57 protein-coding genes (2 of these 57 only partly in view) are annotated in these 55,083 nt (G+C 70.8%); 28 read left to right on the top strand and 29 right to left on the bottom strand.

What is annotated here, in order from left to right; translation table 11 throughout:
* The 4 genes from ACWEIJ_RS05720 to ACWEIJ_RS05705 form a co-directional block, all read right to left on the bottom strand.
* Positions 1 to 662: the 5' portion of a S8 family peptidase gene (locus ACWEIJ_RS05720; protein WP_449836000.1), read on the bottom strand. It extends 793 nt beyond the left edge of the window; the window shows 662 of its 1,455 coding nt (coding positions 1-662); it begins with the start codon at positions 660 to 662; its stop codon lies off the left edge, out of view.
* A 170-nt stretch (positions 663 to 832) separates the two neighbouring features.
* Positions 833 to 3,631, bottom strand: coding sequence for an aconitate hydratase AcnA (gene acnA, locus ACWEIJ_RS05715; RefSeq protein ID WP_449835999.1), 2,799 nt, complete (start codon positions 3,629 to 3,631; stop codon positions 833 to 835).
* Positions 3,632 to 3,900: 269 nt separating this feature from the next.
* Positions 3,901 to 4,320, bottom strand: coding sequence for a hypothetical protein (locus ACWEIJ_RS05710; RefSeq protein ID WP_449835998.1), 420 nt, complete (start codon positions 4,318 to 4,320; stop codon positions 3,901 to 3,903).
* 66 nt (positions 4,321 to 4,386) lie between these two features.
* A complete protein-coding gene (locus ACWEIJ_RS05705) occupies positions 4,387 to 4,941 on the bottom strand; it encodes a hypothetical protein (RefSeq protein WP_449835997.1) in 555 nt (184 codons plus the stop codon).
* A 54-nt stretch (positions 4,942 to 4,995) separates the two neighbouring features.
* On the opposite strand from ACWEIJ_RS05705, the gene ACWEIJ_RS05700 reads away from it, so the two are divergent.
* Positions 4,996 to 5,268 (top strand): hypothetical protein, encoded by a 273-nt coding sequence (locus tag ACWEIJ_RS05700; RefSeq protein ID WP_449835996.1) that lies wholly within the window; start codon positions 4,996 to 4,998, stop codon positions 5,266 to 5,268.
* Here the strand turns inward: ACWEIJ_RS05700 and ACWEIJ_RS05695 are convergent.
* Positions 5,246 to 5,449 (bottom strand): hypothetical protein, encoded by a 204-nt coding sequence (locus ACWEIJ_RS05695; RefSeq protein ID WP_449836361.1) that lies wholly within the window; start codon positions 5,447 to 5,449, stop codon positions 5,246 to 5,248. The genes ACWEIJ_RS05700 and ACWEIJ_RS05695 overlap by 23 nt on opposite strands.
* Between ACWEIJ_RS05695 and ACWEIJ_RS05690 the strand changes: the two genes are divergently transcribed.
* From ACWEIJ_RS05690 to ACWEIJ_RS05680, 3 genes are read left to right on the top strand one after another with little or no spacing between them, the layout of a single operon-like run.
* On the top strand, positions 5,448 to 6,179 hold the full coding sequence (locus ACWEIJ_RS05690) for an ATP-binding cassette domain-containing protein (RefSeq protein WP_449835995.1): 732 nt from the start codon (positions 5,448 to 5,450) through the stop codon (positions 6,177 to 6,179). The two genes, ACWEIJ_RS05695 and ACWEIJ_RS05690, sit on opposite strands and share 2 nt — an antisense overlap.
* Positions 6,176 to 6,808, top strand: a complete 633-nt coding sequence (locus ACWEIJ_RS05685; protein ID WP_449835994.1) for a hypothetical protein — start codon at positions 6,176 to 6,178, stop codon at positions 6,806 to 6,808. Before ACWEIJ_RS05690 ends, ACWEIJ_RS05685 begins: the two co-directional genes overlap by 4 nt.
* Positions 6,808 to 9,594 (top strand): BTAD domain-containing putative transcriptional regulator, encoded by a 2,787-nt coding sequence (locus ACWEIJ_RS05680; protein WP_449835993.1) that lies wholly within the window; start codon positions 6,808 to 6,810, stop codon positions 9,592 to 9,594. The genes ACWEIJ_RS05685 and ACWEIJ_RS05680 overlap by 1 nt, the downstream gene beginning before the upstream one ends.
* Here the strand turns inward: ACWEIJ_RS05680 and ACWEIJ_RS05675 are convergent.
* From ACWEIJ_RS05675 to ACWEIJ_RS05665, 3 genes are all read right to left on the bottom strand, one after another.
* Positions 9,514 to 10,815, bottom strand: a complete 1,302-nt coding sequence (locus tag ACWEIJ_RS05675; protein ID WP_449835992.1) for an FAD-dependent monooxygenase — start codon at positions 10,813 to 10,815, stop codon at positions 9,514 to 9,516. The genes ACWEIJ_RS05680 and ACWEIJ_RS05675 overlap by 81 nt on opposite strands.
* An 84-nt stretch (positions 10,816 to 10,899) precedes the next feature.
* The gene (locus ACWEIJ_RS05670) at positions 10,900 to 12,411 is read right to left on the bottom strand and encodes a flagellar basal body protein FliL (protein ID WP_449835991.1); all 1,512 of its coding nucleotides are present in this window, start codon (positions 12,409 to 12,411) and stop codon (positions 10,900 to 10,902) included.
* Entirely contained in the window at positions 12,408 to 12,860 is a 453-nt protein-coding gene (locus ACWEIJ_RS05665) for a hypothetical protein (RefSeq protein ID WP_449835990.1), read from the bottom strand. Before ACWEIJ_RS05665 ends, ACWEIJ_RS05670 begins: the two co-directional genes overlap by 4 nt.
* Before the next feature lie 17 nt (positions 12,861 to 12,877).
* Between ACWEIJ_RS05665 and ACWEIJ_RS05660 the strand changes: the two genes are divergently transcribed.
* The 4 genes from ACWEIJ_RS05660 (at position 12,878) to ACWEIJ_RS05645 (ending at position 17,238) form a co-directional block, all read left to right on the top strand.
* Positions 12,878 to 13,687, top strand: coding sequence for an SIR2 family NAD-dependent protein deacylase (locus ACWEIJ_RS05660; protein WP_449835989.1), 810 nt, complete (start codon positions 12,878 to 12,880; stop codon positions 13,685 to 13,687).
* A gap of 10 nt (positions 13,688 to 13,697) precedes the next feature.
* Entirely contained in the window at positions 13,698 to 15,212 is a 1,515-nt protein-coding gene (locus ACWEIJ_RS05655; protein WP_449835988.1) for a class I adenylate-forming enzyme family protein, read from the top strand.
* Position 15,213: 1 nt separating this feature from the next.
* Positions 15,214 to 15,741, top strand: coding sequence for an NUDIX domain-containing protein (locus tag ACWEIJ_RS05650; RefSeq protein WP_449835987.1), 528 nt, complete (start codon positions 15,214 to 15,216; stop codon positions 15,739 to 15,741).
* Positions 15,742 to 15,936: 195 nt separating this feature from the next.
* Positions 15,937 to 17,238: an NlpC/P60 family protein gene (locus ACWEIJ_RS05645; protein ID WP_449836349.1), complete on the top strand. Its 1,302-nt coding sequence runs from the start codon at positions 15,937 to 15,939 to the stop codon at positions 17,236 to 17,238.
* A 41-nt stretch (positions 17,239 to 17,279) separates the two neighbouring features.
* Here the strand turns inward: ACWEIJ_RS05645 and ACWEIJ_RS05640 are convergent, their stop codons facing one another.
* Positions 17,280 to 17,711 carry a PLAT/LH2 domain-containing protein gene (locus ACWEIJ_RS05640; protein WP_449835986.1) on the bottom strand — a complete coding sequence of 144 codons (432 nt, stop codon included), beginning with the start codon at positions 17,709 to 17,711 and terminating at the stop codon, positions 17,280 to 17,282.
* Between the two features lie 92 nt (positions 17,712 to 17,803).
* Positions 17,804 to 18,298, bottom strand: a complete 495-nt coding sequence (locus ACWEIJ_RS05635) for a GNAT family N-acetyltransferase (protein ID WP_449835985.1) — start codon at positions 18,296 to 18,298, stop codon at positions 17,804 to 17,806.
* Between the two features lie 36 nt (positions 18,299 to 18,334).
* Here ACWEIJ_RS05635 and ACWEIJ_RS05630 point away from each other — a divergent pair, with 36 nt between their 5' ends.
* Complete coding sequence (locus ACWEIJ_RS05630; protein ID WP_449835984.1) at positions 18,335 to 18,853, top strand: TetR/AcrR family transcriptional regulator; 519 nt, start codon at positions 18,335 to 18,337, stop codon at positions 18,851 to 18,853.
* On the opposite strand, the gene ACWEIJ_RS05625 is transcribed toward ACWEIJ_RS05630, so the two are convergent.
* Positions 18,834 to 19,277: a GNAT family N-acetyltransferase gene (locus ACWEIJ_RS05625; RefSeq protein WP_449835983.1), complete on the bottom strand. Its 444-nt coding sequence runs from the start codon at positions 19,275 to 19,277 to the stop codon at positions 18,834 to 18,836. The two genes, ACWEIJ_RS05630 and ACWEIJ_RS05625, sit on opposite strands and share 20 nt — an antisense overlap.
* Before the next feature lie 39 nt (positions 19,278 to 19,316).
* On the opposite strand from ACWEIJ_RS05625, the gene ACWEIJ_RS05620 reads away from it, so the two are divergent.
* Positions 19,317 to 19,958: an epimerase gene (locus ACWEIJ_RS05620; RefSeq protein WP_449835982.1), complete on the top strand. Its 642-nt coding sequence runs from the start codon at positions 19,317 to 19,319 to the stop codon at positions 19,956 to 19,958.
* Here the strand turns inward: ACWEIJ_RS05620 and ACWEIJ_RS05615 are convergent.
* Genes ACWEIJ_RS05615 through ACWEIJ_RS05605 form a run of 3 tightly spaced genes read right to left on the bottom strand, consistent with a single transcriptional unit; the run spans position 19,942 to position 21,983 of the window.
* Complete coding sequence (locus ACWEIJ_RS05615) at positions 19,942 to 20,502, bottom strand: cysteine hydrolase family protein (RefSeq protein ID WP_449835981.1); 561 nt, start codon at positions 20,500 to 20,502, stop codon at positions 19,942 to 19,944. The two genes, ACWEIJ_RS05620 and ACWEIJ_RS05615, sit on opposite strands and share 17 nt — an antisense overlap.
* Before the next feature lie 33 nt (positions 20,503 to 20,535).
* Positions 20,536 to 21,438, bottom strand: coding sequence for a GlxA family transcriptional regulator (locus ACWEIJ_RS05610; RefSeq protein ID WP_449835980.1), 903 nt, complete (start codon positions 21,436 to 21,438; stop codon positions 20,536 to 20,538).
* Positions 21,435 to 21,983 (bottom strand): cysteine hydrolase family protein, encoded by a 549-nt coding sequence (locus tag ACWEIJ_RS05605; protein ID WP_449835979.1) that lies wholly within the window; start codon positions 21,981 to 21,983, stop codon positions 21,435 to 21,437. The genes ACWEIJ_RS05610 and ACWEIJ_RS05605 overlap by 4 nt, the downstream gene beginning before the upstream one ends.
* 90 nt (positions 21,984 to 22,073) lie before the next feature.
* Between ACWEIJ_RS05605 and ACWEIJ_RS05600 the strand changes: the two genes are divergently transcribed.
* Complete coding sequence (locus ACWEIJ_RS05600; protein WP_449835978.1) at positions 22,074 to 22,982, top strand: hypothetical protein; 909 nt, start codon at positions 22,074 to 22,076, stop codon at positions 22,980 to 22,982.
* On the opposite strand, the gene ACWEIJ_RS05595 is transcribed toward ACWEIJ_RS05600, so the two are convergent.
* Positions 22,979 to 23,320 carry a DUF2203 family protein gene (locus ACWEIJ_RS05595; RefSeq protein WP_449835977.1) on the bottom strand — a complete coding sequence of 114 codons (342 nt, stop codon included), beginning with the start codon at positions 23,318 to 23,320 and terminating at the stop codon, positions 22,979 to 22,981. The genes ACWEIJ_RS05600 and ACWEIJ_RS05595 overlap by 4 nt on opposite strands.
* Before the next feature lie 27 nt (positions 23,321 to 23,347).
* Here ACWEIJ_RS05595 and ACWEIJ_RS05590 point away from each other — a divergent pair, with 27 nt between their 5' ends.
* From ACWEIJ_RS05590 to ACWEIJ_RS05570, 5 genes are all read left to right on the top strand, one after another.
* Positions 23,348 to 24,220, top strand: coding sequence for an oxidoreductase (locus ACWEIJ_RS05590; RefSeq protein WP_449835976.1), 873 nt, complete (start codon positions 23,348 to 23,350; stop codon positions 24,218 to 24,220).
* A gap of 26 nt (positions 24,221 to 24,246) precedes the next feature.
* Complete coding sequence (gene mobA, locus ACWEIJ_RS05585) at positions 24,247 to 24,777, top strand: molybdenum cofactor guanylyltransferase (protein ID WP_449835975.1); 531 nt, start codon at positions 24,247 to 24,249, stop codon at positions 24,775 to 24,777.
* A gap of 62 nt (positions 24,778 to 24,839) precedes the next feature.
* Positions 24,840 to 25,889 (top strand): AAA family ATPase, encoded by a 1,050-nt coding sequence (locus ACWEIJ_RS05580; protein ID WP_449835974.1) that lies wholly within the window; start codon positions 24,840 to 24,842, stop codon positions 25,887 to 25,889.
* A 74-nt stretch (positions 25,890 to 25,963) separates the two neighbouring features.
* Positions 25,964 to 26,845: a DUF58 domain-containing protein gene (locus ACWEIJ_RS05575; protein ID WP_449836348.1), complete on the top strand. Its 882-nt coding sequence runs from the start codon at positions 25,964 to 25,966 to the stop codon at positions 26,843 to 26,845.
* Positions 26,842 to 27,807, top strand: a complete 966-nt coding sequence (locus ACWEIJ_RS05570) for a VWA domain-containing protein (protein ID WP_449835973.1) — start codon at positions 26,842 to 26,844, stop codon at positions 27,805 to 27,807. Before ACWEIJ_RS05575 ends, ACWEIJ_RS05570 begins: the two co-directional genes overlap by 4 nt.
* Here ACWEIJ_RS05570 and ACWEIJ_RS05565 read toward each other — a convergent pair.
* Genes ACWEIJ_RS05565 through ACWEIJ_RS05550 form a run of 4 tightly spaced genes read right to left on the bottom strand, consistent with a single transcriptional unit; the run spans position 27,804 to position 31,158 of the window.
* On the bottom strand, positions 27,804 to 28,337 hold the full coding sequence (locus ACWEIJ_RS05565) for a dihydrofolate reductase family protein (RefSeq protein WP_449835972.1): 534 nt from the start codon (positions 28,335 to 28,337) through the stop codon (positions 27,804 to 27,806). The two genes, ACWEIJ_RS05570 and ACWEIJ_RS05565, sit on opposite strands and share 4 nt — an antisense overlap.
* Positions 28,334 to 29,197: a TAXI family TRAP transporter solute-binding subunit gene (locus tag ACWEIJ_RS05560; protein ID WP_449835971.1), complete on the bottom strand. Its 864-nt coding sequence runs from the start codon at positions 29,195 to 29,197 to the stop codon at positions 28,334 to 28,336. Before ACWEIJ_RS05560 ends, ACWEIJ_RS05565 begins: the two co-directional genes overlap by 4 nt.
* Positions 29,194 to 30,498, bottom strand: a complete 1,305-nt coding sequence (locus ACWEIJ_RS05555; protein ID WP_449835970.1) for a sensor histidine kinase — start codon at positions 30,496 to 30,498, stop codon at positions 29,194 to 29,196. The genes ACWEIJ_RS05560 and ACWEIJ_RS05555 overlap by 4 nt, the downstream gene beginning before the upstream one ends.
* Positions 30,499 to 31,158, bottom strand: coding sequence for a response regulator transcription factor (locus tag ACWEIJ_RS05550; RefSeq protein WP_449835969.1), 660 nt, complete (start codon positions 31,156 to 31,158; stop codon positions 30,499 to 30,501).
* Positions 31,159 to 31,273: 115 nt separating this feature from the next.
* On the opposite strand from ACWEIJ_RS05550, the gene ACWEIJ_RS05545 reads away from it, so the two are divergent.
* A complete protein-coding gene (locus ACWEIJ_RS05545; protein WP_449835968.1) occupies positions 31,274 to 32,563 on the top strand; it encodes an MFS transporter in 1,290 nt (429 codons plus the stop codon).
* A gap of 51 nt (positions 32,564 to 32,614) precedes the next feature.
* Here the strand turns inward: ACWEIJ_RS05545 and ACWEIJ_RS05540 are convergent, their stop codons facing one another.
* From ACWEIJ_RS05540 to ACWEIJ_RS05520, 5 genes are read right to left on the bottom strand one after another with little or no spacing between them, the layout of a single operon-like run.
* The gene (locus ACWEIJ_RS05540) at positions 32,615 to 33,031 is read right to left on the bottom strand and encodes a hypothetical protein (RefSeq protein WP_449835967.1); all 417 of its coding nucleotides are present in this window, start codon (positions 33,029 to 33,031) and stop codon (positions 32,615 to 32,617) included.
* A 1-nt stretch (position 33,032) separates the two neighbouring features.
* Positions 33,033 to 33,455 (bottom strand): hypothetical protein, encoded by a 423-nt coding sequence (locus ACWEIJ_RS05535; RefSeq protein ID WP_449835966.1) that lies wholly within the window; start codon positions 33,453 to 33,455, stop codon positions 33,033 to 33,035.
* A gap of 1 nt (position 33,456) precedes the next feature.
* Positions 33,457 to 33,873: a hypothetical protein gene (locus tag ACWEIJ_RS05530; RefSeq protein WP_449835965.1), complete on the bottom strand. Its 417-nt coding sequence runs from the start codon at positions 33,871 to 33,873 to the stop codon at positions 33,457 to 33,459.
* Between the two features lies 1 nt (position 33,874).
* Entirely contained in the window at positions 33,875 to 34,291 is a 417-nt protein-coding gene (locus ACWEIJ_RS05525) for a hypothetical protein (RefSeq protein WP_449835964.1), read from the bottom strand.
* A gap of 28 nt (positions 34,292 to 34,319) precedes the next feature.
* Positions 34,320 to 36,902 carry an FAD-binding and (Fe-S)-binding domain-containing protein gene (locus ACWEIJ_RS05520; RefSeq protein WP_449835963.1) on the bottom strand — a complete coding sequence of 861 codons (2,583 nt, stop codon included), beginning with the start codon at positions 36,900 to 36,902 and terminating at the stop codon, positions 34,320 to 34,322.
* A gap of 109 nt (positions 36,903 to 37,011) precedes the next feature.
* Here ACWEIJ_RS05520 and fabG point away from each other — a divergent pair, with 109 nt between their 5' ends.
* Genes fabG through ACWEIJ_RS05495 form a run of 5 tightly spaced genes read left to right on the top strand, consistent with a single transcriptional unit; the run spans position 37,012 to position 41,095 of the window.
* On the top strand, positions 37,012 to 37,716 hold the full coding sequence (gene fabG / locus ACWEIJ_RS05515) for a 3-oxoacyl-ACP reductase FabG (RefSeq protein WP_449835962.1): 705 nt from the start codon (positions 37,012 to 37,014) through the stop codon (positions 37,714 to 37,716).
* A 34-nt stretch (positions 37,717 to 37,750) separates the two neighbouring features.
* Positions 37,751 to 38,518: an enoyl-ACP reductase FabI gene (fabI, locus tag ACWEIJ_RS05510; RefSeq protein WP_355438920.1), complete on the top strand. Its 768-nt coding sequence runs from the start codon at positions 37,751 to 37,753 to the stop codon at positions 38,516 to 38,518.
* 52 nt (positions 38,519 to 38,570) lie between these two features.
* Positions 38,571 to 39,596, top strand: a complete 1,026-nt coding sequence (locus ACWEIJ_RS05505; protein WP_449835961.1) for a ferrochelatase — start codon at positions 38,571 to 38,573, stop codon at positions 39,594 to 39,596.
* A 33-nt stretch (positions 39,597 to 39,629) separates the two neighbouring features.
* On the top strand, positions 39,630 to 40,364 hold the full coding sequence (locus ACWEIJ_RS05500) for an ABC transporter ATP-binding protein (protein WP_449835960.1): 735 nt from the start codon (positions 39,630 to 39,632) through the stop codon (positions 40,362 to 40,364).
* Entirely contained in the window at positions 40,361 to 41,095 is a 735-nt protein-coding gene (locus ACWEIJ_RS05495) for an ABC transporter permease (RefSeq protein ID WP_449835959.1), read from the top strand. The genes ACWEIJ_RS05500 and ACWEIJ_RS05495 overlap by 4 nt, the downstream gene beginning before the upstream one ends.
* Here ACWEIJ_RS05495 and ACWEIJ_RS05490 read toward each other — a convergent pair.
* The gene (locus ACWEIJ_RS05490; protein WP_449835958.1) at positions 41,092 to 41,889 is read right to left on the bottom strand and encodes a hypothetical protein; all 798 of its coding nucleotides are present in this window, start codon (positions 41,887 to 41,889) and stop codon (positions 41,092 to 41,094) included. The genes ACWEIJ_RS05495 and ACWEIJ_RS05490 overlap by 4 nt on opposite strands.
* 61 nt (positions 41,890 to 41,950) lie before the next feature.
* Positions 41,951 to 42,442, bottom strand: a complete 492-nt coding sequence (locus ACWEIJ_RS05485) for a YcxB family protein (protein WP_449835957.1) — start codon at positions 42,440 to 42,442, stop codon at positions 41,951 to 41,953.
* A gap of 111 nt (positions 42,443 to 42,553) precedes the next feature.
* Here ACWEIJ_RS05485 and ACWEIJ_RS05480 point away from each other — a divergent pair, with 111 nt between their 5' ends.
* From ACWEIJ_RS05480 to ACWEIJ_RS05470, 3 genes are all read left to right on the top strand, one after another.
* Positions 42,554 to 43,942 (top strand): sigma 54-interacting transcriptional regulator, encoded by a 1,389-nt coding sequence (locus ACWEIJ_RS05480; RefSeq protein ID WP_449835956.1) that lies wholly within the window; start codon positions 42,554 to 42,556, stop codon positions 43,940 to 43,942.
* 10 nt (positions 43,943 to 43,952) lie between these two features.
* Positions 43,953 to 45,878, top strand: a complete 1,926-nt coding sequence (locus ACWEIJ_RS05475) for a vWA domain-containing protein (protein ID WP_449835955.1) — start codon at positions 43,953 to 43,955, stop codon at positions 45,876 to 45,878.
* Between the two features lie 99 nt (positions 45,879 to 45,977).
* Positions 45,978 to 46,346 (top strand): hypothetical protein, encoded by a 369-nt coding sequence (locus ACWEIJ_RS05470; RefSeq protein WP_449835954.1) that lies wholly within the window; start codon positions 45,978 to 45,980, stop codon positions 46,344 to 46,346.
* 32 nt (positions 46,347 to 46,378) lie between these two features.
* On the opposite strand, the gene ACWEIJ_RS05465 is transcribed toward ACWEIJ_RS05470, so the two are convergent.
* Positions 46,379 to 46,915, bottom strand: coding sequence for a DUF4240 domain-containing protein (locus tag ACWEIJ_RS05465; protein WP_449835953.1), 537 nt, complete (start codon positions 46,913 to 46,915; stop codon positions 46,379 to 46,381).
* A 69-nt stretch (positions 46,916 to 46,984) separates the two neighbouring features.
* On the opposite strand from ACWEIJ_RS05465, the gene ACWEIJ_RS05460 reads away from it, so the two are divergent.
* From ACWEIJ_RS05460 to ACWEIJ_RS05450, 3 genes are all read left to right on the top strand, one after another.
* Positions 46,985 to 47,797, top strand: coding sequence for an SCO6745 family protein (locus ACWEIJ_RS05460; RefSeq protein WP_449835952.1), 813 nt, complete (start codon positions 46,985 to 46,987; stop codon positions 47,795 to 47,797).
* Positions 47,798 to 47,878: 81 nt separating this feature from the next.
* Complete coding sequence (locus ACWEIJ_RS05455; RefSeq protein ID WP_449835951.1) at positions 47,879 to 52,192, top strand: amino acid adenylation domain-containing protein; 4,314 nt, start codon at positions 47,879 to 47,881, stop codon at positions 52,190 to 52,192.
* Positions 52,185 to 53,834: a beta-ketoacyl synthase N-terminal-like domain-containing protein gene (locus ACWEIJ_RS05450; protein WP_449835950.1), complete on the top strand. Its 1,650-nt coding sequence runs from the start codon at positions 52,185 to 52,187 to the stop codon at positions 53,832 to 53,834. Before ACWEIJ_RS05455 ends, ACWEIJ_RS05450 begins: the two co-directional genes overlap by 8 nt.
* Here ACWEIJ_RS05450 and ACWEIJ_RS05445 read toward each other — a convergent pair.
* Positions 53,766 to 54,554 (bottom strand): SDR family oxidoreductase, encoded by a 789-nt coding sequence (locus ACWEIJ_RS05445; RefSeq protein ID WP_449835949.1) that lies wholly within the window; start codon positions 54,552 to 54,554, stop codon positions 53,766 to 53,768. The genes ACWEIJ_RS05450 and ACWEIJ_RS05445 overlap by 69 nt on opposite strands.
* 73 nt (positions 54,555 to 54,627) lie before the next feature.
* On the bottom strand, positions 54,628 to 55,083 hold the 3' portion of the coding sequence (locus ACWEIJ_RS05440; RefSeq protein ID WP_449835948.1) for a TetR/AcrR family transcriptional regulator. Its footprint extends 120 nt past the window's final position; only the last 456 of its 576 coding nucleotides appear in the window; its start codon lies beyond the right edge, outside the window; it ends in the stop codon at positions 54,628 to 54,630.

Here is a 55,083-nt window from a genome sequence, read left to right as displayed (position 1 = left end):
GTCTTCACGCCGGCGATACGCACGTTCGGTGCCACGCCGACGATGCCGGTGCCGTTGGCGGCCGCGGCGATGGTGCCGGCGGTGTGGGTGCCGTGGCCGTTCCTGTCGTTGCCGACCGTCAACGGCTGCGGTGCGCCACTGGAGCAGTCCGCGCTGCGCGACGCGTCGTAGTTCGGCGCGAGGTCGGGGTGCGTGAAGTCGAGACCGGTGTCGAGGTCACCGACGACGACCTGCCTGCTACCCGGTGTGACCTGGTGCGCCTGCGGCACGTTGATCTGCCGCATGTCCCACTGCAGCCCGGACAGCGAGTCGCCCCACGTGGCGGCGGCGCTCACGTCGGTCGCGCCGGTGTCCTGCTCGGCCTTGACCTGGACGCCGAGCCCGGTCGTCGCGGCGACGCCCTCGACGTTGCCGTTCTGCTTCAGCGCGGAGGCGAAACCACTGTTCGACGACCGGGCCACCAGGACGCCGATCTGGCTGTAGTTCGCGACCACGGTGCCGCCGGCGCTCGCGATGGTGCTCGCGGCGTTCGACGACGAGGCGCCCTCGCGGTAGAGGACGACGAAGGTGGACTCCGTCGCGGCACCGGCCTGGATCGCCGGGGCGACGCACAGAGCCGCCCCGAGACCGGCGGCGGCCAGCAGTGCTCGTGGACGATTCAACAAATGTCTCACCGCTTCCCGTAGTAAGGGTGGTTCACGGGGAAATCGAATCGGTGAGCTATTTGTTACATCACATGCAACGCGCATTCAGGCGATTACGGCGAGGGTAATTCTGTGAATGTGAAAGGGCCGCCCACCTGCGGGTGGGCGGCCCTTCTCGATCGATCTGACTAGCTGCGGACCATCTTGCGCAGGACGTACTGCATGATGCCGCCGTTGCGGTAGTAGTCGGCCTCACCGGGGGTGTCGATGCGGACGACCGCGTCGAACTCGACCTTGCCGCCGTCGGCCTTGGTGGCGACGACGTGGACGGTCGAGGGGGTGGTGCCGTTGTTGAGCTCGGTGATGCCGGTGAAGTCGAACGTCTCGGTGCCGTCGAGGCCCAGGGACGCGGCGTTCTCGCCGGCGGGGAACTGCAGCGGCAGCACGCCCATGCCGATCAGGTTCGAGCGGTGGATGCGCTCGAACGACTCGGCGATCACGGCGCGGACGCCGAGCAGCGAGGTGCCCTTGGCGGCCCAGTCGCGCGACGAACCCGAGCCGTACTCCTTGCCGGCGAGGACGACCAGCGGGACGCCGGCCTCCGCGTAGGCGACCGACGCGTCGTAGATGGTGGTCTGCGGGGCGTCGGCTTCCAGGAAGTTGCGGGTGAAGCCGCCCTGGACGTCGTCGAGCAGGAGGTTGCGCAGGCGGATGTTCGCGAAGGTGCCGCGGATCATCACCTCGTGGTTGCCGCGGCGGGAGCCGTAGGAGTTGAAGTCCTTGCGCTCCACGCCGTGCTCGGTCAGGTACTTGCCCGCGGGCGAGTCGGCCTTGATCGAACCGGCGGGGGAGATGTGGTCGGTGGTGACCGAGTCGCCGAGCAGCGCGAGGACGCGGGCACCCGAGATCTCGGTGACCGGCTTCGGCTCCATCTCCATGCCCTCGAAGTACGGGGGCTTGCGGACGTAGGTGGACTCGGCGTCCCACTCGAAGGTGTTGCCGGTCGGCGTGGGCAGGGACTGCCAGCGCTGGTCACCCGCGAAGACGTCCGTGTAGCCCTTGGCGAAGCCCTCCGGCGAGATCGAGGTCGAGATGACCTCGGCGATCTCCTGCGGCGACGGCCAGATCTCCGACAGGTAGACGGGCTTGCCGTCGGTGTCGAAGCCGAGCGGCTCGGTGGTGATGTCCTTGTCCATCGAACCGGCCAGCGCGTACGCCACGACGAGCGGCGGCGACGCGAGGTAGTTCATCTTGATGTCCGGGTTGATCCGGCCCTCGAAGTTGCGGTTGCCGGACAGCACCGACACCACGGCGAGGTCGCCCTGCTGGACGCCGGCCGAGATCTCCTCCTGCAGCGGGCCCGAGTTGCCGATGCAGGTGGTGCAGCCGTAGCCGACCAGGTGGAAGCCGAGCTTCTCCAGGTACGGCATGAGGCCCGCGCGCTCGTAGTAGTCCATGACGACCTTCGAGCCCGGCGCCAGGGTCGTCTTGACCCACGGCTTGCGCTCGAGGCCGCGCTCGACGGCCTTCTTCGCGAGCAGGGCCGCGCCGAGCATCACGGACGGGTTCGAGGTGTTGGTGCAGGACGTGATCGCGGCGATCGCGACGGCGCCGTGGTCCAGCTCGAACTCGTTGCCGTCGACGGTGACCTTGACCGGGTTGGACACGCGGCCCTCGGCACCCTCGGCGGCCGAGTGCGCCGGCTTGCCGTTGGTCATGCCCTCGTGCAGCGCGGCCGGGTCGGAGGCCGGGAACGTCTCGTCGATCGCCTCGTCGACCTCGCCTTTGGGCTCGTCGGTGACGTACGCGCTGAGAGCGGCGCGGAAGGCGGACTTCGCCGAGGTCAGCTCGATGCGGTCCTGCGGGCGCTTCGGACCGGCGATGGACGGGACGACCGTCGCCAGGTCGAGCTCCAGCGTCTCGGAGTACACGGCCTCGCGGGACGGGTCGTGCCAGAGGCCCTGCTCCTTGGCGTAGGCCTCGACGAGCGCGATCTGCTCCTCGGAACGGCCGGTCAGGCGCAGGTAGTCGATCGTCTCGCCGTCGATCGGGAAGATGCCGACCGTGGAGCCGAACTCCGGCGACATGTTGCCGATGGTGGCGCGGTTGGCGAGCGGCACGGCGCCGACGCCCTCGCCGTAGAACTCGACGAACTTGCCGACGACGCCCTGCTTGCGCAGCATCTCGGTGATCGTGAGCACCAGGTCGGTGGCGGTGGCGCCCGCGGGCAGCTCACCGGAGAGCTTGAAGCCGACGACGCGCGGGATCAGCATCGAGACCGGCTGGCCGAGCATCGCGGCCTCGGCCTCGATGCCGCCGACGCCCCAGCCCAGCACGCCGATGCCGTTGACCATCGTGGTGTGCGAGTCGGTGCCGACCAGGGTGTCCGGGTACGCCTGGCCGCCCCGCACCATGACAACGCGCGCGAGGTGCTCGATGTTGACCTGGTGCACGATGCCGGTGCCGGGCGGGACGACCTTGAACTCGTCGAACGCCGTCTGGCCCCAGCGCAGGAACTGGTAGCGCTCCTTGTTGCGCTCGTACTCCAGGTCGACGTTCAGCTCGAACGCGTCCGGGCGGCCGAAGATGTCGGCGATGACCGAGTGGTCGATCACGAGCTCGGCGGGGGCGAGCGGGTTCACCTTCTCGGCGTCGCCGCCGAGCTGGGTGACGGCCTCGCGCATGGTGGCGAGGTCGACGACGCATGGCACACCGGTGAAGTCCTGCATCACGACGCGGGCCGGCGTGAACTGGATCTCGGTGTTGGGCTCTGCGGTGGGGTCCCAGTTGGCGAGAGCGCGCACGTGGTCGGCGGTGATGTTCGCGCCGTCCTCGGTCCGCAGCAGGTTCTCCAGCAGGATCTTCAGGCTGAACGGAAGACGCTCGGCGCCCTCCACGGCGCTCAGCCGGAACACCTCGTACGAGGCGTCGCCGACGTTGAGCGTGCCGCGGGCGCCGAAGCTGTCCTTGCTAGCTGGTGCAGTCACGTGCAACTCCATCTGGTGACAGCGCGGTGGTCAGTTCGGGGTACGGGGAGAGTCTTCCTCACCGGGTCGACCACTGCCCCTCGACCCCAAACAGTACGCGTGTCCTGTTAGCGGGTTCAAGGCAGGTTGCCCTAAGTCACGTGACGTTGTGCTGCACCCTGATCGACCTGCGCCGGGCGGACTCGTCAAGATCGACGTCGGCCGGCGTCAAGGGGTAGCCCGGCCGGGGCGGAGGGGTGCGCCGGGCTACCCGCGGAAGGGCGGCGAGGCTACGCGCCGCCGTGGTCCCTGACGACCCGCCGGGCCGAGGCGAAGAGCATGCCGATGTTGACCGACTTCGGGCACACGACGACGGCGACGACGTCCTCGTGGTGGTTGTTGCGGATGAACAGGTGCGTGAGGTTGCTGCTGTTGACGAGGATTTCCTGGAAGTAGTGCTCGGAGCTCGCGATGCCGCGCCGCTCCTTGAAAACGTCCTCGATCATGGTCACCGTGCGGCCCTGGAACAGGTCCAGAGTCGCGCCGGCGAGCAGGTCGAGCACCTCTGACGGGTGACTTTCGGTCGTCTCGAACGAAAGCAGCATGCCGGTGGCCATGTCGACGATTCCGGCGGCCAGGCAGCCCTGCACCTCCTGCCGCAGGTGCCTGACCATTGCGGCCATCTGGTCGGACATCGGTCTGTTGCTCATCTCGGGCTTCGTCACTTCACTTTTCTTTTCGGGCGGCGGTGGGAACGGGGCCTCGCGGGACGTGAATCAGGGACCTTTCCTCTCTGGTTGTTTGAAGAGCTTCGGCAGCAGCTGGCGGCGCAGCGACCGGGGCAGCGGCACGACCGGCTGGGGGTCGGGCACGGCGGCCGCGGTGCGGGGTGCGACCGCGAGCAGGCCGTCGGCGACCATCCGGCAGGCCTCGACCGTCACCGGGAACAAGCTGCGGCCCGACGCGAACGCGATGTCGCGGGTGGTGCGCCTGCCGGTCGCGTGCGAGAGGATCTCCGCCCGCGCAGGGGTGAGTTCACGCAGGTCGGCGGCAAGCGACGGGCTGACGCGGTCGCGGTGGGGCGAGAGCGGGCACTTCAGCGCGAGCAGCGAGGTGATCCGCCGCGAGGTCTCCTGCAGCAGGCGCACCGCGTCGATCGCGGTGCTCATCGCGACGGGGACTTCGAGCGTCTGCGGGGTGAACAGGCAGTCCTCGACCTCGCCCGCGACGATCGTGAACGCGGCGTCCCGCGTGGCCATCATGGCGACGACGCGCACCTCGGTCTCGCCGAGATCGGATTCGCCGATCCGCCTGGTGCGCGACAACAGCACGTCCGGTCCTGGTGAACCCGGGCTTTCCGTGCAGATGATTCCACCCTCGCGCAGGTGAATTCGGCCACCGGGATTTCCCAGGACGTGCAGGGTGCCCGTGGCGCGGGCCGCATCTCGTCCGGTCAACGCGCCCGCGAGCAGATCGAAGGAGAATTGCGCAGCGCTTTTCAGGGGTGTCACCCGCATTCGGTCGAACTGAGCTTGAGGAAACTCATCCTTGTTGCTCGGGTGACGGTTTGTCGCCACGGTTCACTCGATCGTGTGAAAAGTGCCGAAGCTGTATTTATTGGGCATGCATGTGCTGTCACGCAGAGTTTTCTCGCGTGATCGAGGTGGCCGTCGCGAGCACGATCTCCGCGGCGTTCAGGGCGCGGAACACGAGCCGGCCGATGCCCAGGCCGAGGGGCAGCGTGATGCCGGGCGCGCGGAACTTGAGCGGTGCCTCGACGGAGATCGCCAGGACCATGCCGAACCAGATGCACGCCAAAGCGAGCGGAAGCGGTGTCATGAATGGTTATCTTGGCGTGGTGCTCCTCGACCAGGTTTCGAAGCGGTACGGACGCGGGCAGTGGGTGCTGCGCGACCTGACCCTGGAGGTCTCCGGCCTGACCGTGCTGACCGGCGCCAACGGCACCGGCAAGTCCACGTTGCTCAAGATCGCCGCCGGGGTGCTGAAGCCGACGTCCGGGCGGGTGGCACGGCCGGCGTCCATCGGCTATGTGCCGGAACGGTTTCCGTCGGACGTGAAGATGTCCGCGTCGTCGTACCTGGCGCACATGGGGCGGATTCGCCGGGCGGCGGCGGGCGATGTGCTGGAACGACTGGGATTCGTCGGCTCGCTGACGGCGCCGATGTCGGAGCTGTCCAAGGGCAACGCGCAGAAGGTCGCGCTGGCGCAGGCGTTCCTGGCCACTGACGTGTTGGTGCTCGACGAGCCGTGGACCGGCCTCGATCCGGCCGCCGCCGCTGAGCTGGTGTCGATGCTGGAGGGACGCACGGCGCTGGTGTCCGACCACGAGGGGCACCTCGCGTCGGCGACCAGGGTCGACCTCGCCGGCGGGCACGTGACGATCGAGCTGAGCCGGGTCGTCGGGCTGGACGCGCTGGAGGCGTTGGAGGGCGTGCGGTCGGTGTTGTCACGGGGGTCGTCGGCGCGGGTCGTGGTGGCGCCGGACCGGAGCGACCACGTGCTGGCCGAGGCGTTGCGGCTCGGCTGTTCGGTGCGGAGCGTGCGGTGATCGCCCTGGTGAGGTACCTCGCGGCCGATGTCCTGCGCGGGCAGCGGTTCCTCGCACCGATGCTGGTGTTCCTCGGCGTGCTCGGGATGTTGTTCGCGTACGACCCGGGACCGCAGCTGTCGGCGTTCTCCGGGTCGGCGGCGTTGATCTACCCGATCGGCGCGTGGCTGGCCGTCGTCGTGGCGACCTCCGAGGACGTGGTGCGGCGGGAGATCACCGTCGTGTCGGCGGGCGGGTGGCCGCGGGTGCTGACGGCGGTCGCCGTGACGGCGGTGGTGTTCGGGCTGGTGTTCGCGGTGGTGGCGACGGTGTGGGCGGTGGTCGCGAGCCCGCGCCCGTACACCGTCCTGCAGGTGCTCGCGGGCCTCGGCGTGCACGGGGTGTCGGTGCTGCTCGGCATCGGGGTCGGGCTGATGTTCGCCCGGCCGGTGTTCGACGCCATCGGCCGGACCGTGCTGGTGGTGTTCGGTGTCGTGGTGATGACCTATCCGCTCGGGCGCTACACGCCGTTCGGGTGGGTGCTGGACACGTTGGGGGACAACCAGGTCACGCTGTCGACCCTGTGGGCGGGCCTGGTCGGTGCCGCGCTGGTGGCCGGTGCGGTGGTCCTGGGGGTGCGGCGGGTCTGATGCGGGTCAACGTGCTCGGGCCGATGCAGGTTCTCGCTTCCGACGGAACCGCGCTGGAGGTGCGCGGGAAACGGTTGCGGTGGCTGCTGATCCGGCTCGCGATGGAGCCCGGCCAGGTGGTCGCCTCCGAGCGGCTGATCGCGGACCTGTGGGCGGACGAGCCGCCCGTGGACGGCGCGGCGGCGTTGCAGTCGCTCGTGTCGCGGCTGCGGCGGACGCTGGGTGCCTCGGTGGTGTCGTCGCACGCGCTGGGCTACCGGCTGGAGGCGGCGACCGACGTCGAGGAGTTCACCCGGACCCGGTCGGCGGCGCTGTGGCGCGGTGCGGCGTTCGAGGACGCGCCGTTCGCGGTGGACGAGGCCGTGCGGCTGGCGTTGCTGCGCGACGACCTCGCCGGGCTGGAGGCGCTGGCCGCCGCGCATCCGTTGCGGGAGGACGTCCAGGCGCGGCTGATGCTCGCGTTGCACGCGGCCGGGCGCCGGTCGGACGCGCTGGCCGTCCACGAACGGGTTCGCGCCGCGCTGGCGGACGAGCTCGGGGTGGATCCCGGTGAGGCGTTGTCCGCGGCGCATCTGACCGTGCTGCGCGAACGGCCGGTGCGGGGGAACCTGCCGGCCGCGGTCGGATCGTTCGTCGGGCGGGACGCCGACCTGGAGCGGTTGTCGGAGTTGTTGCGGGACAACCGGTTGGTGACGCTGACCGGGTTCGGCGGGGTGGGCAAGACCCGGCTGGCGCTGACGTGTGCGGCCTCGGCCGCGCAGGCCTGGTTCGTCGAGCTGGACTCGGCCGCCGAACCGTTGGCGGCACTGGACGCGGCGTTGGGGCCGAACCCGTTGGCGACGCCGTTGTTCGCGCGGCTCGGGTCGTCGCTGGTGGTGCTGGACAACTGCGAGCACGTGGTCTCCGCGGCGGCCGTGCTCTGCGAGCAGCTGCTGGCCTCGGCGCCGGACGTGCGGGTGCTGGCGACCTCGCGGGAGCCGTTGGGGATTCCGGGCGAGGTCGTGCATCCGGTGGCGCCGTTGGACCTCGATCACGCCGTGCGGTTGTTCGCGGCACGGGTCGGTGTCGCGTTCGATCCGGACGTGGTGCGGCGGGTCTGTGCCGCGCTGGACGGGATTCCGCTGGCGGTGGAGCTGGCGGCGGCACGGGCGCGGTCGTTGTCGGCGGCGCAGCTGGAGGCTCGGGTGGACAGCCGGTTGCGGTTGCTCGACCGGGGGCCGCGGACCGGGCCGCCGCGGCACCGGACGCTGCGGGCGGTGATCGACTGGAGCTGGGAGCTGCTGGACCCCGCCGAGCGGTTGCTGCTGGCGCGGCTGGGCGTTTTCGTGGGCGGGGCGACGGCCGCGGCGGTGCACGCCGTGTGCGGGGCGGGCTCGCGCAGGGGTACCCCCGGGCTGGGAACCCCTGCGTTTCAACGTACTCCGCCGCACCGACAAGATCAGGATCTCTGGGACACCGAGGACCTGCTGGCCGCGCTGGTGGAGAAGTCGCTGGTGGTCAGGACGGGCGAGCGGTACCGGTTGCTGGAGACCGTCCGCGAGTACGCGCTCGAACAGGGACAGGCCGATCCCGCCGCGCACGCCGCCTACTACGTGGCGCTGGCCGAGCAGAACGAGCCGTTGCTCAGGGGACCGCGCCAGCTCGACGCGCTCAAGGTCTTCGACGCCGAACGCGGCAACCTCGACGCCGCGCAGACGTGGGCCGTGCGGCACGACGCGGCCCTCGCCCGCCGGATGATGGCCGCCCGCACCTGGCACCTGCTCGTGATGACCAAGCGGTTCGAGGAGATCCGCCGGTGGGCGCCGCTCACCCCGGACGACCCGCTGTCTGACGTGCTGACGTCGCTGGGCACGCCAGGGGCCGTCACCGCGGCCCGGCGGCTGTGGGAGGCGGACATGCCCACCGCCTTCTGCGCGTTGATGCTGACCAGCGGGCAGATGTGGGGCTCGGCGGAGCTGGGGGACCGGCTCACCGAGCTGGCCGACCGGCTGGAGCGGTCGCCCGACGAGTGGATGCGCGCGTTCTCGGCGCTGCTCAGGGGTGTGGTGGCCGGCGAGTTCAGCGACGGCGCGGCGCCGGTGGCCGAGGGCTGGTACCGGCGGGCGCTGGAGGGGTTCCGGGCGGTGGGTGACCGCTGGGCCATCGTGTTCGGGCTGTCGTGCCTGGTGATGGTGCTGATCAACCGCGGCGCGTTCGCCGAGGGGTTCGAGGCCGTGTCCGAGGCGCGTGAGGTCGCGGAAGAGCTCGGCGAGCCGGAGTCGGTGCTGGTGCCGATCTCCGTGCTGATGCAGACGGCGCGGCTCAAGATCCAGATCGGCGACCTCGACGGGGCCCGCGAGGACCTGATGCGCGTGCCGGTGTCGGTCGGCCTCGACCAGGCGCGCGTGCTGCAGATCCACGGCGAGATGGCCTACTTCAGCGGTGACTTCGAGCAGGCCGTGGCGCTGTACCGGCAGGCGCTGCACGCCACGGCGGACTCGCTCGCGACCCAGTTCCGCGCGACCGTCCACGCCGGACTGGGGCTGGCGCTGACCCGCCTCGGCCATCTCGGCGAGGCGGGTGAGGAGCACCGGCGCGCGCTCGACACCGTCTCCGTGAGCGCGGACGGTCCGGCGCGGGCGATCGTGCTGGAGCGGTACGCGGACTGGTTGTGCGCCCAGGGCGACCCCCGCAGTGCGGGGGAGGCCCTGGACGAGGCGGAACGGCTACGCGGCGGCCCCAGCAGCGACCCGTCGGTGGTGCAGCTGCGTGACCGGGTTCGCGCCGAAGTAGGCGTCGATCGCTGACCGGCCGACCGCGGCGACGTAGCCGTCCGGGCGGACCAGCACCGGGCCGTCGGGCAGGTCCAGCGTCACGAAGTCCGGGCCCCGCAACAGGTCGAAGATGCGGCCCTGCGGGGTGTGCCCGTCCGGCATGCGGTCGCCGGCCTGCAGGCCTTCGCCGTCGGTCGTCCGGTACGACAACGAGAGCTGCAGGGTCTGGTCGTCGCGCTTCTGGAACGGGTTGCCGGACGCCATGATCTCCGTCGTCAGGCCCAGCAACCACTCCGCGACCGGCTTGCGCTCGGACTCGTAGCTGTCGAGCAGGGTCTCCATCGCGAGCTTCCAGCCCAGGTTGTAGGCGTCCTGGATGCCCGTGTTCATGCCCTGCGCGCCGGCCGGGGAGTGCACGTGCGCGGCGTCGCCCGCGAGGAAGACCTGGCCGACGCGGAACCGGTCGACCATGCGGATGTTGGTGCGGAACAACGACATCCACGTCGCGTCGTGCAACACGACGTCGTCCAGCCCGGTGCGCTCGCGCACGATCCGCCGGTAGAGCTCCAGTGAGGGCTCGCCGTCTCCCGTCGCCTGGAACTGGTAGAGGTCCGTGCCGGGCAACGGGCACAGGCCGAGCCACTGGCCGTCGTCGGTGCTCCAGCCGTGCCAGTACTCGCGGTCCAGGCCGGACACGCGGACGTCGCCGACGAGCATCCGCTGGTGCTCCCGCGTCTCGCCGATGAACTGCACGCCGAGGTGCTTGCGCACGAACGACTTCCCGCCGTCGCACCCGACGAGGTACTTGGCGCGCACGGTCTCCGGGCCGACCACTGCCGTGACCCCGTTGTCGTCCTGGACGAACGACGTGAGCGGCATGCCGTACTCGACCGCCTGGGGCAGCGCGTCGCGCATGATCTGCTCGACCCGGAACTGCGGGATGAGCATGGTGCTCGCGTACGGGCGGTCGGCCGTGGGCTCGCGGCCCTCGTGCATGTCCCACTCGCGCAGCACTTCGCGGCCCTTGTAGTGGCGCTGGCGCAGGTGGAACCGGCCGGACGCCAGCACCGGCTCGATCAGGCCCAGGTCGTGGAAGACCTCCATCGACCGCGGTTGCAGGCCCTTGCCGCGCGAACCGGCGAACGGGGCGGGCGCCGCGTCGACGATGCGGAACGGCACGCCGCGGCGGGAGAGGTCGAGCGCCAGGGTGAGGCCGGTCGCGCCGGCGCCGATGATCAGAACCTGTGTGTCCATGGGCAAGAGACTCCGCCCATGAACTGCCATGGCCCTGTCACCGCGCTGTTGCGGGTGACAGGGCCATGCCTGACCTGTGGAGACTTACTTCTTGATCAGTGCGATCAGCGCGTCGACGTCCTTGGGCTCGAAGCCGCGGAACAACGTCAGCGCCAGCTCGTAGTACGAGCGGACCGGGCTCACGTACCACTTGCCGCCGACCTCGGTCGAGACGACGCCGACACCGGTCTTCATGACCGACGCGGCCACCCGGCCGATGATCTCGACGGCCTGCGCCGGGATCTTGCCGCCGCCCTGCTGCTGCAGCAGCTGCGTGATCTCGTCGGCGCAGAGCTTCTGCGAGCCCTGGCCGGGGACCTCGGCCGCGTAGCAGTCGCCGTCACGGGTGATCGAGACGGTGTCGCCGTCGACGGTCACGGACAGCTTCTTCACGGTGACCTGCTTGCCGCCCGTGACGTCCTTGACGTCGGTCTCCAGCGCGTTCAGCTTGGCGCCGGTCGCGCCCATCGTGCCCGCCTGCTCCAGCAGCAGCGGGCCGAGGTCCTGCAGCACACCGGCCTCGTCCGGCGGCAGCAGCGAGATGACCGTCTTCAGGTCGCCGTCCAGCGCGGCGGTGACGAGCTGCTTGGCGGCGTCCTGCGCGGAACCGGCGCCCTGCGGCGCGAAGCCCTGCTGCGGCCACTTGAGCTTCTCCTCCTCCAGCGCGACGTTCGCGATGGTGTAGAAGGCGCTCGGGTACCACTTGTCCTTGACCTTGATGGTCGCGATGCCGATCGGCGCGCCGCGCTTCTGGACCTCCGCGGTGATGTCCCAGGTCTTCGTCTCGGACTTGGTCAGGCTGACCTTGTCGCCGATCGCGTCCATCAACTTGTCGGTCAGCGGGACCTTCGAGACGTCCGAGGTGACCGTGATCTTGCCCTCGACCAGCTTGTTGATGGTGAGGTGGTCGTTGATCTTCTCGGCCTTGGCCTCGTCGAACTTGATGTTCTCGCTCTTGAACTCGACGCCCGACAGCTTGTTCGGGTCGGCGTCGGGCTTGAGGATCTCGAGCCGCTTCATCTCCTTCGTCATCGAGTCCAGGTAGTCCTTCGACAACGCCGCCTCGGCGGGCGCCAGCGACGCCATGATGCCGACGACGTCACCGCTGCCGAGCTGGTCGATGAGGTTCTTCGCGGCCACTGCCGGGGTGTCCTGGCCCGCGTTCGCCGCCGGGTCGGACTTCTTCAGCGCGAAGAACGTGACGGCGCCGCCCACGAGCAGCAGCACGGCGACGACGGCCGTGATGACCAGGCCGGTGCGCTTCTTCTTCGGCGGTTCGCCACCCACCGGGGCGTAGCCGTACGGCTGCTGGTCGAAGCCCTGCTGCGGGAAGCCCTGCGGTCCGGTCTGCGGGTAACCCTGCTGCGGGAAACCCTGCGGACCGGTCTGCGGGTAGCCACCCGGCTGCGGCTGCTGGGGCTCCTGCGGGTATCCGCCCTGCTGGGGATAGCCGCCCGGCTGTGGCGGCTGCTGCGGGTAGCCGCCCTGCTGGGGCTGCTGCCCGTACGGGTTGTTCTGCGGCTGCCACTGGCCGCCGCCACCACCTGGGTAGCTCACGGATTCCCTCCCGGAGTTCTCACTGCGCTGCGCCTGTTGGAGGTGAGCACCGTGATCGCCCCCACGATCGTCAGTACGGCACCGGCAAGGGTGACGGCCGGTCCGGCGATGCTGATTCCGACCAATGCACCCTTGCTATCCCCTTGGACCGCGGCTAGCAGGGCCGCGGTTCCACCGATCGTGCCAAAGAGAAGACCGGCGCACCCGGCGATTCGACGAAATCGGACCACGTAGAGGACCGCCGCGATCATCGCGAGCGGGGTGAGACCCACCCAGACCGCCGTGACGACGCTGCCGGCCACCCCGTCCAACCCGGCCAGATCACGCAGCGAAAGCACCTGGTAACTGTCCCTCGTGGTCGTTCCGGACTTCAGCCAGGGAAGGAAGGTCCCGGTGATGGACGTGATCAACCCCACTGCCGCGACGGCGGCTCCCACTGCGCTGCGCACCGGACTAGTGTGAACCGATGCCCTCCGACGCCTGCGAAGCGGCACGGGCGCTCGTCGCGTCCGCGCACCGGATCACCGTGCTGACGGGCGCCGGGGTCTCCACCGACTCGGGCATCCCGGACTTCCGCGGTCCGGACGGGCTGTGGACGCGGGACGCCGACGCCGGGCGCACCGCGTCGCTGGACGCCTACCTCTCCGATCCCGAGGTGCGCAGGCTCGCGTGGCGCACGCGGCTCGGCAGTCCGGTGTGGACGGCCAGGCCCAACGCCGCGCACAAGGCGTTGGTGGAACTGGAGCGGTCGGGCCGGCTGCGCACCATCGTCACGCAGAACATCGACGGCCTGCACCAGAAAGCCGGCTCCGACCCGCATCGCGTGCTGGAGCTGCACGGCACGTTGCACGCGACCGTGTGCCTCGCATGTGGTGCCACGGGCCCGATGCGGGACGCGCTGAAGCGCGTCGCCGAGGGCGAACCGGAGCCGGACTGCCCGCGGTGCGGGGGAATCCTCAAGTCCGCCACGGTCTCGTTCGGACAGGAGCTCGACGGCGAGGTGCTGCGCCGCGCCCGGCTCGCGGTCCTCGACTGCGACGTGCTGCTCGTGGCCGGGACGTCGCTGTCCGTGCAACCCGCCGCCGGACTCGTGCCGCTGGCCGCGCGGGCGGGCGCCCAGGTGGTCATCTGCAACGCCGAACCGACCCCGTACGACGGCGTGGCGGCCGTTGTCCTGCACGAACCCGTCGGTGAGGTGCTGCCCGACCTCAGCTCGGTTCCTCCATCCGGGGGAGGCCGATTCTCGTCCTGGGGAGATCCGAGCACCTGGCCTTAGGGTCGGGGACATGCGCGTACCGCTGATCACCACGGATTTCCTGGACCGGGCGTCGTTCGCGTTCCCGGCGACGACGGCGACCATCGACGAGCCCGACCAGCCGGCCAAGCCGGTCGAGACGACGACGTATGCGGAGATGGCGACCCGTGTGCGCGCGTGGCAGGCCGGGTTCGACGCACTGGGCATCGGCGAGGGCGAGCGGATCGCCGTCGTCAGCCACAACTCCGCGCGGCTGCTGGAACTGCTGCACGCGGTGCCCGGCAGCGGGCGCATCTGCGTGCCGGTGAACTTCCGCCTGCGCCCGGACGAGGTGAAGTACATCGTCGAGCACAGCGGTGCGTCTGCGTTGTTCGTCGACCCGGAGCTGGAACTGGACGACGTGGTGGCACGGCACCGGTTCACGCTCGGCGAGGAGTCGGAGTCGCTGCTCCGGTTCGATGTGGAGCCACGGCCGTGGAGCGAGCCCTCGGAGGACGCGACCGCGACCATCAACTACACGTCCGGCACCACCGCACGGCCCAAGGGCGTGCAGCTCACGCACCGCAACATCTGGCTGAACGCCGTCACGTTCGCGATGCACACGCGGGCGTGGGAGGGCGACGTGTACATGCACGTGCTGCCGATGTTCCACTGCAACGGCTGGGGCATGCCGTTCGGCCTGGCGGGACTGGGCGTGCCGCAGGTGGTGCTGCGCAAGGTCGACGGCGCCGAGATCCTGCGCCGGGTGCGCGACCACGGCGTCACGCTGATGTGCGGCGCACCCGCCGTGTGGAACGCCGTGCTCGACGCGGCCCAGTCGTGGGACGGCGAGATTCCCGGCCGTGACCGCGTGCGGATCGTCTGCGCCGGTGCGCCGCCGCCCTCGCGCACGATCCAGCGCGTGACCGAGGAGCTCGGCTGGGAGTTCCTGCAGATCTACGGCCTGACCGAGACGGCACCGCTGCTCACCTTCAACCGCGCCCAGCCGGGGCCGACCGGTGAGGAGAAGGCGCGCAAGCAGTCCCGGGCGGGAGCGCCGGCGCTGGGCGCACGGCTGCGGATCTCCGACACCGGCGAGGTGCTCGCGCGGTCGAACGTCGTGATGGAGGGCTACTGGGAGAACCCGTCCGCGACCGCCGACGCCATCGAGGACGGCTGGTTCCACACCGGCGACGGCGGCCACTTCGACGACGAGGGCTACCTGACGATCTCGGACCGCAAGAAGGACGTGATCATCACCGGCGGTGAGAACGTCTCGTCGATCGAGGTGGAGGACTGCCTGTTCTCGCACCCGGCCGTCGCCGAGGTCGCCGTGATCGGGGTGCCGGACGAGAAGTGGGGCGAGACGATCAAGGCGCTGGTCGTGCGCTCGGCGGACGTCACCGAGGCCGAGCTGATCCAGCACTGCAAGCAGCGGCTCGCCGGGTACAAGGCGCCGACGTCGGTGGAGTTCCGCGACTCGATCCCGCGCACGGCGACCGGCAAGATCCAGAAGTTCAAGCTCCGCGAGCCGTACTGGGCGGGCCGGGACCGAGGCGTGAACTGAGGTGGCGAGGCCGGGGTGCGGGACGCGCCATCCGGTGCCGGCCGGGCTGCTCGCGAGCCACCGGCCCGCCGCCACGCGGGAGATCGCCTGGCTGGGCGGCGCGATGCCGTTGCGGGTCGGTGCGCATCCCGGCCCGGCCGGCCTGCCGGAGGAGCTGGTCACCTCGGTGCGGTGCGTGGTGCTGGTGGACGGGCTGGTCGTGCTCTGCGAGAACGCCGACGGCGTCCACCCCCTGCCCGGTGGCCGGCGCGAGCCCGGGGAGTCCTACGTGGACACCGCGGCGCGGGAGGTGCACGAGGAGACGGGGTGGCTGCTCGACCGCGACACCGTCCGGCCGCTGGGGTGGCTGCACCTGGAACACCTGGCACCACGACGCCCGGACGACGCCGGTCCCATCCGGACTTCCTCCAGGTCGTCTTCCACGGCACCGCGACCGAGCGGGACGGCGGACCTGACGCCGAGTGGACCGACACGGAGGGGTACGAGCAGCACTCCCGGTCGGTCGGTCTCGCCGAGGCACGAGCGATGACGGCGGACGACCTCCTGGCGCCCGTCTTCCTCGGCCTGGTCCACTAGTCCACTCCGGCGACACGCCGGACTCCGATCGTCCCAAAAGGACCACCGCGCGTGTTCCACTGTGACACGTGTGGTTGACGGTGCGTTAGTTCCGGATGCGCCGAATGAGTCTGATTGGTCTAATGCGGTCGGAGGTGATGTCCGGGTGTTGACACGACTCTCCGCCGTGGTCGTAGTGCTCACGGCCATCCTGACCGGGACGGCCACCGCCGTGCCGCCGCCTCCGCCGAACCCGAGCGACGCGGAGATCTCGGCCTCGCGGGCGGAGGCCGACGCGAAGGCCGCCCGCGTGGGCGAGCTGACCGGCCGGCTGACCCAGGCCGAGTCGCGCCTGCAGGAGCTGCTCGACGACGTCTCCTACAAGCGCGAGCTCGCCAACAAGGCCCGCGTGGACCTGGAGACCGCGATCTCCGAGGCCGATGCCGCCCGTCGTGAGGCTTCGGCCGCGCGCGTGCAGGCCGATGCCGCCGCCAGGGCCGTGGAGGACAGCCGGCGGGCGCTGGACGAGTTCGCGGCGGCGTCCTACGCGCAGGGCAGCACGGTCGGGTCGTTCTCCGCGTACTTCGGCGCCAAGTCGCCGGAGGACCTCCTGGCGCGCGCCCAGCTGCTGGAGGCGGTGTCGTCGGCGGGGCTGAACCAGCTGGAGCAGGTGACCCGCGACCAGGGCACCGCCGCGAACCTCGACGCCGCCGCCCGCGCCGCCGTGCGGAAGGCGGACGCGAAGCAGGCTGCCGCCGACGAGGCGAAGAAGGTCGCGGAACGGGCGCAGCAGGTGGCGGTCGAGGCGCACACGGCGCAGGCCGCCGCGACCGCGGAGCTGCAGGCGGGCAGGGACGCCGTCGAACGTGAGCTGGTGGCGGCGCGCGGTGAGGTCGGCGGCCTGGAGGCGCAACGTCAGCAGTACGACCAGTGGGTCGAGGCGAAGAAGCGCGAGGACGAGGAGAACGCCCGCCGTGCGGCCGCCGCGGCAGCAGCCGCCGCCGCGCAGTCGGCCCCGCAGCGTCCGGCCCCCGCGGCTCCCGCGCCGTCCGGCAGTCGCGTGCAGACGGTCATCAACCGGGCGTTGGCTCAGCGCGGTGTCATCTACGCGTGGGGCGGTGGCAACTACGACGGCCCCACTTATGGCGTGCGTGACGGTGGCGTGGCCGACGCGTACGGCGACTACCGCAAGATCGGCTTCGACTGCTCGGGGCTGATGATGTACGCGTTCGCCGGCGCGGGCGTCTATCTGCCGCACTACAGCGGCTATCAGTACAACTCGGGGCGCAAGGTGCCGCTGTCGCAGATGGCACCGGGCGACATGATCTTCTGGGGTCCCGGCGGCGGCACGCACGTGGCGTTGTACATCGGCGGCGGGATGATGGTCGAAGCACCGGAATCCGGTGCGGTGGTGCGGATTTCGCCCGTGCGGTACGGCGGGATCATGCCGTACGTGACGCGCGTGCTGTGAGACCCGGTGGCCCGCCGTGACGACGGGCCACCGGAGTCCGGTCAGGCGGCGGCCAGGCGGAGCGGGGCCGTCTTCGTGTACACCCGGCTCAGCCAGTTGTGGTACGGGTGGACCGTCACGCCCTGCGGGCCGCGCACGACGACCTCTTCGAGGCACCAGTGCGAGCTGTCGCCCTTGTTGTCGAACGAGAGGTCGATCGACCGGATCGGACCGAGGTTGCTCAGCGTGAAGCTGTACGAGTCGGTGTGGCCGCGCTCGCGGTCGTCGCCCGAGGTGTCGAGGTTGTTCCACCCGCTGGAGATGGTGCCGTTCAGGCGCGCCTCGACCCTCGCGTCGGTGCCGGCGTCCTCGACGTCGCAGGTGACGAGGTCGACGGTGTAGACGGCGGGTGCGGCCTGTGCGGTCGTCATGCCCATGATGGTGGCGAGCGTCGCGGCCGAGATGCCGACGATCGCACGAGCTGCGAGCTTCATGCTTGGTTCCCCTCTGGGTTGAATCGGTGTTGCGGAGAGGAACGTGCCGCAGCGCTGTTGCACGACTGTGCGGGATCGATGTGATCCGCAGGTCAGGGCCGTAGTTCGCGGGTCCAGAGCTGGCCGATGACGTCGTGGCCGAAGCTGTGCTGCGGGGTCTTCTCGACCAGTTCGAACCCGTGCGCCTCGTAGATCTTCCTCGCGGACGTCAGCCCCTCGACCGTCCACAGCACCATGTGCCGGTACCCGGCGTCCCTGGCGAACTCGATGCACGTCTCGACGAGCTTGGTGCCCGTGCCGTGGCCACGCGCGTCGGGGTGCACGAGCAGCACACGCAGCTTCGCGGTCGTGTCGTTCTCCCGGACGCAGAACACGCATCCGACGCGTTGGCCGTCGAGCTCGGCGATCCACGCGGCCTCCTTGGTGTCGTCGTGGTCCGCCGCGTAGTCGCCGACGATCTTCGCGACGGTCGCCTCGAAGGAGGTGTCCCAGCCGTGCTCGGCGGCGTAGAGCTCGCCGTGCGCCTGGACCACCCAGCCCAGGTCGCCGGGCTGGTCGAGCGGGCGGATCAGCATGGTCGCCTTCACTGACACGACTGTTTCAGTAATGCGAGAATAGTGCTCATGCCTTCCGCGCGGGAGACCGAACTGCTCGAAGCCGCCTACCGGTACGTGCTCACCCGCGGCCTGGCGGACGTGTCGCTGCGGCCGCTGGCAGCGGCGATCGGATCGAGCACGCGCGTGCTGCTCTACCTGTTCGGCAGCAAGGAAGGCCTGGTCAGGGCGTTGCTGGCCCGCGCGCGAGCCGACGAGCTCGCACTGCTCGCCGACATCGGCACCGGGCCAGGAGTCGTCGCACGGCTGTGGGAGTGGCTGTGCGCGCCCGCGCACCGGCCGTTGCTGACGTTGTGGCTGGAGGCTTACGCGCGCTCTCTCGTGGAACCGGACGGGCCGTGGGCGGGCTTCGCGCGCGCGACCGTCGAGGACTGGTTGGAGGTTCTGCGGGTCTCGCAACCCGCGGACGTGCGGGACACGCCGGCCGGGCTGGTCGAGCGCACTCGGGAGCTCGCGTTGCTGCGGGGCGCGCTGCTGGACCTGCTGGCGACGGGGGACGAGAAGCGGGTCAGCGCGGCACTGGCGTGAAGCCGAGCGTGACGAGGAGCCGTTCCGAGGGCGTGTTGCCGTCGGTGACACCGGCGAAGACCGGGGCGTCGAGGGCCCGCAGCGAGGCGGCGACGGCCGAGGTGCCGAGGCCCCGCCCCTTCCAGCCGGGATGCGTGATCACGTACCCGAGCCAGAAGTCGTTGCCGTGCAACGAGATCAGCGACGCGGCGACGATACCGTCCCGCAGCACCACGAAGCTCGCGTGCGGCACGGCGTTCGGCCGCCACCCGGCGATCTCGACGGCGCCGTCGCTGTTGCCGCCCAGGTGCTCGTCGACGGTACCGGCGTAGGCGCGTTCCATGAGGTCGGCGAGCGCGGCGTCGTCCTCGTCGCCGACCGCGCGGAGGTGCTCCGGCAGGTCGGGCACCGGGCCCGGCGCACGGCGGTACACGGTCCGGTTCACCTGCTCAGTGTCGCGGCCGGTGTCCAGTAGCTTTGCCGGGTGAAGATCGTGGTGTTCGGCGCGTCCGGCATGGTCGGGCAGGGTGCGCTGCGGGAGTGCCTGCTCGACCCCGCGGTCGACGAGGTCGTGACGGTGGGGCGTGCCGCGCTGAGCACGACCGATGCGAAGCTGCGCCACCTCGTGCACGGCGATTTCGGTGACCTGTCGCCGATCGCGGAGGAGCTGGCCGGCGCGGACGCGTGCTTCTACTGCATGGGCGTGACGTCGGCGGGACGGAGCGAGGCCGAGTACACGCCCGTGACGCACGACTACGCGCTTGAGGCCGCACGCGTCGTCGGTGGCACGTACGTGTACGTGTCCGGTGAGGGCGCGAACGCCGACAGCACGACCATGTGGGCGAGGGTCAAGGGACGGACCGAGAACGAGCTGCTGGCGCTGGACCGGCCCGTCTACGTGGTGCGGCCGGGGTTCATCCAGGCACGGCACGGGATCACCTCGCGGACCCGGATCTACCGCTACGGCTACGCGGTGACGTCGTGGCTCTTCCCGGTGCTGCGCAGGATGGCGCCTCGGTTCGTCACGAGCACCGACCAGCTCGGGCGCGCGATGGTCGCGCTGGCCAAGGGCGCGCGGCCGGCGGTGCGGGTGCTGCGCAGCGACGAGATCAACCGGCTGGCTTGAACGCCTCCTCCGTCGTGACCACGCCCGCCGTGCGGCCCGGCGCCGTGTGGTTGCCCCAGTAGAGGTTGGTGTGCGCGATGACCTTGTCCGGGGTGGGCGCGCCCCACTCGGACAGGTCCTCGGTGGTGTGCGCGTCGCTCACCAGCAGGGCGTCGTAGCCGCGCGCGATGGCGCCGTGCAGGGTCGAGCGGATGCACTCGTCGGTCTGCGCGCCGGACACCACGAGGTGGCCGATTCCCCTGCCCGCCAGCACTTCCTCGAGGTCGGTCGCCTCGAACGAGTCGGCGTAGGTCTTGTGCACCACGGGTTCGCCCTCGGCGAGCTTCAGCTCGGGCACGAACCGCCAGCCGTCGGAGTCGATCGGCAGGTGCTCGGGGTTGCTGTGCTGCACCCACACGACGTCGACGCCGGCCGCGCGGGCCTTGCCGACGAGGGTGGCCACGTTGGCCACGACCTCGTCGCGGTTGTGGGAGTGGTTCACCACGCCGTTCTGCACGTCGATCACGAGCAGCGCGGTGTTGGGGCGGTTCGCCAGAGTCGTCACGAGGCTCACACTATGCCTCGGGTCTGACAGTTCTCAGCGCGAACGCAGCCGGCGCAGCATGCGGGCGTCTTCGAAGCCGACGTTGCGCGCGGCGGTCTCGACCGTGGCGCCCTGCCCGATGAGGTGTTCGGCCCGTTCGACGCGCAACGCCTGCTGGTACTTCAACGGCGTCATGCCCGTCGCCTTGCCGAACAACCGCGTCACGGTCCGTTCGCTGCACCCCGCGAGGGTGGCGAGGTCCGTGAGCGAGAGGCGGTCGGCGAGCCGTGACTCGATGACGTCCTGGATGCGGTGCACGGTCTCGTTGACGTGCGAACGGTGCCGCAGCAGCACGCTTGCCTGCTGGTCGTCACCGTTCCTGCGCGCGTAGACGACCATCGTGCGTGCGACGGCTGCTGCCGTGGCGGGGCCGTGCCGCGTCGCGACGAGGTTCAGCGCCAGGTCGATGCCGCTCGCGATGCCCGCGGACGTCACGACCCGGTCGTCCTCCACGAACAGGACGTCGCGGATCACCCGTGCGCTCGGGTAGCGCCGTTCGAGCTCGTCCTGCAGTTCGTGGTGCGTGGTGCAACGGCGGCCGTCGAGCAGACCGGCGCGTCCCAACGCGTCCGCACCGGCGCACACGCTTGCGACCGTGCCTCCGTTGGCGTGGTGCGCGCGCAACCACGCCAACGCGCGCGTGCTCAACGGTCCGGTGCCGGCGATCTTCGGTGAGCGCCATCCCGGCACGAAGACGAGGTCGTGCACGTCGAGAGAGGGCAGCTCGGTCGTCGCGCCCAGCGGCACGCCCTGATGGCTGAGCACGGACGCCGTGTCGCCCACGTACGTCAGCTCGTAGCCGCCCACGAGGTCGGACGCGCTGGAGAACACCTGCGCCGGCCCCGCGAGGTCGAGCAGGTGCACTCCCGGCACGAGCAGGAAAACGACTCTGGTCACGATCCGGTCAGCGTAGCGACATCCGAGATCCGCGCGAACCGGCCGGCCAGCACGTACTCGGTGCGCTCGATGATCTCCTCGACCCCGAGCACCTTCCCGGTCCGCCAGTGCGGCAGCGGCATGGTCGCGGTCGCGTCCGTCACGAACGTCATGTCGAAGCCCAGGTCCGAGCCCACCCGCGTGGTCGTCTCGCAGCACTGCTCGGTGCGGATGCCGCTGATCAGCAGCTCCCGGACGCCGTGCATCGTGAGCTGCTGCTGCAGGTTCGTCGTGGTGAACGCGTTGTGCGCGGTCTTGGTCAGGACCGGCTCGTCGTCGAGCGGCTTGAGCCCGTCGATGAGCCGCACGTGGCCGAGCGCGGGGTCGAACACGCCGCCGCTGCCGGGTTCGGCGTGCAGCACCCACACCACCAGGTCACCGGCGTCACGGCTCAGGTCGACCAGCTGGTTCACCCTGCCCACGACGTCCGGGTTCGAGACCTCGGCCCAGTTGGCGCGCTGACGGAACGACTCCTGCACGTCGATGACGATCAATGCTCGCTTCATGACCTCAAGCCTCGCGGCCGCGGCGGTGCGCGGACAGGCACGGCCTGGACGTGGTGCGGACGGATCCGGTCACCATGCGAAGATCACGACGTGGACTTGCGCGTGCTCGCGGGCGACCCGGCGGACGAGAACCTCGGTGCCCAGGTGGTGCTGTTCGTGAGGGGAGGAGACGCCGTCGACGGCTACGCCGTGCCATTCGTGCGTCTCGCGCACGAGGACGTCCGCAGAATCCTCGTGGGTTCCGCACGCACGGACGGCGAGCGGATCCGCGTCACGGTCCACGCGGTGTGGAGCGCGGACGGGGGCTGGCACCGGGAGCATTGGCGTGGCAGTGACGTGTCCAAGTTGCTGGCGCACCCCGCTCACCCGATCCCGGACGACAGCACGAAGGCGGACGTCATCGCCAAGGCCGTTGCGGAGGGGTCGCGGAACGCGGTCGCGCAGCTGCGAGGGCTGCGCTACGAGATGGAACGGCAGGTCGCGGACCTGCTGGCCCAGCGCAGGAACACCGCGCTGCGGATGGTGATGGCGCAGCTCGTCGAGCTGTCGATCGCGTTCAGCCGCGCCCGCGACCAGGCCCGCGACACGCTGCGCGAGGTCAGGCTGCCCGGTGTGGTGCGGCACTGCGAGGCGATGGACGTCGAGCTCGGCGAGGAGATCACGCGGCTGCAGTCGTTGCTGAGCAGCGTGTCGACGTTCGCCGTGGCCCAGGAAGGCGAGGCGCAGCAACGGTTCAACATGCTCGCCGCCGCCGCGGCCGCCGGGCTCGGCCTGCCCGCCCTGATCCTGTCGCTCTACGGCGCGGACGCCTACCTGCCGTTCACGTGGGACAAGGCGTGGCGGGCGCTGGCGCCGATCGCGGGCGCCCTGACGCCGGCGGCGGTGATCATCCTGCGGCGCATGCCAGGAAGCACGACCGTGAAGCACTACCTGGCGGCTCTGGGGCTCATCGCCGGGCTGATCGGCGTGCTGCTCGTCGCCGGTTTCCTGGCCCCTTAAAGGGGACGACGGCCCGCGAACCCGATGTCGGCCCGGTGGTACCAGGCCAGCGTCCGGTCGCCCTCCAGCCAGCACAGCAGCACCGGCACGCCGTCCCGTTCGGACGGGAAGTCGACCAGCAGCGGCGCGAAGCCCTTCAGCTCGGCGCCGGTCCGCTGCACCGTCTCCAGCAGCTCGTCCAGCCTGGCCTGCGCCGCCTTGAACTCCGGCAACCCGCCCAGCGGTGAACAGCCGGCGCCGAGCTCGGCGGCGTCGGCGCGCAGGCGGACGATCTCGTCCAGCACCGGCAGCAACCGGGTCAGCTCGGCCTGGGCTTCGGAGAGGGTGAACAGTCCCACGGCGGCAAGGCTGGCACAGTGGACGGAATGACGTGGCGACTGGGTGACCTCACCGTGAACCGGGTCGGGTTCGGCGCGATGCGCCTGCCGCAGCAGGGCGCCGCGTTCGATCCGAACGCGACACCTCGCGACCGCGCGCAGGCGATCCGGGTGCTGCGGGACGCCGTCGAGCTCGGCGTCAACCACGTCGACACGGCCGCCTTCTACTTCTCGCGGACCAGGTCGGCCAACGAGCTGATCAACAGCGCGCTGCGGCCGTACCCGGACGACCTGGTGATCGTCACCAAGGTCGGCCCGAGCCGCACACCGCAGGGGGAGTGGCTGCCGCTCGCCACCCCCGGCCAGCTCCAGGGCCAGGTCGAGGAGAACCTGCGGCAGCTCGGCCGGGACCACCTCGACGTGGTGAACCTGCGGGTCAGCGGCCTCGACGACGTCAGCGCGCACTTCGAGCAGCTCGCGCGGCTGCGGCAGGAGGGCCTGGTCCGGCACCTCGGGCTGTCGAACGTGAAGCCGCACCACCTCGACCAGGCGCAGCGGATCGCCCCGGTGGTGTGCGTGCAGAACTCCTACGGGCTCGGCCACCACCCCGAGCAGGACGACTTCGTCGGCCTCTGCCGTGAGCGCGGCATCGCGTTCGTGCCGTTCTTCGCGCTCGCCGGGGCGAACAAGGAGGCCGGGACGTCGGCCGAGGACGACGAGGTGACCGAGATCGCGGCGGCGCACCGGGCCACGCCGGCCCAGGTCAGGCTGGCGTGGACGCTCGCCCAGGGACCGCACGTGCTGGTCATCCCGGGCACCGGCGATCCGGGGCACCTGCGGCAGAACGTCGCGGCGGGCGAGCTGCGGCTCAGCGCGGAGGAGCTCACCCGCCTCGACGCCCTGCACCTCAACGGGGTCTGATCGACCGCGTCTGATTGACTGGGGCGGTGACGTACGCGGCGATCGTCCTCACCGGCGGCAAGGGGGAACGGCTCGGCGGCGTCGACAAGGCGGCACTGTCCTTTCGGGACGCCACGCTGCTCGACCACGTTCTGTCCGTTGTGGACGATGCGAGCGAGATCGTCGTCGTGGGGCCGGAAAAAGACCTCCCCGGCGTCGTCTGGGCGCGCGAGGACCCGCCCGGCGGCGGACCGCTCGCCGGACTGGCCGCGGGGCTGGCGAAGATCACCGAGGACTGGGTCGCGGTGCTCGCCGTCGACCAGCCCGGCCTCACCAAGGGCACGATCGCGAGGCTGCGGGAACCGGGGCGCAACGCCGTGCTCTCCGACGGCCGTCCGCAGTGGCTGATCGGCGTCTGGAAGACGGCTGACCTGCGCGAAGCCCTCCCCGAAGATCCGCGCGGCCTGCCGTTGCGCAAGACTCTCGGGCAGCTCGACCCGGTGGAGGTGTCCGCTTTGCCCGGTGAGGCGCGCGACGTCGACACGCCTGGTGACCTGGACACCCTTCACAGCGGTTGAACAGGCGAAGAGCAAGACTGGTCCACTATCGGTAAAACCCTGTTCTGCATGGAGGCCCGCACGTGACCGAGCCCGCCGCCGAGGCAACGCCGAACGCATCGGCGCCCGTCACCCCGGCTCGTGACGCCCAGCTGCTCGAACGCACCGTGTTCGAGGTGAAGCGGGTGATCGTCGGCCAGGACCGGCTCGTCGAGCGGATGCTCGTGGGTCTGCTGGCCAAGGGCCACCTGCTGCTCGAAGGTGTGCCGGGTGTCGCGAAGACGCTCGCCGTCGAGACGTTCGCCCGTGTGGTCGGCGGCTCGTTCAGCCGCGTGCAGTTCACGCCCGACCTGGTGCCCGCCGACATCCTCGGCACCCGCATCTACCGCCAGTCCAGCGAGGCGTTCGACGTCGAGCTGGGCCCGGTCGTCGCGAACTTCGTGCTCGCCGACGAGATCAACCGCGCGCCCGCCAAGGTGCAGTCGGCGATGCTGGAGGTCATGGCCGAGCGGCACGTGTCGATCGGCGGGCAGACGTTCGCGATGCCCAACCCGTTCCTGGTGCTGGCGACGCAGAACCCGATCGAGAACGAGGGCGTGTACCCGCTGCCCGAGGCGCAGCGCGACCGGTTCCTGTTCAAGATCCAGGTCGAGTACCCGACCGCCGAGGAAGAGCGCGAGATCGTCTACCGCATGGGCGTCGAGGCGCCCACGCCGAACCAGGTCCTCTCGCCGGAGGAGCTGGTGCGGCTGCAGGGCGTGGCCTCGCGCGTCTTCGTGCACCACGCGCTGGTCGACTACGTGGTGCGCCTGGTCATCGCGACCCGAGCGCCCGCGGAGCACGGCCTCACCGACGTCGCCGGCTGGGTCGCCTACGGTGCGTCACCGCGTGCGTCGCTCGGCATCATCGCCGCCGCGCGCGGCCTGGCGCTGGTCCGCGGCCGCGACTACGTGCTGCCGCAGGACGTCGTGGACGTCGTTCCGGACGTGCTGCGCCACCGCCTCGTGCTCTCGTACGACGCGTTGGCCGACGGCGTGCCGATCGACCACATCATCACGCGCGTGCTGCAGATCGTGCCGTTGCCGCAGGTGTCGGCCCGTCCGCAGCAGCCGGTTCCGGCTGGTAGGCAGTGACCCCGAAAGATGCTTCGGTGAAGGCCGGGAAGGAGCGCCCCTCGTGGGCGCCGCCGGTGCTGCGAGGCGTCCGCATGGAGGCCGCGCTGCGCATGCTGGAGCTCGACGTCCGGCGCCGCCTCGACGGCCTGCTGCAGGGCAACCACCTCGGCCTCGTGCCGGGACCGGGCACCGAACCGGGCGAGGCGCGCACCTACCAGCCCGGTGACGACGTGCGCCGGATGGACTGGGCGGTCACCGCGCGCACCACGGTCCCGCACATCCGCGAGACGGTCGCCGACCGCGAGCTGGAGACGTGGCTCGCGATCGACCTGTCGCCGTCGCTCGACTTCGGCACGGCGGCCTGCGAGAAGCGCGACCTGGCCATCGCCGCGACGGCCGCGGTCGCGCACCTGACGCGCGGTGGCGGCAACCGGATCGGCGCCGCGGTCTCGACGGGCGCGGAGAACGCGCGCATCCCGGCGCGCGGCGGTCTGGCGCACGCGCGGGGCATGATCCGCAAGATCGCGGAGATGCCGCGCGCGGCCGAGGGCACGCGCGGCGACCTGGCGGCGTTGCTGGAGCAGCTGCGCAGGCCACCGCGGCGGCGCGGCCTGATCGTGGTGGTCTCGGACTTCCTCGGCGGCATGGAGTGGCAGCGTCCGCTGCGCGCGTTGTCCGCGCGGCACGACATCGTCGCGGTCGAGATCGTCGACCCGCGTGACGTCGACCTGCCCGAGGTCGGCACCGTCGTGCTGGCCGACCCGGAGAGCGGGCGGCAGCGCGAGGTGACGGCGTCGGCGTTGCTGCGCAAGGAGTTCAACGCGGCGGCCGCCGAGCACCGGGCCGAGGTCGCCGCTGGTCTGCGCCGGGCGGGGGCCGGGCATCTGGTGCTGCGCACCGACTCCGACTGGATCGCGGACACCGTTCGTTTCGTGGTGGCGCGCAAGCGCCGCTGGTCTGGGGGTGTCGCGTGAGCTTCTCGAACTTCGTCGCCCCGTGGTGGTTCCTGCTGCTGATCGCGGTCGCGCTGCTGACCGTCGCGTACGTGTTCGTGCAACGGATGCGGCGCAAGCGGGTGCTGCGGTTCACGAACCTGGAGCTGCTGGAGAAGGTCGCGCCCAAGCGGGAACGCTGGTCGCGGCACGTGCCGGCGGCGTTCCTGCTGGCGGCACTGGCGCTGCTGACCGTGGCGCTGGCCGGGCCGACCTCCGAGCAACGGGTGCCGCGCAACCGGGCGACCGTGATGCTCGTGATCGACGTGTCGCTGTCGATGAAGGCGACCGACGTGAAGCCGTCCCGGCTGGAGGCCGCGCAGGTGGCCGCCAAGTCGTTCGTCGAGGGCCTGACGCCGGGCATCAACCTCGGCCTGATCACGTTCGCCGGGTCGGCCACCGTGCTGGTGGCGCCGACGACGGACCGGGCGGCCGTGTCGCAGTCGATCGACGGGCTGAAGCTCGCCCAGTCGACCGCGACCGGTGACGCGATCATGGCGGCGATGGCGTCGATCGACTCGTTCGGCAAGGTGGTCGGTGGCGCGGAGGGCCCGCCGCCCGCCCGCATCGTGCTGATGTCGGACGGCAAGGAGACCGTCGGCACCAGAAAGGCCTTCGACGCGGCGGACGACGCCAAGAAGGCCGGGATCCCGATCTCCACGATCTCATTCGGCACCGAGGACGGCGTGGTCGACATCGAGGGACGGCAGCAGTCCGTGCCGGTCGACGACGACTCGATGAAGGAGATCGCCAAGCTCTCCGGTGGCGAGTTCTTCAAGGCCGCCACCGCCGAGGAGCTGCGCCGCGTGTACGACACGCTCGGCGAGCAGATCGGCTACGAGAAGAAGCAGGCGGACGCGTCGAAGCCGTGGTTGCTGCTCGGCACCCTCACGGCGATGTTCGCGGCCGCGGCGGCGTTGGTGCTGGGGCAGAGACTTCCCTAGGGCCTGCCGTAGGTCAGCAGCACGACCCCGTTGCCGAACGCCCTGGTGCCCTTGAGCGCCAGGGCGTTCGGCCTCTTGAAGAACGGCGTGCCCGCGCCGAGCGCGACCGGGTTGACGTAGAGCCGGATCTCGTCGACCAGGTCGTGGGCGAAGAACGTGTCCAGCAGGGTGGCGCCGCCGACCATGCTGTCGCCGGGCAGGCCGCGGATCTCGTCCGCGTCGACCTCGGTGCGGGTCTCGCTGTTCCACTCGGTGAACGTCCGCGTCCGGGAGTAGATGATCTTGCGCACGTTCCGCCAGATCGGGGCGAACTCGCGCATCTTCTGCGTGAAGTCGGGCTGCTCCTCGGCGTGCGGCCACGCCTGAAGCATCAGCTCGTGCGTGCGGCGGCCGTCCAGGAGCGCGCTCATCGTCGCCAGGTCGGCGTTGATGTGGTCGTGCATCTCGTCGCTCACGTGGTGCCAGCTGATGTCGTGGCCGGGCCCCTCGAAGAACCCGTCCAGCGAGATCGACGCCATCGTGACGATCATCCGTGCAACCTCCGGTACTCCGCCGCCGCGCCTGGATGTAGAGGTACTTTGCCCGTGTCGATGAGGCTGCGCACGTCGAGGTACTGCGTGCCGAGCGCCTGCTCCGGCACGAGCTGCGCGGCCTTGGCGACCAGGAGCCGCACGACGGCGCCCGCGTACTCGTCGCTCAGGTCCGGCCGGCACACCAGCAGGTTCGGGGTGCCGATCGTCGGGACCTCGACGGGCGAGCCGTACACGCCCATGCGCACGTCCACGCGTTCGTAGACCTTGCCGTAGTCCTGGCGCAGCCTCGGCAGGAAGCCGTCGAGCGGGAGGAGCCGGATGCCACTGGCCCTGCCCAGCTCCGGGGTGGGGACGCCGCCGGACCACAGCAGCGCCGCGATGTCGCCCGCCTTGAGGGCGTCGACGGCGTTGCGCAACGGGTAGTGCTCCGCCCGCACGCCCAGCGCCAGGCGTTCGCCCTGCAGCGCGGCGCCGGACCCGGCCGCGCCCAGGGACACCCGTCTGCCGATCAGGTCGGCCGGGGTGCGGTAGGGGGAGGCGTCGAGCACCACGAGCTGCAGGTAGTTCTCGTAGACGCGGCCGAGGGCGACGATGCCGGACTCCAGGTGGGCGCTGTCGCTCAGCGTCAGGCCCAGGTCGGCGTTGCCCTCGCGGAGGAGCTTGAGGTTGTCGGCGCTGCCGCCGGTCTCCAGCGGGGTGATGGTCAGCGGGCTGGGCGCGAGGCGGTGCAGGAGGGCGGCGAAGTCGTTGTAGAAGCCGCCGGGCTCGCCACCCGCGATGCGGATCGTGCCGCCGGGTTCGGAGGAACCGCAGGCCGTCAGCACCAAGGTGCCCAGCAGGAACGCTCTGCGCTTCACAGCAGCGGCTCCTTCGGCAGTTCGACCGTGACCACCAGGCCGCCGTCCGCGTGCAACCTCAGCGTGCCGTCGTGCGCCGTCACGATCCGTTCCGCGATGGCCAGGCCCAGCCCGGTGCCGCGCTGCGACTCGTCCCCGCGCCAGAACCGCTCGGTGGCGCGCTCGATGTCCTCTTCGGACAGTCCGGGACCGTTGTCCCGCACGGTCAGCGTGGCGCGGTCGCACTCGACCGTCACCTGCGTGCCGCCGTACTTGATGGCGTTGTCCAGCAACACGTCCAGCACCTGCGCCAGGTCCGACACCGCGCACCGCACGAGTCCGGGCGCACGGTCCTCGACGGTGATCGTCACGCCCGTGGCGCGGGCCGCCGCGCGCCACGCGTCGACCCGGTCGTGCGCCACGACCTGCAGGTCGGCCAGCTCGGGTTCGACGCCGCCCGCCGCGCGTTCGGTGGCGGTGCTCTCCGCCGACGCCAGGGCCAGGAGACCGTCCAGCAACGACTCCAGCCGTTCCACCTCGGTGAGCAGCGAGCCGTTGGACGGCAGCATGTCCACGCGCAGCCGCAGCGCGGCCATCGGGTTGCGCAGCTGGTGGGAGGCGTCGGCGATCAGGCGGCGTTGCTGGTCGGCGGCCTCGGCGACGGCGTCGGACATGCGGTTGAACGACTCGGACAACGCGCGCAGCTCGGCCGGTCCGGCGGTGTCGGCGACGTGGGTGCGGCGCTGGCCCTCGGCGACCGCCCGCACGCCCCGGTCGAGCTCCTTGAGCGGCCGCAGCAGCCAGCGGGCGACGACCAGCGCCAGCAGCACGCACGCGCAGGCCGCCAGCAGGGCTCCTGCCAGCACCAACGCCCAGCGTCGCGCCACCTCCAGGGCCGCCACGCGGGTCGACGCCCGCAGCACCACGGCGCCCGCGACCTTCGTGCCGGTGCCGACGGGGCGGGCGAACAGGACGTCGCCGCCGGTCCAGGGCAGGACGGTCGGCACGGGCGCGGCCGGCTGGTTGCGCAGGGCGGCGTCGATCTGGGCGGAGACGTCGGCGGCCTTCATGCCCGCCTCGACGACGGGCTCGCCCGCCGCGGTGACGACCACGACCTCCTCGCCGTAGATCTCGTTGTACCGCAACGCCTCGGACACCACGGCGTCGGCGGGCAGGGTGGCGAAGCGGTCGAGGTCGGCGGTGCGGCTGATCACGAACTGCTGGGTGCGCTCGGAGGCGGTGCTCATCAGCAGCGGCAGGGCGAACGCGGTGACCGCCGACAGGGAGAACAGCAGCAGCACCACCAGAAGCCGTTGCCGCATCTATTCACCGAGCCGGTAGCCGAAACCGCGGATCGTGTGCAGCAGGCCCGGCCGGTCGAGCTTCGCGCGCAACTGCGTCAGGTGGACGTCCAACGTCCGGGAGACCGCCACGAAGGCGTTGCCCCACACCTCGTCCATCAGCTGCTGGCGGCTCACCGCGGTGCCCGGCCGGCGCGCGAGCACCGCGAGCACGTCGAACTCCTTGGTGGTCAACGAGATCTCGCGCCCGCCGACCAGGACCTGACGGCTCTGCAGGTCGATCTCCACATCGGACACCCGCACGACGTCGCCGGGTTCCTGCGCGCGGGCGGCACTGCGCCGGGCCACCGCGTCGATGCGGGCCAGCAGTTCGGCCAGCCGCACCGGTTTGACCAGGTAGTCGTCGGCGCCCAGGCGCAGCCCGCGCACGACGGTCCGCTCGTCGCCGCGGGCGGTCAGCACGAGCACCGGTACCGGGTCGATCCTGCGGAGCTTGCGCAGCACCTCCAGGCCGTCCTGGTCGGGCAGGCCGAGGTCGAGCAGCACCACGTCGGCGTCGCGGTGGGCGATCAGCGCGTCGGCACCCCTGCGCACGCGCACGGGCCGGTGGCCGTTCGCCCGCAGCGCCTCCACCAGGGCGTCGGCGACACCGTCGTCGTCTTCGACCAGCAGCACCCGCATGGGAGAAGTATCGCCCCATGAGGTTGTTTCCGGTGCGCGACGACGCGCCTAAGTGAATGTAAAGAAGACTTCGCCCAGGTTGTGACGGGGACGACAGCCCGAGATGGTGTCCGGCATGACAGTCGTTCAGGAGAAGAGCAGCGAGCGCCGTGTGGTGGCGAACGTGCTGCGTGGGTCGGTGGGCAATCTCATCGAGTGGTATGACTGGTACGCCTACACCGCGTTCAGCATCTACTTCGCGGCGGCGTTCTTCCCCAAGGGCGACCAGACCGCGCAGCTGCTCAACACCGCTGCCGTGTTCGCGGTGGGCTTCCTCATGCGGCCGCTGGGCGGCTGGCTGCTCGGCCGTTACGCCGACCGGCACGGCCGTCGCAGCGCGCTGACGTTGTCCGTCACGCTCATGGCGCTGGGTTCGCTGATCATCGCGTTGACCCCGTCGTACGCCACGATCGGTGTGGCGGCGCCGATCCTGCTCGTGCTCGCGCGGTTGCTGCAGGGCCTGTCGGTCGGCGGTGAGTACGCGACCTCGGCGACCTATCTGTCCGAAGTGGCCTCTCCCGCCCGGCGCGGTTTCTACTCGAGCTTCCAGTACGTGACGCTGACGGCCGGGCAGCTCGTGGCGCTGGGCGTGCAGATCGTCCTGCAGCAGTTCCTGTCCAAGCCCGAGATGTCGGCGTGGGGCTGGCGGATCGCGTTCGTGATCGGCGCGACCGGCGCGATCATCGTGATGTGGCTGCGCCGCGGCATGGACGAGTCGGAGAACTTCGAGCAGCAGAGGACGAACCCCGACAAGGGCACGTTCAAGGCGTTGCTGAAGCACCCCAAGGAGTGCCTGCTCGTCGTCGGCCTCACCCTGGGCGGCACGGTCGCGTTCTACACCTACACGACCTACCTGCAGAAGTTCATGGTGAACACGAGCAAGATCGACGCCGCCACCGTCAGCTGGATCAACTTCGCCGCGCTGCTGGTGTTCGTGGTGCTGCAGCCGGTCGCGGGCGCGCTGTCCGACCGGATCGGCCGCCGCCCGCTGCTGCTCGGGTTCGGCGTGCTGGGCACGCTCGCGACCGTGCCGTTGCTGTCGACGCTGGCGCGCACGTCCGAGGCGTTCCCGGCGTTCCTGCTGATGCTGGGCGGCCTGGTGATCGTCACCGGCTACACGTCGATCAACGCGATCGTGAAGGCCGAGCTGTTCCCGACGAACATCCGCGCGCTGGGCGTCGGCCTGCCGTACGCGCTGACGGTGGCCATCTTCGGCGGCACCGCGGAGTACGTGGCGCTGTGGTTCAAGCAGGCGGGGATGGAGAAGGTGTTCTTCTACTACGTCGCCGGGTGTGTGCTGATCTCGCTGCTGGTCTACGGGTTCATGCGCGAGACCTCGAAGGACTCGGTGCTCGACCGCGACTAGCAGGCCATGCGGAGGGCGGTCATGCGGCGACCGCCCTCCGTTTTCCCCGTCCTAGCAGCGTTCCTCGGTCATGCCGTCGTACCTGTTCGACCCGACGAACACGTGGCCGTAGGCACGGGTGCAGAACTGCAGCGTGTTGGCGCCGCGCGACCACACCTCCTGCTGACCCCGCGCACCGCTGCCGGTGTCGATCTCACCGTCGCTGTCGCGGGTGATGATCGCCACGCTGGCGTCGAAGCCGGGGTGCTTGTCCTTCCACGAGTCCCAGACGTAGATGTAGCCCCAGTTCTTGCCGCAGCCCTTGAACTGCTTGACCGAGGCGACGGTGTCGTTGCCCGACTTGAGGTACTTGGTCGCGCCGATCTGCGTGACGCTGCCGCACCTCGGGTTCGTCTCGGCGTGCGCCGCGCCGGTGAACGTCAGGGCGATCGTGGCCGCGGTCAGCACGACCGCGCTCAGCTTCCTCATGTCAGCAACGCTCCTCGGTTTCGCCGTAGTACGAGCCGCCGTTGCGCATGATCACCGAGCCGTACCCGCGGGTGCAGACGGACAGCGTGTTCGAGCCGGTCGACCACGCCTCCTGGACGCCTTCGGGGGCACCGCCGTAGCCCAGCGGCTCCCCGCTGCTGCGCGTCATGATGCCCGCGGCGGCCAGGAACCTGCTGCCGTGGGCGGCCTTCCACGAGTCCCAGACGTAGGTGTAGCCCCAGTTCTTGTTGCAGCCCTTGAACTGCTTGACCGAGGCGACGGTCTCCCCGCCCGACTTGATGTACTTCGTGGCGCCGATCTGCGTGACCGAGCTGCAGTACGGGCTGGTCTCGGCCTGCGCCGCGCCCGTGAACGTCACGGCGATCGCCGCGGCCGCCAGCACGGCGGCACCGATCTTCCTCATGTCAGCAGCGCTCCTGGGTCTGGGCACCTTCGATGTAGGACTCCGCAACCAGATCGCCCCATCCCCTGGTGCACTTGTCCAGCGTGTCCGTGCCGTACGACCACACCTCCTGCTGGCCGCGCGAGCCCTGCCGGTCGCCGGTCGGGAACTCGGCGCCGCGCACCTGGATCGCGGCAGTGGGGATGTAGTCGCGGTGGTTGGCGCGCCAGGAGTCCCACACGTAGATGTAGCCCCAGTTCTTGCCGCAGCCCTTGAACTGCTTGACCGAGGCGATGGTCGCGCTGCCGTGCTTGACGTACGCCGTGGGGCCGATCTGGGTGACGCTGGAGCACGACGGGTTCGTCTCGGCCTGCGCCTGTCCCGTGAAGCTCAGCGCTACCGCCGCAGCCGCCAGCACGGCGGCACCGATCTTCTTCATGTCAGCAGCGCTCCTCGGTCTCGACACCGTCGTCGTAGGACGACGCCCAGATGGAGCCGTACCCCTTGGTGCACTTGTCGAGCGTGTCCGTGCCGTACGACCACAGCTCCTGCTTGTTCTCGACGCTGTTGTAGCCGCTCGGGAACTCGGCACCGCGGACCTGGACACCGGCGTAGAGCCGGTACGTGCGGTGGTTGGCGCGCCAGGAGTCCCACACGTAGACGTAGCCCCAGTTCTTGCCGCAGCCCTTGAACTGCTTGACCGAGGCGATGGTCGTGCTGCCGCTCTTGAGGTACGCCGTGGCGCCGATCTGGGTGACGCTCGAACACGACGGGTTCGTCTCGGCCTGCGCCTGGCCCGTGAAGCTCAGCGCTACCGCCGCGGCCGCCAGCACGACGGCACCAATCTTCTTCTGCATGCGCACGAGACTGAACGGGACCGGTTAGTCAGCGGTTAATCACACCCAGCCGGGTCGCGAGCACGGTGGCCAGGTGGACCGGCCGCCGGTCGGTGGTGTGGCGGATCTGCGTGCGGCAGCTGAACCCGTCCGCGATGACCAGCGCGTCCTCGTTCGCGCGCAGGGCGGGCAGCAGGTCCTGCTCGGCGCACGCGATCGACACGTCGTAGTGGCCCTGCTCGAACCCGAAGTTGCCGGCCAGGCCGCAGCAGCCCTCGACGACCTTCGGCGCGACGCCCGCCCTGGTCATCGCCTCGCGGTCGGCCTCGAAGCCCAGTTCCGCGTACTGGTGGCAGTGCGTCTGCACCACGGCTTCCCGCGCACCCTCCAGTGAGGGCAGTTTCGGCGCGACGTGCGACGCGAACGTCTGCGTGGCGTCGGCGAGCGCGCGCACCGCCGGGTCGTCGGACAGCTTCGGCGCCTCGGTCTTCAGGAACGCCGTGCAGCTCGGCTCCAGCCCGATCACCGGCACGCCCAGGCTGGTCCACGGCAGCAGCGCGCGGGCGGTGCGTTCGACGACGCGGCGGGCCTTGGCGAGCTGCCCGGTCGAGTGCCACGTCAGTCCGCAGCAGACGTTCGCGGACGGGATCTCGACCCGGTTTCCCAGGTGTGCCAGCACGTTCGCGGCGTCGAGGCCGATGCCCGGCTCGAAGAAGTTCGTGAACGTGTCCGGGAACAGCAGCACCGGATCACCCTCGCCGAGCGGGTGCAGCTGCCGGACCAGGGGAGTGGCCGGGACGGGCAACGAGCGTTCGGGCGTGATGCCCGCGAACCGGGCGAACTGGGCCGTGAACCTGTTGACCAGCCCGTACTTCAGCCACGTCGGCAGCCAGCCCATCGCGTAGTGCGAACGCGGCCGCAACCGTCCCTTGTAGTGCTCGTGCAGGAACTCCGCCTTGTAGCTCGCCATGTCGACGTCGACCGGGCAGTCGCGCTTGCAGCCCTTGCAGCCCAGGCACAGGTCGAGCGCCTCGGCGACCTCGGGCGAGCGCCAGCCGTCCTTGATCACGTCACCGGAGAGCATCTCGAACAGCAGATGCGCTCGCCCGCGCGTCGAGTGCTTCTCCTCGCGGGTGACCCGGTAGCTGGGGCACATCACGCCGCCCGTGGTGTTGAGGCACTTGCCGACGCCCACGCACCGCCGGGTGTCGGCCGCGAACTCCGCCCTGGTCGGGATCCGGGGTGGCGCCACGAGAATCCGCAGGTCGTCGTCGAGCTTGAGCGGCTCGACGATCCGGCCGGGGTTGAGCAGGTCGCCGGGGTCGAACGCGTGCTTGAACCGCCGGAACGCCTCCAGCGCCGCGGGCGGGTACATGCGGCCGAGCAGCTCGGACCGGGCCTGGCCGTCGCCGTGCTCGCCCGACAGCGAGCCGCCGTGGCTCACCACCAGGTCGGCGGCGTCCTGCAGGAACTCGCGGTAGCCGTGCGCGAGGTCGAAGTCGATGCGGACGTGCAGGCAGCCCTCGCCGTAGTGGCCGTAGGTGATGCCGCGCCGGCCGTGCCGGGCGAGCAGCCGGTCGAACTCGCGCAGGTAGGTGCCGAGCCGTTCGGGTGGCACCGCCGCGTCCTCCCAGCCCGACCACGCCTCGCCGCCGTCGGGCATCCGGGTGGCGAGCCCGGCGCCGTCCTCGCGGATCCGCCACAGCGCCCGCTGGTGCGCCGGGTCGTGGATGATCATCGAGTTCTTCGCGATCCTGGCGACGCGTTCCGGGTGGTCCTCGACCTCGACGAACAGCCAGCTGCGGCCTTCCGGCAGGTCGGGACGGGTGCGGACGCTGCGGACCAGCGCCTCGTCGATGCCCTCGACCGCGAGCGCGTCCTCGATCTGCGTGACGTGGTCGGCGGCGGCGTAGGTGTCCGCGAACCCGAGCACGACCAGGATGCGGCGTTCCGGGCGGCGCACGAGCTTCAGCTCGGCGCCCAGCACCACGACGCAGGTGCCCTCGGTGCCGACGAGCTGCTGGGTCAGCGTCGGGGCGTCCAGGGCGTATCCGCTGACCCGGCGGCCCAGCTGCGGGAACCACGCCGGGTCGTAGGCGGGCAGGTCGAACGCGGGCGGGTTCGTGGTGTCGAACGTGCGGCCGTCGGCGGTCAGCACGTGCAGGTTCGCGACGTTCTCGCTGGTCTTGCCCCACTTCACCGAGTGCGCGCCGCACGCGTTGTTGCCGATCATCCCGCCGATGGTGCACCGCGAGTGTGTGGACGGGTCCGGCCCGAAGACGTACTCGCCGGCCCGCGAGTTCACCTGGTCGAGCACCGCGCCGGGCTGCACGAACGCCCGGTCGCCGGAGATCTCGATCGCGTTGAGGTACCGGCTGAAGTCGATCACCAGACCGGTGCCGCACGCGTTGCCCGCGATCGACGTCCCGGCGCCGCGGCTGGTGACCGGCACGCGGTGCTCGGCGGCCAGTGCCACAGCGGCCCCTACCGCGCCGGGCGTGCGCGGGCGGATGATCACCCGTGGCACGTGCCGGTAGTTCGACGCGTCCGCCGAGTACAGGGCCCGGCTCGCCGGGTCGTCGAGTACGTCGCCGTCCACGTGACGGCGGAGTTGATCGAGAAAGGCCCGCATCACCCGATCATGCCCGGATGGATGTGACATGGCTTGCGCCGATACCGGTCTACCTGCCGGTAGCCGATAGCCTCACCCGGTCAACCAGCAGCGATCGCAGGGAGAGCTAGTGAGTCGGTCCGTTCTGGTCACCGGAGGCAACCGCGGCATCGGCCTCGCCATCGCGCGGGCGTTCGCCGCGCAGGGCGACAAGGTCGCGGTGACCCACCGCGGGTCCGGCGCTCCCGAAGGCCTGCTCGGCGTGAAGTGCGACGTGACGAACTCGGAGGAGATCGACGCCGCCTTCACCGAGGTCGAGGCCGCGCACGGCCCCGTCGAGGTGCTGGTCTGCAACGCGGGCATCACCCAGGACACGCTGCTGCTGCGCATGAGCGAGGAGCAGTTCACCCAGGTCGTCGACGCGAACCTGACCGGCGCGTTCCGGTTCGCCCAGCGCGCCTCCCGCGGCATGCTGCGCAAGAAGTTCGGTCGCATCGTCTTCATCTCGTCCGTCGTGGGCCTCACCGGTGGCGCCGGTCAGGTCAACTACGCCGCGTCCAAGGCGGGCATGGTCGGCATGGCGCGCTCGATCGCGCTGGAGCTCGGTTCGCGCAACATCACCGCGAACGTCGTCACGCCCGGTTTCATCACCACGGACATGACCGCCGAGCTGCCCGAGGCGGTCCGCGAGGCGGCGCTCAAGCAGATCCCGGCCGGTCGCTACGGCGCGGCCGACGAGATCGCGCGCGCCGTCACGTTCCTCGCGGCCGACGAGGCGGGCTACATCAACGGTGCCGTGCTGCCGGTCGACGGCGGCCTCGGCATGGGCCACTGACGGTTTTGTTGTTCTCGGGAAAGGGTTGGATCAAGTGACCGGACTGCTCGAAGGCAAGCGACTGCTGATCACCGGTGTGATCACCGACGCGTCGATCGCCTTCCACGTCGCACGCGTCGCCCAGGAGCAGGGCGCCGAGGTCGTGCTGACCGGGTTCGGCCGGATGAGCCTCGTGCAGCGCATCGCCCAGCGCCTGCCCAAGCCCGCGCCCGTGGTCGAGCTCGACGTGCAGAACCAGGAGCACCTGGACACGCTGGCCGACCGCGTCCGCGAGCACGTCGACGGCCTCGACGGTGTCGTGCACGCCATCGGCTTCGCCCCGCAGAGCTGCCTCGGCGCGCCGTTCATGGACGCGCCGTGGGAGGACGTCTCGGTCGCGATGCACGTGTCGGCGTACTCCTACAAGGCTCTCGTGGCGGCTGTGCGCCCGTTGCTGTCGCACGGCTCGTCGGTCGTCGGTCTCGACTTCGACGCCCGTCAGGCGTGGCCCGCCTACAACTGGATGGGCGCGGCGAAGGCGGCGTTCGAGTCGATCAACCGCTACATGGCGCGCGACCTCGGCCCGGACGGCATCCGCGTGAACCTGATCTCGGCCGGTCCGGTGCGGACCATGGCCGCGAAGTCCATTCCCGGTTTCTCGGAGCTGGAGAAGATGTGGGGCGAGAAGGCTCCGCTGTCGTGGGACGTCGACGACCCGACGCCGGTCGCGAAGTCGGTGTGCGGCCTGCTGTCCGACTGGTTCCCGGCCACCACGGGCTCGATGGTGTTCGTCGACGGCGGGGTGCACTTCCTCGGTCTCTGACGTCACATCGGCTCGTCGTGTGAGCCGGTTCGGCGTCTGATTGGATGGGGCGGTGAGTTTCGATGCGCTGCTCTGGTTGTCCTTCGGTGGGCCAGAGGGTCCCGAGGACGTCCGCCCCTTCCTGGAGAACGTGGTCCGCGGACGTGGCGTGCCGCCGGAGCGGCTGGACGAGGTCGAGGCCCACTACCAGCACTTCGGCGGCGTGTCGCCGATCAACCGCCTGAACCTCGAGGCGATGGAAGCGGTGCGCGCCACCGGTTTCGAGCTGCCGATCTACTTCGGCAACCGCAACTGGCACCCCATGGTCGAGGACACCGTCGCGCAGATGAAGGCCGACGGCGTCAAGCGCGCTCTGGTGTTCCCGACGAGCGCGTACGGCGGCTATTCCGCGTGCCGTCAGTACGACGAGGACATCGTGCGGGCGCTGCGGGCCGTGCCGGACGGCCCCGAACTGGTGAAGCTGCGCCAGTTCTTCGACCACCCGCTGTTCATCTCCGCGTTCGCCGACGGTGTGCGCGAGGCCGCGAAGACGGTGTCGGGCCAGTACCGGCTCGTCTTCACCGCGCACTCGGTGCCGGTGTCCGCGGACAAGGCCGCCGGCCCGCCCGAGGAGGGTGGCTACCGCTACTCGCGCCAGGTCGTCGAGGCCTCACGCCTGGTCGCCGCCGAGCTGGGCGTCACCGAGTACGACGTGGTGTGGCAGTCGCGGTCCGGCCCGCCGCAGATCCCGTGGCTGGAGCCCGACATCGTCGACCACATCGACGCGTTGCACGCCAAGGGCGTCACGGGTGTCGTGGTGTGCCCGATCGGGTTCGTGTCCGACCACCTCGAGGTCGTGTGGGACCTCGACACCGAGGCCCGTGAGCGGGCCGCCGAGCTGGGCATGGAGTTCGCGCGTGCCGCCACGCCGAACTCGGACCCGCGCTTCGCCGAGCTCGTCGTGGAGCTGGTCGCGGAGCACACCGAGGGCGTGCCCGCGCGGAAGCTCTCCGAGTTCGTGGCCGCGGGGTGCACGGTGAACGGCGCGCCGTGTGCGCCGCTGTGTTGCGAACCGGTCAAGAGGCCGGTCCGAGCCTAGACAGGGCTTTTTCAACGGGCGAAGAATTGGGGTATGACCAGTTCCGCGCCGATTTCTGGGGCCGTCGAGGTCACCGGGCTCCGGGTGCACCGGGGCAAGCGTCTGGTCCTGCGGGATGTGAGCTGCTCGATCCCGCGGGGCAGTGTCACCGGGCTGCTGGGCCCGTCCGGCTGCGGCAAGACCACCCTGATGCGCTCGGTCGTGGGCGTGCAGATCGTCTCGGGCGGGTCGGTGACGGTGCTCGGCTCGCCCGCCGGCAGTCCCGGCCTGCGCGACCGCATCGGGTACGCGACCCAGAGCCCCTCGGTGTACGCGGACCTGACCGTCGCCGAGAACCTCCGCTACTTCTGCGCCGTGCTGCGCGCGCCCAGGTCCGACGTGCCGCGGGTGATCGACGAGGTCGGGCTGGGCGGTCACGAGTCGCAGCTCGTGTCCTCTTTGTCCGGTGGTGAGCTGTCCCGGACGAGCCTGGCCGTCGCGTTGCTCGGCAGGCCCGAGCTGCTCGTGCTCGACGAGCCGACGGTCGGTCTCGACCCGTTGCTGCGTGACGAGCTGTGGACGTTGTTCCGCTCGTTGGCCGCGCGCGGTGTCACGTTGTTGGTCTCCAGCCATGTGATGGACGAGGCCGCTCGTTGCGAACGTCTGTTGCTGATGCGTGACGGCGAGCTGCTGGCCGACTCCTCGCCGGACGCGCTGCTCGCCGAGACCGGCACCCACGACCTCGAACAGGCGTTCCTGTCGCTGGTCCGGGCGAAGGAGGCAGCGTGAACACGTCGATCCTGCTGGCCACGACCGCGCGGATCCTCAACCAGTTCCGGCACGATCGCCGCACCGTCGCCCTGATGGTGCTGATGCCGTCGCTGCTGCTGATCCTGCTGCGGTTCGTCTTCAACTCCGAGGCCGCCTTCAGCCGTGCCGCGCCGGCGCTGCTGGCGGTCTTCCCGTTCGCGATCATGTTCATCGTCACGTCGATCACGACCTTGCGCGAACGCACGACGGCGACGCTGGAACGGCTGATGACCATGCCGATCGGCAAGCTCGACCTGCTGTTCGGCTACGCGCTGGCGTTCGGCGTCGTCGCGCTCGTGCAGGTGCTGGTCGCCGTCGGCCTCTCGCTGACGTGGCTGGGCCTGGAGATCGGCGGCTCGGTGTGGCTGCTGGTCGTGATCGCGGGCCTGGACGCGTTGCTGGGCACGGCTTTGGGGCTGTTCGCGAGCGCGTTCGCCCGCACGGAGTTCCAGGCCGTGCAGTTCATGCCGTTGTTCGTCATGCCGCAGGTGTTGTTGTGCGGGCTGTTCGCGCCGCGTTCGTCCATGACGACCGTGCTGGAATGGCTGTCCAACGTCATGCCGTTGTCGTACGCGGTCGACGCGCTCACGGCCGTGACGACGTCGAGCGAGATCACCGGCGAGCTCGTGCGCAACCTCGTGATCGTGGCCGCGTGCGGGCTGCTGGCGCTGGTGCTCGGCGCCGTGACGCTGCGGAGGCGGACGCCTTAGTGCCGACCGGCACCCGTGTCGGCGAGCACCCGCACGGCCTCATCGACCGCGGCACAGCGCGCCCGCCGCACCGCCTCCGACACCGGCTTGAGCGCGTCGGTGCGCGCGCTCATCGCCGACGCCGACATCGCGCCACCCGGCGCGTCCGAACGCGCCACGGACAGGATCGCGTCGACCTCGGCGGCACGCTGCAGCACGCGCAAAGCCCGCGGCGGCATCGCGTCCGGCCACGGCAGGTGTGAGTTCGCGGCGGCCAGGTCGGTGATCTCCTTGCGCACGTTCGGGCGGTGCTTGGCCACGTCGAGGGACGCCAGGGCGGCGGTCGCCTCGCGCAGGGCGGCGCCCAGGCCGTGCTCGGCCTCGCCGATCGGGATGTGCTCCAGGCCGTTGGACGACGGCAGGTCGAACACCGTCCAGCGCATGACGCCGTCGGCCACGATCTTCGGCACCAGGCCGACGTGCACGGACGGGATCACGAGTGCCTCACCGGAGCGCAACGCGCAGGTCGAGAGCGGTCCTTTGCCGCCGAGGCCGCGGACGTCGCCGGGAATCGGCAACGCGAGCCGCGCCGAGGTCGCGCCCGCGCGCCGCAGGGCGGCCAGCAGCAGGGCGGGGCCCACCGGGGCCTCGTCGGGACCGGGGAGGTCGAGCGCCGTGGCGGTGCCGTCGTCGTCGGCGACCACCTCGTGCTGCTCGGCCCACGTGTGCAGGGCGTCGAGGACGTCGTCGGAGGCGGCCAGACCGTGCAGCCATCCCGACGTCCACACGACCAGCGTGGCACTCGCACAGGACACGCCGACGAGATTACGTGGCGATGCCCCGGCAGCCCCACCCGGTGTGCCCGATCCGAGACACCTACTTGCCGGGACCGATGTGTTGCTCGAGCAGCGCCCGGAACGACGTGCGGTCCTCATCGGACGCGAACGCCCGGTGCGGCACGGACAACGACGCCGCGCCCCCGTCCAGCGTCTCCAGCACGAAACCCTGCCGCGTCTCGGTCCAGGCCGGCAGCTCGTCCCAGACGATCTCCTCGCGCACCGCGTGGCCCACGGCCATCCGGAACGACTGGTCGTCCGCGCTGCCCACCACGGTCCGGCTGATCATCTCGTCGGACGAGAACCGCCACCACACCGCGACGGGCTCCATGAACCCGATGACCAGCGCGCACACGAGGCCGAACACCGCCGCGGGAACCATGCCGTCGAAGCCGAACAGGAGCACGAGCGAGAACACGCCCAGTGCGAGCGCGAACCACGGCGCCCACCGGAACATCGGCACCATCGCCCGCAGGCTGGCCCGCCAGTCCGCCGGAGACGGCGCCCACTTGAAATCAACACAGTTGCTCATCGCCCCGCATTGTCCTGCACGCGCAGGCCGCGGACCCGGCGGATCGCGAAACTGCGGGGCTGGAGTCGCTCCACGTCGACGGGTCCTGATTCGGTGCGTAGCGTCGTCTGCGTGACCCAGAACCTGGCCCGCACGGCGGGCGAACTGCGCGCCGCCGGGCACCTGCCGCGCGGCGTCAAGACCGAGATCAGGGAGAACCTCCTCGCGGCCCTGCGCGAGGGGCGCAACCCGTGGCCCGGCATCGTCGGGTTCGACCGCACGGTGCTCCCGCAGCTGGAACGCGCGCTGCTGGCAGGCCACGACGTCGTCCTGCTCGGTGAGCGCGGTCAGGGCAAGACCCGTCTGTTGCGCACCCTGGTGTCGTTGCTCGACGAGTGGACGCCCGTCATCGAGGGCTCCGAGCTGGGCGAACACCCGCTCGACCCGATCACGCCCGAGTCGCGGCGGCGCGCCGCCGAGCTCGGCGACGACCTGCCGGTGGTGTGGCGGCACCGCGACGAGCGCTATGCCGAGAAGCTCGCGACGCCCGACACGTCCGTCGGTGACCTGGTCGGCGACGTCGACCCGGTGAAGGTCGCCGAAGGCCGGTCGCTGGGCGACCCGGAGACGATCCACTACGGCCTGCTGCCGCGCGCCCACCGGGGCATCATCGCCATCAACGAGCTGCCCGACCTGGCCGAACGCATCCAGGTCGCGCTGCTGAACGTGATGGAGGAGCGCGACATCCAGGTCCGCGGCTACACGCTGCGCCTGCCGCTGGACGTGCTGCTGGTGGCCACCGCGAACCCCGAGGACTACACGAACCGCGGCCGCATCATCACGCCGCTCAAGGACCGCTTCGGCGCCGAGGTGCGCACGCACTACCCGTTGGAGGTCGACGCCGAGGTGGACCTGGTCCGCCAGGAGGCCGACCTCGTCGCCGAGGTGGGCGACCACCTGCTGGAGATCATCGCTCGCTTCGTGCGCCACCTGCGCGAGTCGTCGTCCATCGACCAGCGTTCCGGCGTCTCCGCCCGCTTCGCCGTCGCGGCGGCGGAAACCGTTGCGGCGTCGGCACTTCGCCGTTCCGCGCTGATCGGTGAGACGCCCGCGATCGCCCGTCCGGTCGACCTGCAGTCGGTGCCGGACGTGCTGCGCGGCAAGCTGGAGTTCGAGGCGGGGGAGGAGGGGCGCGAGGACGAGGTGCTCGTGCACCTGCTGCGCCGCTCGATCGCCGACACCGCGCGCGCCCGCCTGGCCGGGCTGAACCTCCGCGCGCTGGCCGAGGTCGTCTCGGACGGCCACCCGGTCGCCACGGGTGACCGCGTGCACGCCGGCGACCTGCTGGCCGCCCTGCCGGAGCTGCCGATCCTGCACGAGGTGGCGGCACGGATGGGCGCGGGCCCGAAGGACCCGGTCGGCCGCATCGCCTCCGCCGTCGAGCTGGCGCTGGAGTCGCTGTACCTGACGCGCCACCTGGCGAAGTCCTCGGACGACGACGATCGAGCGGTGTACGGATGAGGTATCGCCCATGAGGTATCGCTACGGACGCTGGAGCGGGGGCGCCGACCCGTTGGCGCCGCCCGTGGACCTGCGTGCGGCCGTCGACGAGCTCGGCCGCGAGATCATGGAGGGCGCGTCGCCGTCGGCCGCTCTGCGCGAGCTGCTGCGCCGCGGCGTCGACGGCACGCGCGGCCTGGACGACCTGACGTCGCGGCTGTGGCAGCGCCGTGCCTCGATCCAGCGCCGGCACCGGCTGGACGGCACGTTGTCCGAGGTCCGCCGGTTGCTGGACGAGGCTCTTTCGGCTGAGCGCCGGGCGTTGTTCCCGGACCCGTCCGACGACGCGCGCTTCCGCGAGGCCCAGCTCGACGCCCTGCCTCCGGGCACCGCCGCGGCCGTGCAGGAGCTGTCGTCCTACGACTGGCGTTCGTCCGAGGCGCGGTCCGCGTTCGAGCAGATCCGCGAGCTGCTCGGCCGTGAGCTGCTGGACCAGCGCTTCCAGGGCATGAAGGAAGCGCTGTCCAATGTGGACTCCGACGACGTCCGCCGGATCCAGCGGATGCTGCGCGACCTGAACTCGCTGCTCGAAGCGCACGCGGCCGGTTCGCCGGACACCCCGCGGCTGTTCGGCGACTTCATGCGCAAGCACGGCGAGTTCTTCCCGGAGAACCCGCGCAACGTCGACGAGCTGATCGACGCGCTGGCGGCCCGTTCGGCGGCCGCGCAACGCATGATGAACTCGATGACCGAAGCCCAGCGGGCCGAGCTGGCCGCGTTGTCGCAGCAGGCCTTCGGCGGCATCGGCGCACAGTTGTCCACTTTGGACTCACTGCTGCAGCGGCTGCGTCCGGGCGAGGACTGGACGTCGTCCGCGCGCTTCCGCGGCCAGGACCCGCTGGGCCTGGGCGAGGGCGCGCAGGCGATGGCGGACCTGGCCGAGCTGGACGCGCTGGCCGAGCAGCTCGGCCAGTCGTATCCGGGCGCCCGCCTGGAGGACATCGACCTGGAGGCCCTCGAACGCCAGCTGGGCGAGTCGGCATCGGTCGACGCCCGCCGGCTGGCCGAGCTGGAGAAGGCGCTGCGCCAGCAGAACATCCTGGAACGCGCCCCGGACGGCTCGCTCCGGCTGACCCCGAAAGCCCTGCGCCGCCTGGGCGAGACCGCGCTGCGCGGCGTCGTCGACCAGCTGCGCTCCTCGCAGGGATCCCGCGACACCGTCTCCGCCGGCGCCGCGGGCGAGCTGATCGGCTCGACCCGCCCCTGGCAGTTCGGCGACACCGAACCCTGGGACGTCCCCCGAACCCTGCGCAACGCCGTGCTGCGGTCGGGCTCCATGTCGCTGGACGTGGTCGACCTGGAGGTCTCCGAAACCGAACACCGCACGCGCGCGGCCGTCGCACTGTGCGTGGACACGTCCTGGTCTATGGTGCAGGACGGCCGTTGGGTGCCGATGAAACGCACGGCGCTTGCCCTGCATCACCTCGTGCGCACCCGTTTCCGCACCGATGCCTTGCAGCTGGTGACGTTCGGCCGTTACGCCGAGGCCGTGGACATCGGTCAGCTCACGGCGCTCGAGGGCGTGTGGGAACAGGGCACGAACCTGCACCACGCGTTGTTGCTGGCGGGCCGGCACGTGCGCCGGCACCCCGATGCCCAGCCCGTGGTGCTGGTGGTGACCGACGGCGAGCCCACCGCACACCTGGAGCCCGAGGGCGACGCGGAGTTCAACTACCCGCCGCTGCCCCGGACGCTGACGAAGACGCTGAACGAGGTGGACGCCCTGGCCCGGCTCGGGGCGACGATCTCGGTGTTCAAGCTGGGCGACGACCCCAGGCTGGCGGCGTTCGTCGACATCGTGGCGCGGCGGGGCGGTGGGCGCGTGGTGTCGCCGGACGAGGACGGGCTGGGTGCCGCGGTGGTGAGCGACTACCTGAGGTCGCGGCGTCGGCGGTGAGGCGGCTTGGTGTCGTGGTCGGCGATTGCGTGGGGTTGCGGAGACGGCGGTGCGGGCGTTTGGTGTCGTGGTGGGCGACTGTCTGACGTCTCGGCGCCGATGACCCCGTCGCTGCGCCGCTTCCTCGCGGCCGTCGTGCTGAGCGGCGTGCCGTCGACCGTCCACGCGCTGGCGACCGGCGACGACCCGTTGCGCGCCACCAAAGCCGCAGGGTCGTTGGTCGGCGGCGGTGCCGGTGCGGGCGTGGCGGTGCATCTGGCCGTGTCGGCCTGGTGGGCGTTCGTGCTCACGCGGCTCCACGTGCGGGGTGCGGTGGGTGGCGCGGTGGCCGGGCTGCTGATCGCGGCGCTCGACCTGGAGGTCATCGGGCGGCGCAACGTACGGCTGCGAGCGTTGCCGAAGGTTCCGCAGTGGCTGGACCACGTGGCGTTCGGCGTGCTGATCGCAGGTCCGCGCGGGCGTTCCTGAGCGCACACCGCCGGTCCGTGCGGAACAGGCGCTCAGGCCGCGAACAGCGCGGCCAGCCGGGGGAGGCGGGCGGCCAGCTCGGCGCCGTCGTCGAAGTCGAAGTCCCAGTCCGGGTCGAGCTCCGGGTAGTCGATGGTGAAGGCGTCCTCCGGGAGTTTCATGCCGGTGGCGGCCAGGTGGGCGTCCCAGGCGATGTGCAGGGCGGCCTCGCATTCGAGCTCCGCGCCGGACTCGGCGGCCGCCACCACGGCCGGTGAGGCGGCGAGGGAGTCGGGGTCGGCGAGGGCTGACTCGAAGACCGGCCGGCCGCAGGTCAGCAGCCAGCCGCGGAAGTAGTCGAAGCCGTCGTCCGAGCAGCCGCCGTTGATCAGGTAGGCGGCGGCCCACAGCGGGTTGCGGTACGAGTGCGTCAAGAGGTCCCACAGGATCTGCTGGGCCGCCACGATCTCCGCGGGCGGCCTGGTCGCCAGCAGGGCTGTGGCGGCGGACGCCACGGCGTCGGCGTCGGACGGGTCGGCGACGGCGGTGCGGGCGTCGGCGATCAGGGTCCAGAAGGTGTTCGGGTCCACGTGACGGAGCTTGGCAGAGGGGTCTGACATTTTCTGGGGCTCGCACACGCGCGGCAGTAGGTTGGCATCATGATCAGAACTCTGTGGCGTTCGCTCGAAGCCGTGCACGCGATGATCTACTTCGCCCCCGAGGCGGACCGCAGGTACACCGCCGCCGGGCTCGACCGGCCCGGTGGCTACTTCGCTTCACGGGCCGCCGCGCTCGGGCCCGTCAGCGCCGAGGTCGTGATCTCGACGTTCTACAACTTCAACCCCGCGCTGGTCCGGGCCCGCATCCCCGAGGCGTGGGAGAAGGTGTCCCCGCAGGAGATGCTGAGGCTGCGGCGGGAGGCGGCGGACGAGGCTCTCGCCAAGGTGCTGCCGGACGACCTCAAGGAGATCACCGACCTCGCCCGGCGGGCGGCCGAACGGGCCACCGAGATGCTGAGCGGGCGCACGCTCTTCGCCGCGCACGCGAGCCTGCCGTGGCCGGAAGAGCCGCGGTTGCAGCTGTGGCACGCGCAGACGTTGCTGCGCGAGTTCCGGGGTGACGGTCACCTCGCGGCGTTGCTGCGGCACAACATCACCGGTGTCGAGGCGCTCGTGCTGCACGCGGCGGAGGGGGAGATCCCGGCCGAGACGCTGCGCAAGACGCGTGCGTGGCCTGAGGAGAAGTGGGCCGAGACGGTGGAGGACCTGCGCGGCCGCGGGTTGCTGAACGACGAGCAGCTGCTGACCGAGAAGGGACGCGAGCTGCGGCAGAGCATCGAGGACGAGACCGACCGCATGAACGCGCCGGCCTACGACGTGTTGTCGGAGCAGGAGAAGCAGCGGTACGTCGAGCTGGCGACGCCGCTGAGCAAGGCCGTCGTCGAGGCCGGGCTGATCCCGGGCCGGCGCTGACCGGTCGCCCGCTCGTCGCTGCCGCGCTACCACTGGCCGTTCGGCTCGAACCGGCGCAACCGGGCGGACGTGCAGTGGGCGATGAGTACGCTGCCCCGGCTGTTCGCCGCCTCCGTCGCCGTTGATCCGGACGCCGTCGCGCTGGTCCGCGGGACCACGCGGGTGTCCTACCGGGAGCTCGACGCACGCGCGAACTCCTTGGCGCGCAAGCTGGTCGCGCGGGGTGTCCGGCCGAACGACCTCGTCGTCGTCGACACCCCGCGCTCGATCGAGTACGTGGTCGAGATCCTCGCGGTGCTCAAGGCGGGCGCCGCGTACGTGCCGATCGACCGGGAGTGGCCGCAGGCGCGCAAGGACTTCGTGCGCCGGGAGGCCGTCCCGGTGCCGGGCGAGGTCGCCCACGTCATGTACACCTCGGGCTCCACCGGGCAGCCCAAGGGCGTCCTGATCGGTCACGCCGGCGTCGCGGCGATGGCGAAGCAGGACTTCTGGCGGCACCACCGGAAAGTGCTCGCGCTGGCGTCCACGGCGTTCGACGCCTCCACCTACGAGATCTGGGTGCCGCTGCTCAACGGCGGCCAGGTCGTCTTCCCCGAGCACGACGTCGACATCGCCACCATCGAGCACGAGATCAACGAGCACGGGATCACCGCCGCTTTCCTCACGGCAGCGCTCTTCCACCTCGTCGCCCAGGAACGGCCACAGGCGCTCAACGGCCTGAAGGAGGTCTGGTCCGGCGGTGACGTCGTCAAACCCGAGGCGGCACAACGCGTTCTCGACGCCTGTCCCGGCATCGAGGTCTACAACGCCTACGGTCCAACGGAGAACACCGTCTTCGTCAGCCGCCACAGGGTCACCGACACGACCGGCCCGTTGCCGATCGGCACGCCGTTCCCCGGCGTGCGCACGAAGATCGAGAACGGTGAGCTGCTCGTCGCGGGCAGGCAGCTCGCCCTCGGCTACCACCGCCGCGAGTCGGACAGGTTCGCAGGCGGCTGGTACCGCACCGGCGACCGGGTCACCCGGCGCGAGGACGGCACGCTGGAGTTCCACGGCCGCGTCGACCGCCAGGTCAAGATCCGCGGCCATCGCGTCGAGCTCGAAGAGGTCGAGGCCGCACTGCGTCCCCTGACGCGTGACTGCACCGTCACCGCGCACAACGGCCGTCTCGTCGCATATGTGGTCAGCGACAAGGAGAACCTCCGCGAGGAACTCGCGAAGACCCTGCCGGACTACCTCGTCCCGGCGGAGTTCGTGCACCTCGACGGCCTCCCGCGCAACCACGCCGGCAAGGTCGACCGCACGGCTTTGAAAACCCCGGCCGAGCAACTCGTCTGCGACCTCGTCAAGGACGTCCTCGGCGAAGAGCTGACACCACAGGACAAGTTCATTCCCCACGGTGACAGCATCAGCGCCATCCAGCTGGTCAGCCGGGCCCGCGCGAAAGGCCTGCGGCTCAGCGTCCGCGACGTCCTCGACCACGACCTCCGCACGCTCGCCACCAAGATCCACCACGTCCCGCACACCGGACTCACGGATCTCCCGGACGGAGAACTCCCGCTCACCCCGCTGCAGGAAGGCCTGTACTTCCACGCCCTTCTGGAGCCCGGCAGCTACCTGGTCCAGCTCGTGTTCCACCTGAGGGGAGGTCCGGACGCGGCACGGCTGCACCAGGCCGCCGACCGGCTCGTCGCCCGCCACCCCGCCCTGCGCGCAGGTTTCCGGCCGGGCCCGGTCCAGTTCGTCGAACCGCGGGTCGCGGTCCCGTGGCAGGAGACCGGTCAGGACCTCGAGACCTTCCTGGCGGCGGACCGGGAGATCACCTTCGACCTCGCCACCCCGCCGCTGCTGCGCTTCACGCTCGTCCAGCCCGACGTGCTCGTGCTGACCTGCCACCACCTGCTGTTCGACGGCTGGTCGGTCCCGCTGCTGCTCGAAGACCTGTTCGGCGGCAACGAAGAACCGCCGCACCCGTTCCACCACCACCTCGCCTGGCTGCGCGACCAGCCCAGGACCGGCACCTGGCGCAGGGCACTGAAAACCCTCGACGAACCCACGCTGGTCACCACGAGCCCGGGAACCCGCCCCCACGCCCGCCTCGAAGGCGCTCTTCCCGCCGCGACCGCGGACATCGCCCGCCAGGCGGGAGTCACCCTCAACACCGTGATCCAGACCGCCTGGGCGCTGCTGCTGGCCACGATGACCGGCAAGAACGACGTCGTCTTCGGCGCCACGGTCTCGGGCAGGTCCGCCGACCTGCCCGGCGTTGAGCGCGTCGTCGGCTGCCTGATCAACACCATCCCCGTGCGGATCACCCTCAGCGCCGGCGAAAGCGCCCACGAGCTGCTGGCACGCGTCCGCGACGAGCAGCACGCCCTCCTGCCGCACCACCACGTCGGACTCGCCGAGATCCAGCGCGAAGCCGGGCTCGGCCAGCTCTTCGACACCCTCACCACCCTCGAATCCCGGCCTCAGTCCACAGTGGACGAAGTAGTGCACTGCGAGAGTCTCGACGCCCCGCATTACCCGCTGTCGCTGGCCGTCCGGCGCGACCTCACCGCCAGGCTCAACTACCGCCCGGACCTCTTCGAGCACAACGAGGTCCGCACGATCCTGCGCCGCCTCAACCGCATCGTCGAAGCCCTCGGCGCGAACACGAAGGTCGGCGAGATCGACGCCCTGGACCCCGAGGAACACGCCCGCCTCCGCACCTGGAACGCCACCGACACCGAAGTGCCGCAGCAGACCCTGCCGGAGCTCTTCCAGCACCAAGCCACCACGACACCCACCGCGACAGCGATCTCCCACCAGGGCAACGACATCAGCTACGCCGAGCTGCTCGACCGGGTCGACACCAACGCCCAACGCCTCGCAGACCTCGGAGTCGTCAACGGCGACCTCGTGGCGCTGAAGATGCGCCGCTCACCCGAGTTCGTCATCGCCATGCTCGCGGTCACCAGAGCGGGAGCGGCGTACGTCCCGATCGATCCGGACTACCCGCCCGACCGCATCGCCCTCATGCTCCAGGACGCGAAACTGACCCTCGACTCCTTGCCGGATTTCCGCCCCACAGCAACAAAACCACCATTTCCGCGACTGAACGACACCGCGTACGTGATCTACACCTCCGGCTCGACCGGCACGCCGAGAGGCGTCGAGGTGACCCACCGCGGCATCGCCGGCCTCGTGACCGCCCAACGCCGGGCCCTGGAACTCACCGCGGGTTCCCGAATCCTGCAATGGGCGTCACCGAGCTTCGACGCCGCGTTCTGGGAGATCGCCGGTGCCCTGCTCACCGGCGCCACGCTGGTCGTCGCCGACGCCCACGACCTCAGGCCCGGCGACCCGCTGAGCGATCTCCTGCACCGCGAGCGGATCACGCACGTGACGCTGCCGCCGAGCGTCCTCGCCGTCCTCCCGGACACCGCGATCCCACGGGACACCACGATCACCGCGGCGGGCGAGCCCTGCCCGCCGGACCTCGCCGCCCGCTGGTCGCGGCACCGGCGGTTCCTCAACGCCTACGGCCCCACCGAGGCCACGGTGTGCGCCACCATCAGCGACCCGATCACCGGCCGGGACGCCCCGATCGGCCGCCCGATCGAGAACACCAGGATCCACCTCACCGACGCGCTGGGCAGGCTCGTCCCGCCCGGTGTCACCGGAGAGCTGCACATCAGCGGACCCGGCGTCGCCAAGGGCTACCTGCACGGCGAACGGTTCACCACCTACCGCACCGGCGACCTCGCCCGCTGGCGCGAGGACGGCGTGCTCGACCACCTGGGCCGCGTCGACGGCCAGATCAAGCTCCGCGGTCACCGCATCGAGCCCGCCGAGATCGAGCACGCCCTCGCCCGCCACGCCGGCGTCCGCACCAGCGCGGTCGTCTCCACCGGCACCGGTCTCGTCGCTTTCGTGGTGCCGCGGGGAGAACTCCGGCCGGCGGCACTGCGGGCACACCTGCGGTCCGTGCTGCCCGGCCACATGGTCCCGTTGATCGAACCGGTCGAGTCGCTGCCGCTCACCCCGAACGGCAAGCTGGACCGCCGCGCGCTCACCACCCGCGCCCGCCACCGGCTCCACCTCCCCGGCCAGGACACGCCCGCGACGCCCGCACAGCACCAGATCTGCGCCGCCTACGAGGACGTGCTCGGACGGGAGAACGTCGGCGTCCACGACGACTTCTTCACCATCGGCGGCGACTCCCTGCTGCTCGCCGGGCTGCAGGCCGTGCTGGCGGACCGGCTGCACCGCCACGTCCCGATCGCCGACCTCTACACGTGCCGCACGCCGGCGGCACTCGCCGCCCACCTCGAACGCGGCCCCGACACCGCCACCACCGACCGCGCGGCACGCGTGAAGGCCGCACGGGTCAGAAGGGCACACCGTGGATGACCCCGACATCGCGATCATCGGCCTGGCGCAGCGCCGCTGCACGCCACGGGACGACATCGCGCTCTTCGACGCCGACTTCTTCGGCTACACCCCCGAGGAAGCCGCGGTTCTCGACCCTCAGCACCGGTTGTTCCTCGAATGCGCCTACCACGCGATGGAACGCGCCGGCTACGTCGACTGGGACGGCGTAGCGGGCCTCTACGGCGCCATGAACGTCAGCCACTACCTGCTGGACCAGGTCGGCCCGTGGCACACCTCGGCCGACGTGCTGCTGGGCAACATGCCCGACGGCTGCGCGGCCCGCGTCGCCTACGAACTGGACCTGCGCGGCCCGGTCCTGAACGTCCAGGCCGCCTGCGCCTCCAGCCTCGCCGCCGTCCACCTGGCCTGTCAGGACCTGCTCAGCCACCAGTGCGACCTCGCGCTCGCGGGCGGGGTGTCGGTCGACCCGGACGCCAGCGGCAACGGCGCCGGAGTCGTCGTCCTCAAACGACTCGACGACGCCGTCGGCGACGCGGACCACATCCACGCCGTGATCAAGGGCAGCGCCGTGGTCAACGACGGCAGGAGCCGCACGAGCCCCAACGGCATCGGTGCCGCGGGCGCGCGAACCGCCGCCGTCACGGCACTCGCGATCGCGGACGTCGACCCCGCGCAGGCCCGTCACCCCGAACCGCACGACCCCGAACTGGCCCAGGCCGCGGGCGTCCTCAGCCTCATCCACGCCGCTCTCACCGTCGGCCACGGCTACGCGAGCGTCGCCGCCGCGGGGTCCGGCGGCGCCCACGCCCACGTCGTGCTCGGCGAGGCCCCGAAACCCCCGCAGACGCCCAGAACCGGCTGGCACCTCCTCCAGGTGTCCGCGAGGACCGAACGGGCGCTCACCGAGCTCACCGAGCAGCTCAAGGCCACGCCGCACGCGCTGGCCGACGTCGCCCACACCCTCCGCGCAGGCCGCCGGCGGTTCCCCCTCCGCACGTTCGCGGTCGCCCAGGACGGCCAGGACATCGAGTTCGCGGCGCCCGCCCGCACCGTCGGCGACGCCGCCGTCGTGCTGAAGTTCAGCGGTCCCGGCACCGAACGCGACATCGCCACCGCCCGGGCCCTGCTCGCCACCGGCATCACCCCGGCCCTCCTGCTCGGTCTGGGTCTCGGCGAGTACGCGGCCGCCGCGGTCGCCGGCTCCCTCAGCGACCAGGAGGCCGTCGGGTTCGCCACCGAACGCCGATGCCCGGAACGCTACGAGAAGGAGATCGCGAACTCCGCCCCGCGCGCCCCGAGGATCCCGCTGCTGTCCGGCACCACGGGCTCGCTGCTGTCCGAAGCGGACATCATCGACTGCCGTCACTGGCTCGCGGTCGCCGAGGACCTCGGCCCGGCCGCCCCGGGCCTGCCCGCGAACGCCGTCGTCGTCGACATCTCCGCGGCGTCAGGCGAACGCGGTGTGCTCGCGGCCATGGGCACGTTGTGGGCGCACGGCGTCGAGCTGCCGAAGTTCCGGCCCGCGCGCAGGGTGCCGCTGCCGGTGTACCCGTTCCAGCGGCAACGGCACTGGCTGGAGCCGCGCCAGTGGTCAGCTGGCCTTGAGGGTTCCGCCGTCGATGACGAGGTCGGCTCCGAGAACGCCGGCGACGACGGGTGATGCCAGGAAGGTGATGAGGGCCGCGACTTCCTCGGGTTCGGTGATGCGGCCCGAGGCGACGCCGAACGTCGCGGGCAGCGCGGCCAGGAAGTCCTCGTGGGTCGCGCCGAAGGTCTCGGCGACCTTCGAACCGAAGCCGTCGGGGTCGCGCCACAGTCCGGTGCCGACGGGCCCTGGCGAGACCGTGTTCACGCGCACGCCCTGTGGCCCGAACTCCTCGCTCAGGCGCTTGCCGAACGCGGTCAGCGCGGCTTTCGCCTCGCTGTAGCCGACAGGGCCTGTCGAGGGAACTCGCGCGTTGATCGAGGAGACGTTGATGATCGCACCGCGTCGAGCGATCAGGCTCGGCAGTGCCGCGCGGGACGCCCGGACCGCGCTGAACAGGTTGAGGTCGAGGAGGTGGTGCCACTGGTCGTCGCCGGCATCGAGGAAGCCGCCGAGCTTCAGCTCGTCCACATCGCCTGCTCCCACGTTGTTGACCAGAATGTCGACACCTCCTGTCTCGTCGAGTGCGGCGTCGATGACGGACTGCGCGCCGCCGGGCGTGGACAGGTCGGCGGCGACGCTGAGTGTGGCCACGTCCTTCAGCTCGGGCGTGATTCTTCGTGCCGCGCCGATCACCCGAACGCCCTCTTTCACGAGCGCGCGTGCTGTCGCCAGCCCGATGCCTCGGCTTGCGCCGGTGACGACCGCGGTCTTGCCCGTGAGTGCGAGATCCATACCGGACCACCTTTCTTGAACTACAGGTCAAAAACAGGGGCGTGCCGAAGCGTCCTCCGGCACCGCAGTGGTGCTAGAGGACGCTCAAGGCGGTGTCGATGATTCGGTGCAGAGCAGGGGCTTCGTGGGTCATCGCCATCACGCGCAGCCCGGCGAGCGTGGTGGCCAGGTGCTCGGCGAGCGCCTGGGCATCGCGATCACGCGAGACGTCTCCGTCGCGCTGTCCCCGCTGGATCCGGGCCGCGAACCAGCCGGTGGACTCCTCCTGCATGCGACGCAGCTTCTGGGCGATCTCGGCGTCCTCGCCGGCCAGTTCGACCGCCGTGTTGCCGATCAGGCAGCCACGACGCCGCGGTTGGGCCAGGTCGGAGTCGACCACCGACCTCAGTGCGTGGCGCAGGCACTCGCGCGTGGATCCCGGGTGCTCGAGCAGCCGCTGAGCCATCTCGGCGACCTGCTGGTGGTAGAGATCCAGGCAGCGGTCGAACAGGTCCCGCTTGCTCGTGAAGGCGTTGTAGAGACTGCCCTT

This window comes from Lentzea sp. NPDC004789 (assembly GCF_053601075.1).
The sequence above is the reverse complement of the archived record's forward strand: the minus strand, read 5'-3'. Positions and strand labels throughout refer to the sequence as shown.

What these genes read in the sequence shown, in the direction of transcription:
- ACWEIJ_RS05470 (WP_449835954.1), top strand. Translation starts at nt 45,978, where the DNA reads ATGACCCCGTCGCTGCGCCGCTTCCTCGCGGCCGTCGTGCTGAGCGGC.
- ACWEIJ_RS05520 (WP_449835963.1), bottom strand. Translation starts at nt 36,902, where the DNA reads ATGCGGGCCTTTCTCGATCAACTCCGCCGTCACGTGGACGGCGACGTA.
- ACWEIJ_RS05660 (WP_449835989.1), top strand. Translation starts at nt 12,878, where the DNA reads ATGCCCTCCGACGCCTGCGAAGCGGCACGGGCGCTCGTCGCGTCCGCG.
- ACWEIJ_RS05485 (WP_449835957.1), bottom strand. Translation starts at nt 42,442, where the DNA reads ATGAGCAACTGTGTTGATTTCAAGTGGGCGCCGTCTCCGGCGGACTGG.
- ACWEIJ_RS05455 (WP_449835951.1), top strand. Translation starts at nt 47,879, where the DNA reads ATGAGTACGCTGCCCCGGCTGTTCGCCGCCTCCGTCGCCGTTGATCCG.
- ACWEIJ_RS05710 (WP_449835998.1), bottom strand. Translation starts at nt 4,320, where the DNA reads ATGAGCAACAGACCGATGTCCGACCAGATGGCCGCAATGGTCAGGCAC.
- ACWEIJ_RS05535 (WP_449835966.1), bottom strand. Translation starts at nt 33,455, where the DNA reads ATGAGGAAGATCGGTGCCGCCGTGCTGGCGGCCGCGGCGATCGCCGTG.
- ACWEIJ_RS05540 (WP_449835967.1), bottom strand. Translation starts at nt 33,031, where the DNA reads ATGAGGAAGCTGAGCGCGGTCGTGCTGACCGCGGCCACGATCGCCCTG.
- ACWEIJ_RS05680 (WP_449835993.1), top strand. Translation starts at nt 6,808, where the DNA reads ATGCGGGTCAACGTGCTCGGGCCGATGCAGGTTCTCGCTTCCGACGGA.
- ACWEIJ_RS05475 (WP_449835955.1), top strand. Translation starts at nt 43,953, where the DNA reads ATGAGGTATCGCTACGGACGCTGGAGCGGGGGCGCCGACCCGTTGGCG.
- ACWEIJ_RS05640 (WP_449835986.1), bottom strand. Translation starts at nt 17,711, where the DNA reads ATGAAGCTCGCAGCTCGTGCGATCGTCGGCATCTCGGCCGCGACGCTC.
- ACWEIJ_RS05655 (WP_449835988.1), top strand. Translation starts at nt 13,698, where the DNA reads ATGCGCGTACCGCTGATCACCACGGATTTCCTGGACCGGGCGTCGTTC.
- ACWEIJ_RS05545 (WP_449835968.1), top strand. Translation starts at nt 31,274, where the DNA reads ATGACAGTCGTTCAGGAGAAGAGCAGCGAGCGCCGTGTGGTGGCGAAC.
- ACWEIJ_RS05445 (WP_449835949.1), bottom strand. Translation starts at nt 54,554, where the DNA reads ATGGATCTCGCACTCACGGGCAAGACCGCGGTCGTCACCGGCGCAAGC.
- ACWEIJ_RS05630 (WP_449835984.1), top strand. Translation starts at nt 18,335, where the DNA reads ATGCCTTCCGCGCGGGAGACCGAACTGCTCGAAGCCGCCTACCGGTAC.
- ACWEIJ_RS05695 (WP_449836361.1), bottom strand. Translation starts at nt 5,449, where the DNA reads ATGACACCGCTTCCGCTCGCTTTGGCGTGCATCTGGTTCGGCATGGTC.
- ACWEIJ_RS05605 (WP_449835979.1), bottom strand. Translation starts at nt 21,983, where the DNA reads ATGAAGCGAGCATTGATCGTCATCGACGTGCAGGAGTCGTTCCGTCAG.
- ACWEIJ_RS05460 (WP_449835952.1), top strand. Translation starts at nt 46,985, where the DNA reads ATGATCAGAACTCTGTGGCGTTCGCTCGAAGCCGTGCACGCGATGATC.
- ACWEIJ_RS05500 (WP_449835960.1), top strand. Translation starts at nt 39,630, where the DNA reads ATGACCAGTTCCGCGCCGATTTCTGGGGCCGTCGAGGTCACCGGGCTC.
- ACWEIJ_RS05575 (WP_449836348.1), top strand. Translation starts at nt 25,964, where the DNA reads ATGGAGGCCGCGCTGCGCATGCTGGAGCTCGACGTCCGGCGCCGCCTC.
- ACWEIJ_RS05530 (WP_449835965.1), bottom strand. Translation starts at nt 33,873, where the DNA reads ATGAAGAAGATCGGTGCCGCCGTGCTGGCGGCTGCGGCGGTAGCGCTG.
- ACWEIJ_RS05525 (WP_449835964.1), bottom strand. Translation starts at nt 34,291, where the DNA reads ATGCAGAAGAAGATTGGTGCCGTCGTGCTGGCGGCCGCGGCGGTAGCG.
- ACWEIJ_RS05565 (WP_449835972.1), bottom strand. Translation starts at nt 28,337, where the DNA reads ATGATCGTCACGATGGCGTCGATCTCGCTGGACGGGTTCTTCGAGGGG.
- ACWEIJ_RS05690 (WP_449835995.1), top strand. Translation starts at nt 5,448, where the DNA reads ATGAATGGTTATCTTGGCGTGGTGCTCCTCGACCAGGTTTCGAAGCGG.
- ACWEIJ_RS05555 (WP_449835970.1), bottom strand. Translation starts at nt 30,498, where the DNA reads ATGCGGCAACGGCTTCTGGTGGTGCTGCTGCTGTTCTCCCTGTCGGCG.
- ACWEIJ_RS05675 (WP_449835992.1), bottom strand. Translation starts at nt 10,815, where the DNA reads ATGGACACACAGGTTCTGATCATCGGCGCCGGCGCGACCGGCCTCACC.
- ACWEIJ_RS05590 (WP_449835976.1), top strand. Translation starts at nt 23,348, where the DNA reads ATGACGTGGCGACTGGGTGACCTCACCGTGAACCGGGTCGGGTTCGGC.
- ACWEIJ_RS05550 (WP_449835969.1), bottom strand. Translation starts at nt 31,158, where the DNA reads ATGCGGGTGCTGCTGGTCGAAGACGACGACGGTGTCGCCGACGCCCTG.